This window comes from Kordiimonas lipolytica (genome assembly GCF_001550065.1).
Map to the genome: position 1 here is coordinate 1 of NZ_LRUB01000017.1, position 57,060 is coordinate 57,060.

A 57,060-nucleotide genomic window follows, 5' to 3' on the forward strand; every position below is an offset into this window, starting at 1 on the left:
CCGCCGTCATCATTGGCACCGCCGTCATCATTGGCACCGCCGTCATCATTGGCGCCACCGTCATCATTGGAGCCGCCGTCATCATTGGCACCACCGTCGTCATTGGCACCACCGTCGTGGTTGGCACCGCCGTCATCATTGGCACCACCGTCGTCGTTGGCACCGCCGTCGTCATTGGCGCCTGGGCCGCTGTCATCAGGCAGGAAGTCATCTATATCGACGATGCCGTTCTGGTTCAGGTCAACCCATGAACCGCCGACGATTGTGTCGTCTCCGGCACCGCCAAAGAGGGTGTCGTCGCCTTCCACGTCATCGGCGCCGTCGCCATCACCGATCAGAAAATCATGGCCGCCGCCACCACCGATAATGTCGTCACCCTGGCCACCATAGGCCTTGTCATTACCGTTGGCGTCAGACCCGGCCCAGATGAAGTCGTCGCCGTCGCCACCATCAATGGTGTCGTTGCCGTTGAAGCCGGACAGCGTATCGTCGCCACTGCCGCCAGCCATGGTGTCGTCATCCTGGCTGCCCTTGACGCGGTCGTCACCCCCGTCATCCCCGTCGTCTCCATCGCCCACGACTTCTTCCCATTCTGCGTCCTGCGCAGCTTCAAGGGCGTCGCGTTCGGCTTCGTGGGCTTCCTCCAGCGCCTGATAGTCCGCCTCCTTGGCTTCTTCCAGCGCTTCCCATTCTGCATTCTGTTCTTCGTCTAGGGCATCAATCCGGCCATGTAGGTCACCTTCAAGGGCATCCCATTCGGCTTCATGCGCCTCTTCAAGGGCATTCCATTCCTCTTCCTGAGCTGCGGCAAGATCAGCGATAGTCGCCTCATAGTCTGCCTCGAACTCAGCCAGTTGGGCTGCATGGTCTTCTTCCTGAGCGGCCCTCAGGGCGTTCTGTTCTTCTTCGAGGGCATCATCGGCGGTGCCTGCCGCCTCGGCTGCGGCCCATTCGTCAGCCAGTTGTGCCTCAAGGGCTTCCCATTCTGCGAACAGGGCAGCATCAAGCGCGTCATAGGCTGCGTCCAGCTGCTCCTTGAGGGTAAGCATTGCTGCCTCATGCTCTTCTGCAAGCGCCGTGGTTTCCGTTTCCTGTTCGGCGGCTAGTGCCTCGAGCGCGGCGTGCTTTTCTTCGTACAGGGCGTCCCACTCGGCCGCATGTTCGGCCTCAAGGGCATTGATGGCCTCATTCCATTGGGCGTCGAGGTCAGCATGTTCCTGTTCCTGCCGGGCCTCTAGTTCTTCCCACTGGGCTTCATGTTCGGCCTTAAGGGCTTCGATTGTCTCATCACTGACATCATTTTCGTCGTCATGTGCTTTTGGGGAAATGCCAGCAGTGCTGGCCGCCAACGGTGACGTTGGGGTAATAGATGTGATCACGTGTGCCTCCTACTATGTGCCTGTTTAGGCGGCTATGTTTTTGCCTGAAGGCACATCTTGTAGGTGGGCAATTAAGAAAACGTCAAATATTACAAACACTTAATTTATAAGTGTTGTAAAATTTATGTAGAATTTTCAGGGATCGGAGGCCCTAGGGTCAATCAATGATTTCGCGCTCGTAAACGCCCCAAAGGTACCGCCGTTCGATCCAGCCTTCCGTGCCATCTATTTCCAGCCGGCACCAGATTCCGTCACAGGCCTGCACTTCTCCGATCACGCCTGCGTCGGCGATCAGGCGCGCGGGGGACGCGGGGCTCGGGTCTTCATAGAGTTTGCGGGTGGTGCCGATGATCATGGCTGTCCGGCGGGACGACAGAAGCGACACATGCATCCATCCGGTCGTGCCCTCATGGTCGCGTACCTTGCGCCAGGCGCGGTGCTCGTCGATCACCTCCAGCGGCAACCGGGTGCGCTCATAGACCCACAGGATCGGGTACTGGCGACCGGGGCCGGTGCGCATGAAAGCCTTGCTGGCGGCGAGCGAGATCAGCCGCGGCAAGGGCTGACCGCTTTCACCGACGCGTGGCGTTTCACTTGCCGTTTGGGCGTGTGTAGGCAGGGATTGCGACAGAATCCCGCTGAAAAGTATCAAAATCGACAAAAAGCGCAGCATTACACCCCTTTCCCCGTCGCTTGGCGTTTGAACTGGCCTCCACCTTCTGGTACTAGATGCGCATGGTCTGAGGCAAGCTCTCTGTCTCGTGGTTCTGAAAAAGGTAATGAAGGCCCATGGCTCAAAAAGGAAACCGGCAGCGTACCAAGGTTGTCGTCACGCGCAAGTTGCCGGACAATATCGAAACCCGCATGGCGGAGCTTTTTGATGTGCAGCTCAATCTCGCGGACAAGCCGCTTGGCAAGGAAGGCCTCATGAAGGCTGTGCAGACGGCGGACGTTCTGGTGCCGACGGTGACCGACAATGTAGATGCGGAAGTCATTGCGGCGGCAGGCAAGAACCTGAAGATGATCGCCAACTTCGGTGCCGGTGTGAACCATATTGACACCAAGGCAGCGCATGAAAAAGGCATTGTGGTAACCAACACGCCGGGCGTGCTGACGGAAGACACGGCAGACCTTGCCATGGCGCTGCTTTTGTCCGTGCCACGCCGCCTTTTCGAAGGCGAAAAAATCCTGCGTGCAGGTGAATGGACCGGCTGGACGCCCACCTTCCTGATGGGGCACCGCATACAGGGCAAACGTCTTGGCATTATCGGCATGGGCCGAATCGGCTCTGCGATTGCCCGTCGTGCCAAGGCCTTCAACATGGCTGTGCACTATCATAAGCGCACGCGCCTGCCGGAAGACGTGGAAGCGGAACTTGAAGCGACATATTGGGATGATCTGGATGAGATGCTCAGCCGGATGGATTTCGTGTCTGTCAACTGTCCGCTGACAGATAAAACCCACCACCTTCTGGACCGCACACGCATGAAAAAGCTGCAGCCGCACGCCGTGATCATCAACACCGCCCGCGGTGAGATCATTGACGAGGAAGCTTTGGCGGACCTGATTGAGGTGGGACGTATTGCAGGCGCTGGCCTTGACGTGTTCGAACAGGAACCCGAGATCAACCCGAAGCTGCTGGAGCTCGACAATGTTGTGCTCTTGCCGCACATGGGCTCAGCAACCGTTGAGGCCCGCATGGCCATGGGCGAGAAGGTGCTGATCAATATCCGCGCCTACGCAGACGGCCACCGGCCGCCAGATCGGGTAATCCCGAGCTAAAATAGAAACAATGTCGACCGCACCTGATGTGCGGTCGTTGCCCATCGGGGCCAACAACAGTCACAGTATGAGTTAGAAACGGTTATGACCGACCAGAAGAATATCCGCAATTTTTCGATCATTGCGCACATTGACCACGGCAAGTCCACGCTTGCTGACCGCCTGATACAGAATACCGGCGCGCTGACCGACCGGGAAATGAAGTCGCAGATTCTCGATTCGATGGATATCGAGCGCGAGCGCGGCATCACCATCAAGGCGCAGACCGTGCGGCTGGAATATAAGGCCAAGGACGGCCAGAATTATACCCTGAACCTGATGGATACACCCGGCCACGTTGACTTTGCCTATGAAGTCAGCCGCTGCCTGGCCGCGTGCGAGGGCTCTATCCTGGTGGTGGACGCCAGTCAGGGCGTTGAAGCCCAGACGCTGGCGAATGTTTATCAGGCCATCGAGAATGATCACGAGATCGTGCCGGTCCTGAACAAGATTGACCTGCCTGCCGCGGAACCTGACCGCGTGCGCCAGCAGATCGAGGACGTGATCGGCATTGATGCCACGGAGGCCGTTGAATGTTCCGCCAAATCCGGCATCGGTATCGACGATGTGCTTGAAGCTATTGTAACAAAGCTGCCAGCCCCAGAAGGTGACCCAAACGCGCCGCTGAAGGCCATGCTGGTGGACAGCTGGTACGACGCCTATCTGGGTGTGATGGTGCTGGTGCGTGTGATCGACGGCAAGATCAAGAAGGGCCAGACCATCAAGATGATGGCGGCAGATGCCGAACACAAGATCGAGCGTGTTGGTGTGTTTACGCCCAAGGGCGTAATCGTGCCGGAGCTCGGCCCCGGCGAAGTGGGCTTTATCACAGCGTCGATCAAGGAAGTGGCCGACACCCATGTGGGTGATACCATCACCGATGTCGCCAGGCCGTGCACTGAAGCCCTGCCGGGCTTCCAGCCCAGCCGGTCGGTCGTATTCTGTGGCCTGTTCCCGGCTGATACAAGTGAGTTCGAACGCCTGCGCGACGCCCTGCAGAAACTCAGGCTCAACGACGCCAGCTTTGAGTTCGAGATGGAATCGTCCGCGGCGCTCGGTTTCGGGTTCCGCTGTGGCTTCCTTGGCATGCTGCATCTGGAGATCATTCAGGAACGCCTGCTCAGGGAATTCGACCTTGAGCTGATCACCACCAGCCCGAGCGTGATTTACAAGATCCATAAGACCGACGGCACAATGGTAGAGCTGCACAACCCGGCCGACATGCCGGATGTGGTGCGCATCGACCATATCGAAGAGCCCTGGATCAACGCCACCATTCTGGTGCCGGATGAGCACTTGGGTGCTGTGCTGAAGCTCTGTGAAGACAAGCGCGGCATCCAGGAAGACCTGACATACGCCGGCACACGCGCGATGCTGAAATACCGCCTGCCGCTTAACGAAGTGGTCTATGATTTCTATGATCGGCTGAAGTCCGTCAGTCGCGGCTACGCGAGCTTTGACTATGACCTATACGGCTATGAGCAATCCGACCTGGTGAAAATGTCGATCCTGGTGAACGGCGAGCCAGTGGACGCGCTTTCGATGCTGGTTCACCGCAGCCAGGCTGAAGGTCGGGGCCGGGCGCTTTGTGAGCGCCTGAAGGACCTGATCCCGCGCCAGCTCTTTAAAATTCCGATCCAGGCGGCTATTGGCGGCAAGGTGATTGCCCGCGAGACCATCTCTGCCATGCGTAAGGACGTGACGGCCAAATGTTACGGCGGTGACGTTACCCGTAAGAAAAAGCTTCTGGAAAAGCAGAAGAAGGGTAAGGCGAAGATGCGCATGTACGGGAAAGTGGAAATCCCGCACAACGCCTTTATCGCTGCGCTCAAGATGCGGGAAAACTAGGTGGTTGAAGGCATCGATATCCAGAAGCTCGCGGCTCAAGCAAAGGCGGGTGACGCTGACGCCCAATATAAGATGGCAGCCTACCTGTCTGGCGAAGGCCAGAAAGACGCCGCGATCAAAATGCTGCGCCAGGCCGCGACCGCTGGTCACCTTGATGCCCGGTTCACGCTTTCGAACTTCATGCTCTCGGGCCATATGGTTGACCGCGATGTCAGCCACGCCGTTCAGGTTCTAGCCCAGGCTGCGGCCAAGGATCACGAAGCGTCCATGCGGCTGCTGTCTGTGTTGAAGGCCATGGGCCATGGCTGTGATGCGGATTGGCCGGCGGCTGTGGCGCTTCTGGTTACCGGTGCACGCAAGGGCCATATGCTCGCATTGGCGGAGCTGGCGCTGTTGCGCGAGCTATATGGATTTGAAGATGACCTCAATACAGCGCTTCTTTTGGCGGCTGCAACCCGCGGTAATATTATCGCAGCCATGCAGCTTGTCAGCCGTCACCTGAAGGGGGACGGCACCATTGAAGCCGGGCTTGCCAAACAGTGGACAATGCAAGGGCGCCAGCTTGGCCACCCGCTTGCCGGCAACCTTCTGGTGCGCTTTGAAGGCGCCACTGCCGCGGCGCTGCCTGAGCCAACGGAGCTGCCGAAAATTCCGGAAGATATCCTGTCTGACCTCGCGACTGCGCCAGAAGCGCTTGCGCGCCCGCAGGCAAAAGTGGAACTGGATCGCCCGCATGTGGAAACGGTACCCGGCCTTATCGGGCCGAGCCTGTGCGAGCATATCATCGCCTCGTCCGCGCCAAGCCTTGCGCCCGCGCGGGTGGTGGACCCGAACTCGGGCGAGCTGCGCGCCGATCCATACCGCCATTCCTACAATATGACCTTCTGGCCCGCAGACCTGGACCTTGTTCTGCATGCCATCGGGGCGCGCATGTGCGCCGCCGCAGGTGTTGCGCCTGACCATGGTGAGATGCTGAGCGTGCTTTACTATCAACCCGGCATGTACTACGGCCCGCACTATGACTGCCTGGTCCCGGGTGCTGACGGCCAGAATGCGGAACTTGAGCGCAGCGGCCAGCGGCCAAAGACGGTACTGATTTACCTGAATGACGGTTATGAGGGTGGCAGCACAAGTTTTGTCCGCGCCGGATTCGCTCACAAAGGCGGCGTTGGTGACGCAATTGTGTTCCAGAATGTACTCGCAGACGGTGAAATTGACGAACAATCGCTGCATGAAAGCACGCCTGTGACGGCTGGGGTGAAGTGGATCGCTTCCAAATGGATCAGGGAAAAAAGCTATCAATTTTAAGGACTTTTGCTCTTTTCTTGATAGGCCTGATATGGGACAAACGAAAAATTTTTTCGCCAGATTCCAACTTTTTGATTTTTCGAGACTCTGTTTACCGGTTGTTAACAGGCTTCATTCTATAAAGAGGGTGCTGATACAGCCTAATAGCTCCCTTGATCTGACTGTGTCGCGCGGAACCGCATGTCCTCCCCCGATTGCGGTTCCGCTTTTTTATGCACGCAGCTTTTTTCCGATTGATGCGCCTTCCTCTTGCATGTAGCCCGAAGATGACTTTGAATAAGCCCTGATAACAACGGCAGGTCTGGTATGCGTTTGATTCAGTTGATCATTTTGACAATGTCTTTGGTGGGCACGCTTGTGCTGGCTCCGCATGCCGTCGCGCAGATACAAGGCGATGGGGCCGATCCGCGTCAGCTCGCACATGACATTTATGTGGGTGTCAACCGGGGCTCGCCCCCGGCGGCCGTGGCGCTCAAGCTTGCCGAAGTGATTCAGGTGTACCGATTCCGCTGTACCCGGGTGACTGACTATCAGGTTTTTGTTTCGCGCCCGAATCTCTTGGATATCAAGGCAAAATGCAGTGGGGACCCGCTTTACGGGGTGACCGTGGCGTCGAACGGTTATGTGGCAGTTTATGGCGGTAACGGCATTCTTGGGGCGCTCGACCGGCGCGACGGGTTGATCTACAGCTTTTCGGCCTCGGGTGAGATGGAATCCGATTCGCGCCTGACGGCAGATCAGGCGATCGACGAAACCGTTGAGCGCCTGCAACTGGGGGACGGCTTGAACCTTTGGTATATTCTGGCGATGTTCGCGGTTCTGCTGGCCATCTTCATATTGATTGCAGGGGTGTGGCTCAAGATGTGGCGCCGCCGCACCACCAAGGAGCGGCAGCGGCGCAAGGTCAAGCCCATGGCACGGCACACGATTCAGGCCACAAGCGATATCAAGGATATGCTGCTGAAGGAAAGCACGCGCGTTGCGGCCAATATCTACAAGCACCCGTCAGGTATTTTCATTGCCCGTGGCAAGCGCGGTAAACGTCGGTTCTACAGGTCACGTTTCTGGGCGGCAATGTATCGGTCTCTTGGTCTCAGGATGTTTGAGACCAGCGCCCCGCAACTGATGAATGTCGAGATTCTGGGGGCAGATGCACAACCAGAAGACGGACGTCGGGAAGACTAGCGCCGGAAAGGCGGGGTCCAGTCCAGCCCTGTGGTGATGGCGATCAGGTGGGCGGCAAAGACAAAGAACCCTACAATCCCAAGGAACTGGATATAGAAAGGCGGCACCAGGGAGACCGTGCCCAGCTCGTGTTTCTTTTCGCGCCAAAAGCCGAAGGCCCAAACCAGTACGCAGGCTGCAAGGCCGATAATCGTTTCTTTAACTGACATAATGCTAGTCTGTCTGCGGTGAGAAATCGGGCTTGCCGAAATGGAAGCCTTGGGCGAAATCTACTCCCAGCGAACGCAGGAAGTCTGCCTGGAAGCGGTTTTCCACGTGTTCGCCGATGGTCTTGACACCAAGGTCATTGCACAGGCGCACGATCGACAGAAGGAAAGTTGGCCGGTAACCCGGTGTGTTCATGTCTTCCACATAGGAACCGTCAATCTTCACATAGTCCACATTGAAGGCTCGCAGATACTGGTAGCCCGCCGCCCCTGCGCCGAAATCGTCCAGGCAGATGCGGTAGTCCATGGCCTTCAGGTCATTGAGGATGGCTTCAACCTTCTCAAGATTCTCAATGGCGGCTGTTTCGGTCAGCTCCACCAGGATATTGCGGGAGGCATCCTTGCCGGCGGTAAATTCTTTCATCAGCTGGTCAGTATAGCGGCTGTTGTCCAGCGTCCGCCCTGAGATGTTGACCGCAAGCGTCAGCGGGTTCCCCAGCTTCTTCATCTTCTTCACATAGTCGATCGCCTTGTGGCACAGGGCGATGTCAAACTCTTCGATGATACCCACTTCTTCGGCGAAGCGGATGATATCCAGCGTGCTCTGGTCGCCCATGCGGTCGTCGAACCGGCTCAGCACTTCATTGTGATGCACTTCGTTCGTCGACAGCGAATAGACCGGCTGGAATGCCATCTTGAAAGTCCCTGTCTCGATCATATGGCGCATGCCAACCACGCGGCGCTGGGCTTCGGACGCCATATCTTCATAGGCCGTGGATAGCGATTCGAAATCCACTGCTCCCGGGTCTTTTACAAACTGGTTCAGCACGTAAGTGAGGGTCCTCAATACCTGGTCCTCGGTGCCTTCTTTCGGGATGTCGGAGGCCACCGTTGAATAGGCGGTCTTCAGCGTGACGTTTTCATCAACATGCTCAAGGGTGCTGCCCAGGTGCGATCCGTCCGATTTGGTGCGGTGCAGGAAAGCAAAATGCTTGTCGCCGATCTGCCCGGCAATCTCGCCGTCCACCGAAAGTGTCTTGAGGTGCGCGGCCACCTGCTTGAGCAGCGTCCGCATATATTTGGGGCCGAACTTCTTCTTGGCATCCTCGATGCCTTCCACTTCGACAGCTGTCATATAAAGATTGCTGCCGACCGGGTTGTCTTTCATGGTGCGCGCCGCCAGTTCCATGAAGCTGTCGCGCTGCAAGAGGCCGGTTTCCGGATCGGTCATATTGTCCGTACCGCCGCCGCCCAGGGGCGCGGCCCGAAGCGCCAGGAAAGTGTGGCTGTCATCGCCGGGCATCTTCAGCGCAAACAGCCGAAGCGCCAGGCTGCGGCCACCATGCGAGATGAAACGTAGCGGAATTGGACCGATTCTACCCTTGTGGTTCAGATGTTGTTGAAGCGCCGCATAGACATCGCGGTCGTCTTCATCGATCTGGTTGATGATCGGTTCACCAATCAGGCTGCCTGCGTCTGTGCCCACGCGCTCTGTGGCGCCACCCTCGAAAACGATCTTGCCTTTGTCGTTGACCTCGAAAAAGATCTCGGCAGCGGCAAAAGCAAAGGCGACGAAGCGTTCACGTTCTTTTTTGATTTCTTCAATAGGGCCGGACATAGCGTTCCTGTTTGGCGTCGCAGCTTGTGCTGCGAAAAATTCCTACCCCCTTCCTTCTATTGCTATTCGGGAAAGGTAAAGGATTTATCATGAAACCACTAAAAACTTATCGCGCTTGTGATGCAAGGACAAGCTCTGCTAGGTTTTCGGACAACGAATTTACCTGACTGACAAGGGGATATAAGAAATGCGTATCACGGGGACACTCACGGCGGGCTTTCTGTGCGCTGCGGTCATGGCACCGATATCTGCGGCAGCCGATGAAGACGCCAGAAAATTTGAACTTTCAGACATTTTCAATCTGGAATATGCCACCGGCCCACGGCTGACGCCGGACGGTGAGGCTGTTGTGTATGAGCGCCGGTCGCTCGATATCATGACAGACAGCACCCGGTCCAATATTTGGCGTGTAAACCTGGATGGCAGCGGTCACCGCCCAGTGCTGTCGGGCAAGGCCAGCTACCGCATGCCGCGTTTCTCATCAGACGGCAGCCGCATGGCTTATGTGTCGTCCGTAGAAGGCAAGAACCAGATTTACGTGCGCTGGCTGGATACCGGGGAGACCGCCCGTGTGACCGACCTGCAGTATGGCCCCGGGTCGCTTTCCTGGTCGCCCGACGGCAGCATGATCGCTTTCACCATGTTTGTGCCGACAGACGCCAAACCGCTCTATAGCCTGCCACCCGCCCCGAAGGGGGCAACTTGGGCTGGGCCGGCCAAGGTGGTTGACCGGGTGACCTACCGGGCGGACGGCGCAGGCTATTTGCCGCGCGGCTTTACCCATGTGTTTGTGGTGCCGGCTGACGGCGGCACCCCGCGTCAGGTAACAAGCGGTGACTATAACCACGGCGGCGCGCTGGCCTGGACCGCTGATTCGCAGAATATCATCTTTTCCGCCAACCGCGTGGAAGGGTGGGAGCTCAACGGCCGTGAATCCGAAATCCACAGCGTGAACGTCGCTTCGGGTGACATCACGACCCTGACGAACCGCAAAGGTCCGGACGTTGCGCCCCAGATTTCGCCGGACGGCAAGCTGGTCGCCTACCTGGGCTTCGACGATGATGGCCTCTCCAGCAAGAATGCCCAGCTTTATGTCATGAATACAGACGGCAGCGGCAGCCGCGCCCTGTTGCCGACGCTTGATCGCGGTATCGGTGAAATCCAATGGGCGCCCGATGGCCGCGGCATCTTCTACAGCTATGACAATAACGGCAAGAGGCTGGTGGCTTATGTAAACCTGGTGGGCGGTGGCCGCGTGATGACCGATGCGGTTGGCGGCACCACGCTGGGTCGCCCCTACACCAGCGGCACGTTCCGGGCCACGGCTGATGGCCGCGTGGTCTTTACCCAGTCGCGCACCGATCGCCCGGCTGACCTGGCGGTGGTGGACCGGATATCGAATGTCACCACGCTGACAGACCTGAACGGCGACGTGCTAGGCCACCGCGCGATGGCGAGCGTGGAGGAGATTTCCTTCCCAGCCAGCGTTGGCGGACACCAGATACACGCGTGGGTCGCCAAGCCCGCTGACTTCGACCCGTCGAAGAAATACCCGCTGCTTCTGGAAATCCACGGTGGCCCGCACACGGCCTATGGCCCGCAGTTCTCCGCCGAAATTCAGGGGTATGCCGCTGCCGGCTATGTTGTGGTCTACGGCAACCCGCGGGGCAGTACTTCTTATGGCGAATCTTTCGCCAATGAGATTCACCAGAACTATCCGTCGAACGACTATGACGATCTGATGGATTCGGTGAACCAGGTCATCGCCCAAGGTTATATCGATGAAGACCGGATGTATGTCACGGGTGGTTCCGGCGGCGGCGTGCTGACGGCCTGGATTGTCGGCAAGACAGATCGCTTCCGCGCAGCCGTGGTGGCCAAGCCGGTGATCAACTGGACCAGCTTCGTGCTGACCGCCGATTTCAGCCCCTTCTTCACCAAATATTGGTTCGACGGCTTCCCATGGGAAAACCAGGAAAACTACTGGAAACGGTCACCGCTCAGCCTTGTCGGCAATGTGAAGACACCAACCATGCTGTTGACCGGCGAAGAGGATTACCGCACGCCCATGTCGGAAACTGAGCAATATTACCAGGCGCTGAAGCTTCAGAAAGTCGATAGCGTGATGGTACGCATCCCGGGCGCTGGGCACGGTATCGCTGCCAAGCCGTCTAACCTGGTGCAGAAGATCGGTAACATTCTGGCCTGGTTTGACAAATACAAACCGGAAGCCGAAGCCGACTAGCGGCTGAGGCATAAGGAATAGGAAAGGGCGTCATTCGGCGCCCTTTTTATATGTTGAATGCGGCCGATGGTCCCAGCCGGTTGACATAAAAGCCCTGCCAATCAAGGATTGGTCGAACGCACCAGCCGATACCGGGGGAGAACCGATGGCAGGAGAGCAACAGGCGCACCAGCCGGTGGAGATGCTACACCCGCGGTCGCTGAAATATCTGAGCCGCTATCTGCGCATCTTGGTGCGGGGTCGGCTGTGGTTGCAGGTGGTGATCGGCATGATCGCGGGGCTTGTGCTGGGCTATGGCCTCGGGCCGACAGCCGGTCTGGTGCCAGCCGACATTTCCGCCACCATTGTCAGCTGGGTGGCGCTGCCGGGGCATCTGTTCCTGGCGCTTATTCAGATGATCGTGATTCCGCTGATTTTCGCTTCCGTCATCCGCGGGCTGGCAGCCAGCGAAAATATGGAACAGCTCAGAAGCCTTGGCATGCGCATCGTGCCCTATTTTATCTGCACCACGGCGATCGCCATCACCATCGGGCTGGTGGCTGCGATGGTCATCCAGCCCGGCCATTATGTAGACGCTGAAACCGTGCGCGCCACGCTTGGTGGCCTGCCGCAGGTCTCTGCGCCCGTATCGGCTGAGATCATCGGTATCGGCGACATACCTGAGAAGATACTGGGTATCCTGCCCACCAACCCGCTTGTCGCCATGACGGACATGGACATGCTGAAGGTGGTGTTGTTTGCCGTGATTGTGGGCGTGGCACTGGTGCTGATGGAACCCGTGCAGGCCAAGCCGCTTCTTGACCTTCTTGGGTCGTTGCAGGCGGTGTGCATGACCGTTGTGCGCTGGGCGATGCTTTTGGCGCCATTCGCAGTTTTTGGCCTGATGACACAGCTGACCTCCAAGATTGGGTTTGATGCCCTTTTCGGCATGGCCGTTTATGTGCTGACGGTTTTGGCGGGGCTTGGCGTGCTGTTTCTTTTCTATATGACGGTTGTCACGCTTGTGGCGCGCCGGAACCCGATTGAGTTTGTGGGCCAGATCAGGGAGCTGCTGCTGCTGGCTTTTTCCACCTCAAGCTCGGCTGCCGTGATGCCGCTGTCGATCCGCACGGCGGAAGACAAGCTGGATGTCCGGCCCTCCATCAGCCAGTTTATCGTGCCCATCGGGGCCACCATCAACATGGACGGCACAGCACTTTACCAGGGCGTGGCTGCCGTATTTTTGGCGCAAGTGTTCGGTGTCGATATCGGCCTTTCTGGCTATCTGCTTATTGTCCTAACGTCTGTTGGGGCCTCCATCGGCACACCCGCCACGCCGGGGGTGGGGATTGTGATCCTCTCGATGGTGGTTACATCTGTTGGAATTCCGGTTGAGGGCATTGTGCTGATCATGGGGGTGGACCGGATTTTGGACATGTGCCGCACCATGCTGAATGTCACCGGCGATATGGTGGCCTCCACCGTGATGGACCGCTGGGTGGGCGGTGCGCGGCCGCTGCAGATGGAACTGGCAGCCGAAGCCCGGCGCGAAAGTATCCGCCGCGAAACCGGCGAAGACATCATCATCACCAAGCATTAAAAAAGGCGCCCTGCGGCGCCTTTTTCTCGTCTTTCGATAGGTCTTTATTCCGCCATATAGGCGACGTCGCCCTTCACCACAGTCAGGATGGCCTTGGTTTTCGGGATATCCGCCGGGGTTGCCGTCATGATATCGCGGTCGAAGGCCGTAAGGTCCGCATCCTTGCCCACGGTGATGCTGCCGAGCCGGTCTTCAGCAAAAGCGGCATAGGCAGGCCACAGGGTAAACATCTTCAGCGCTTCAGTGCGGGTGACCGCTTCTTCCGCGTGCCAGTTTTCACCCTGGAAACCCTTCAGGTCATGGCGGTGAACAGCAGCGTAAAATTCAATCATCGGATCGCCGCGTTCAACAGGCGCGTCTGACCCGCCGGCAACCACGGCGCCGCTTGCAATGAGGCTTGACCAGGCATATGCGCCCACGAGCCGGTCGTCACCCAACCGGTCCGGTGCGAAATGCAGGTCGCCGATCGCATGGCTTGGCTGCATGGACGCAATCACGCCAAGTTCAGCATAGCGCGGCAGGTCCTCCGGGGTCACGATCTGGGTATGCTCGTCGCGCCAGCGCGGGTCTGCAATGGCGCGCTCTGGCACAGCCACATCCTCAAAGGCTTCTTCAAACCAATTGAGCACCAGGCGATTGCCGCGGTCCCCGATGGCATGCATGGCGATCTGGATACCAGAGCCGAGCGCTTGGCGCAGAAGCGGCATGGTTTCGTCCTTGGTAGTCAAGAGAAGGCCGGAAGACGCGGCGTCGCTGTATGGCTCGAGGAGCGCCGCCCCGCGGGAGCCAAGCGCCCCGTCCATGTAAAGCTTGATGGTGCGGGTGACGATGCGGCCGTCCGCATTCTGGCGCATGCCGGAGGCGAACAGGCTTGGGGCATCCTCTGGCTCAATGGCGTTATAAACACGGATTTTCACATCGCCAGCGTCCGCGAGGCGCTCAAGTGCTTCCACTCGTGTCATGGGCACGGACATATTGTGAAGCCCGGTCCAGCCATACTGGGCATAGACGTTCGCACCGGTCACCAGCGCACGGTCAACGTCTGCTTGGGTGGGGGCGGGAACAAGGCCGTAAACCAGCGGCATGGCAGCATCGACCAGCATGCCTGTGGGTTCCCCAAGAGCGTTTTTGATGATCTCGCCGCCATAAGGGGCTTCGGTCTCACCTGTAACACCCGCCATCTCAAGCGCTTTCGAGTTGGCAACAACGGCATGGCCGTCAGCCCGGGTCAGGATCACCGGAATGTCGCCGACCACTTCGTCGATGTCCCAGCGTGTTGGGAAGCGTTTTTCCGGCCAGTGGGTTTCAATCCAGCCGCGTCCCACGAGCACGCTTGGTTGTTCTTTCGCCCGCCAGTCGGCAACCGTCTTTTTCACGGCTTCGAGAGAATCAATACCTTCCAGGTTCAGCGTCAGTTCGCGTTCGCCGATGCCGTGCAGGTGTGCGTGGGCATCCACGAAGCCCGGATAAAGGGCTGCGCCGTCGAGCGACAGCACAGTGGTAGTGTCCCCCACAAGGGCCTCCGCTTCAAGCCGGGTGCCGACATGGATGAAGACACCGCCCTTGATGGCAACGGCTTCAGCCGTGGGGTTGGCGTCATCTGCGGTGTAGATGGGGCCGCCCCAGATGACCATGTCGGCGACAGGCGTGGCGGCGGGTGCATTTGTTGTATCCTGCGCGAACACACCTGCTGCGGCAGTGCCAACAAGGGCAAAAAGGGTGGCAAATAGTCTGATGGGGCGCATGGTGCATCTCCTGATCTGAGACCATCATGCTATGGCTGCAAAAAGGAGTGTCAAGAGAAAGGGTTAGTCCACCCTTGCGCCCGGCATGCTGACAGGCCACAATGCAGGGCAATCCCACCCGGGAAGGCGGGGGGCTGTGGAAGGTTCGGGCTGTGCGTGACGCGATTGTTGCATTGATTGTTCTAGGCTGGTTGCCTTTCGCCTTTTTTCGTCCTGTTGTTGGTGTTTTGCTGTGGTTTTGGCTGTCGCACATGAACCCCCACGCCTATACCTATGGCTTTGCCGCGAGTTTCGGTTTTCTGGATTACGTCGCGCTGGTGACCCTGGCGGGCCTGGTGATGGACGGCACCAGAAAAAAGATTCCCGGGCATCCCATTGTCGTCATCCTAATGACCTATCTGGTCTGGATCATCCTGACCACCATCATGGCGTTCGACCCGGGCAATGCGATGGAGAAATTCGTCCATTTGTTCAAGGTGCTCTTGTTCACGTTCGTGGCCATAATAACCATGCAGACGCCCAATCGGCTCAAAGGCATTCTATTTGTTCTGATGATGTCGATGGCCTACATTGGTGTGAAGGGTGGTCTCTATACCATTGCAACAGGCGGCGGCGGTCGGGTGCAGGGTGCCGGCGGCATGATGGGGGACAACAACCAGCTTGCGGTTGCCATGGCCATGTCCCTGCCGCTGGCGATCTATTTCTTCCAGCACCCGCCAAAACCCTACCTTAAATGGCCGGCGCTTGGACTGGCGCTGTGTTTCGCCATATCGGTGGTGGGGACACAGTCCCGCGGGGGCTTTGCCGCCTTGGCGGCTGTATCCTTCATGATGCTGATGAAAACCCGGCGGAAATTTACCGCGCTATTCGTCATGGCCGCATTGGCGGTGGGGGGCTATTACTTTGCCCCGGACAGTTGGAAAAACCGTATCGAGAGTAGTGAAAAAACCACGGAAGACGACAGTTTCCGCGGGCGTGTGGTGATGTGGAAATTCTCCTCTAACCTGGCGGATGACAACCCGATCGAAGGTGGTGGATTTGATGTCTTCTATGTGCCGCGTGCGCGGGAACTGTATATGTCGCCTGGCGAGAAGGCCAGGGCGCCGCACTCCATTTATTTCGAAGTGCTGGCAGAGCATGGCTACACAGGGCTTGTGCTATGGCTGACAATATTGTTCACCGGGTGGTATGCGGGCGGCACGGCGGCGAAGCGTTACAGAGCGCATGAGGAGACTCGGTGGCTGGGGGACCTGTGCGCCGCGTGCCAGTTGTCGATGGTGGGCTACGCCGCCGGTGGCCTGACGGTGAATATCGCCACCTTTGACTATTTCCATGACCTGCTGGCCTTCATTGTGCTCAGTTCTGTAATTGGCGAAAAGCTGCTTGCCCGCGCCGAGAGAAGGGGGGCCGACATTGGTGGCGGCTCAGATGCCGAGGCGGTACCTGTCAAATCGAAGAAATGGTCACCTTACCAGAATAGGGATGGGCAGGCGGTAAGGGCGCTGTCGCGAGAGAGCGGACATAGAGCTTAGCCTTGTTCTTTCGTCTCGTCTTCTTTCAGAGGCTGGCTGGCGCTGGCATCAAATTTGGATGCAAAATCCATGGAGCTGGCGCCAGAGCGCCTGCGCACCAGAGCGACCACCACCCCAATGACCGCACCCGCCAGAATGACTGTGCCAAGCATGATGGCGAACCCGAGAATCCACCCCACTAGGCTGTACATGCTTTCACAGTCGTCGCCGCACAGGCTTTCCATGGGATTGCCAACCCAAAAACGGAAAGCGCCATAAGCCACGAGGCTCAAAAGGATAAGCCCGAACAGATGTTTGAGGCGTAGGTCCAGTGCTCCGGCCCTGCGCCGTTTCTGGCGTTTTTTGATCATGAGATGCTCTGACATGGGCGGCACTATGGGCGCGGGGCAATTCATGGTCAAGATGTGATCGCAGGGATCACGGTAAATTCACAGCTCTCTCAAAGCAGGTCGTGCTTCTTCAGGCCGTGGCGGAACTGGTCATAGGTCAGCCCAACATGCTTGGCCGCCGCGCGTTGATTGAAGCGGCTTTCTTCAAGCGCATGCCTGTATAGTTTTCGTTCGAACGATGCAGCTTCTTCCTTGAGATCAAACGGGCCGTCCGGCAGGGCAGAGCCTGCGGGTGTTGCTTGGGGCATGGGCGTAGCGGGGGCGGCAGGCTGTTTGCGGTTGGTCTTAGCAGGCGGACGGAAAGGGCTTTCGAACGGATCGAAGACAATATCGCATACCGGCTGTTCGCCGTCCCACGCGCGGTAGATAGCGCGCTCCACCACATTCTTGAGTTCCCGGATGTTGCCCGGCCAGTGATAGTCCATCATCTGGGCCGTGGCCTTCTTTGAAAAGCCGGGGAACACCAACCATTCAAGTTCACGCGCCATGGCCATGCCGAAATGTTCGGCCAGCAGCATGATGTCTTCCTTGCGTTCCCGAAGTGGTGGCACGGTAATAACGTCAAACGCCAGCCGGTCCAGAAGGTCATGGCGAAATTCACCGGCATCCGCGGCCGCTGGCAGATCGATGTTTGTGGCGCCAATCACGCGCACGTCCACATTGATGGTGTCGGTGCCGCCGACGCGCTCGAACTCGCCATATTCAATGACGCGCAGGAGCTTTTCCTGCGCCGCCATGCTCATGGTGCCGATCTCATCAAGGAACAGGCTGCCTTCGTCTGCCGCTTCAAACCGCCCCGCGCGGCGGTTCCTGGCACCTGTGAAGGCGCCGGGCTCGTACCCGAACAGCTCGCTTTCCAGAAGTGTTTCGGCCAAAGCCGCGCAGTTCATCTTCTGGAAGACCCTGTTCCAGCGGTTCGACAAATAGTGCAGACGCCAGGCGATCAGTTCCTTGCCCGTGCCGCGTTCGCCGATCACCAGCATCGGCCGGTCAAGGGGGGCTGCCCTGCTGATTTGGTCCATCATGTCCAGGAAAGCCGGGCTGTCGCCGATGATTTGTTCTTGTTTTTTAACCATGTGCTAATAATAGGTGAAAAATACTAAATATTGGTAATTATTTTTATCATGAATATCAGTTATTCAAGAGGTTAAATTTTTTATCCATTTAAAACAATGGGTTAAGAAATTTTCAAAAACTGGCACACCCCCTGCAAACAAGGGAAATGTCAGCGACAAAAAAGACTGACACGAAAAAACAAACACAAGACAGCGAACAAGAACTAGAGGACGACGAAGATGACCAAGATGCTCCACATGATGCCGGTAACGCCCGGGACACGACGCGAGGGGATGGATGCTGTTGGGGTAATTGCAGGGGTTGAGCTCGCGCGCCACACAGATGGCCGCCTGCCAGAAATAAGCCGCCGCATGCGCCGCATGGAACGTCAACGTCGTCTCAACTAGTTCATCCTGGCCCCGGCTTAACCCCGAGAAGAGGGATGCCGGGGCCGCGACTAACACCGCCCCCGAGAATAATAAAAAGCGAGGATCGGGGGCATGTCCCAAAAAATGGCAAAAGCCCGGGACACGTAGCGAGGACATACGAAAGGAAGTACAAAATGGGTATCTTTTCACGCCTGACTGACATCATTAACTCCAATATCAATGCCATTCTGGACAAAGCGGAAGATCCTGAAAAAATCATCCGTATGGTGATCCAGGAAATGGAAGACACGCTTGTTGAAGTGCGCTCTTCCGCTGCCAAGACAATCGCCGACCAGAAAGACCTGGAGCGCCGCATCAAGAAGGTGAAGCAGGCGCAGGGCGACTGGGAGAAGAAAGCCGAGCTGGCCATCTCCAAAGGCCGTGACGACCTGGCGAAAGGCGCGCTGATTGAAAAATCCAAGGTTGCCGAAATGCTGGCCCATCTTGAAGAAGAGATGAAGCATCTCTCTGAAGCGCTTGGCCGCAACGAGGAAGATGTTATCAAGCTGGAAGCCAAGCTTCGCGAGGCCCGCGCCAAGAAGGCAAGCATGCAGGCCCGCCACAAGTCAGCGTCGAACCAGGTGCGTGTCCGCAAGAATCTGTATGACAACCGCATCCAGGATGCATTCGACCGGTTTGACAAAGTCGACGCCCGCCTTGACCGCCTTGAAGGTGAAGCCGAAGCAATGGCCATTGGTCGCGGCGAAAACCTTGAGGACGCCTTCAAGGAGCTTGAGAGCAACGATGAGATCGAACAAGAGCTGGCAGCTCTGAAGGCAAAAGCTTCGGGTGAAACGAAGAAAGCTCCTGCAAAAAAATCGGCGTCGAAATAATCGGCGCCCAACAACAATAAAGACATAGGGGAACTAAAATGGACGAAGCCATACCAATCCTGCTCGTAGTCGTCGTGATCCCGCTCTGGATCATCTTCCACTACATCACCAAATGGAAGCAGATGAATGGCATCACCGCCGAAGATGAAGCATCGCTGGGCGACCTGCGCACCGCCGCCGACCGCCTGGAAGACCGCCTTCGCACCATGGAACGCATCATGGATGACGAAGTGCCAGACTGGAGGAGCCGTCACCATGACAAATTTTAACAACCGCCCGACCAAACTTTACAAAGACCCAGTCCATGGTCGTGTTATGGGTGTGTGTGCCGGCATCGCAGATTACTTCGACATCAAAGTTGGCGTGGTGCGTTTTCTGGCTTTCTTCGGCATCCTCTTTACGTTCCCGTGGCTTCTGATCGGCTATTTCATCCTGGGGATGGCGCTGGACCCAAAGCCCGAAGGCCTTTATGAGGACGAAAAGGAAGAAGAATTCTGGAAGCAGACGCGCAAGAGCCCGGACTATACGGCCGCTGAGCTGCGCCGCCGGTTCCGGGACATCGAACGCCGCACGTCCGAGATGGAGGCCTATATGACCAGCAAACGCTTCCGACTGGAGCGGGAACTGAAGGCTCTCGAAGACTAGACTTTCAAGGGACTATATGTCGGAGCCTTCCCTTCCTGGAGAGCTTTCCCTTTCTCCCGAGAGAAGTGTTGCGACAACGGGCAGGTGCTGATCGGACCTGCCCCTTTTTTCATAAGCCGGATGGTTTAACCTGATGGTAACAAAGAGCGCCTAAAAGGCGCCGACGACAGCCGAAGAGCTCGCTCATAAGAGCCGCGGCAGACAGCAAGGATAGTGAGTGACATGAGTGTAGCCGTTATTGGTTTGGCCCTTGGGCTGAACGCCACATCACCTGCGATCACGAGTGAGATGAACCCCCACATGCTGGCGGCAGACCGCCACTATCAGGAACTGGTGTACCAACACAAACCTGTTTTCCGTGTTGCCCCGACAGAGGCCAGCCGGCTGGTTCTCAGGCAAAGGACGCGGCCCGAAAGGCGCGCCGAGGGCGACGCGCAGACCGAGGTCCGCTAACAGAAGTGCAGCATCCTAAGAGTGCTGGGCGTTAAGGCGGGCTTCTTCTTCCTCAAGCGCCTTCGCGTAGGCCTTGCGACCCCAGAGCAAAAGGGCAATGCAGGCTGGCGTCGTAATCGCGGCCACTGTCGCCAGCGAATAGTTCAGCATCATTTCATCACCAAATAGATGGTCGGTGAAGGCGCCTATCAGCAAGGGGCCGGCACCATAGCCGATGATGCTGGTACACAGCACATACATCGCGATTATCTGACCACGCATCTGATTTGGCGTGATGATCTGCAGCGAGGCGAAGGCGATGCCTGACGGCAGATTGATAAACAGGTTTGAAATGCCGAGAACCCACCATGCCGTTGTGGTGTCTGCGATAAAGGGTAGTATCAGGCTGGGCACCAAGTAGCCAATGGGGGCAACCAGAAGCGCCCGGATGTGGGCATCTTTCTTGCCTTGGCCCAGCCAATAGTCCGCAAGAAAGCCGCCGAGCAAAAGACCAGCCGGCCCTGTGAGCAGCGAAATTGTACCAAAAATTTTGCCCACTTCACCGGGTGCCAGGCCGTGGTAGCGGTGAAAGAAAAAGGCCAGGAAACTGAGTGTGCCGAAACCAAGCGCCGCCACACAGGAAACACCGAGGCAGATGCCGGCATAGGCTCTGAAACGGTCTTTCACATGCTTCACGACCTCTTTTACCGGTATACTGGCCCCACTTTGAGACACACCTTTTCTACTGGGTTCCTTGACCGTCAGCATAAGAAACGTCAACAGGATGCCGGGCAGCCCAACCATGAGGAAGGCTTTTTGCCAGCTGCCCATCAGGCCAACGCCGGGGATTTCCACATCCGGCAGGCGTTCTGCCAGGTCTATCGCCGCTCCCCCCACAATGAAGGCCAGAGCTGAGCCTACCGGAATGCCCATGGAATAGACGCTGAGTGCGGTGGCCAGGCGTTTTTTGGGAAAGCTGTCTGCAAGAATGGAATTGGCGGCTGGGGCCAGCGTTGCCTCGCCAATCCCCACACCCATACGCAGCAGGAACAGCGAAATGAAATTGCTGGCCAGCGACGATGCCGCTGTCATCAGGCTCCAGAGAAACAGGCCGACGGCTATCAAGCCGCGCCGGCTTTTGCTGTCGGCAATACGGGCGCAAAAGAGGCCGAAGACGGTGTAGAAAACCGCGAAGGCAAAGCCTGTCAGGAGGCCAAACTGGGTATCCGAGATGCCAAAATCCGCCTTGATGGCTGGGCCCAAAAGCCCGAGAATCTGGCGGTCGATGAAGGAAAAGGTATAGATAACCAGCAGCAGCGCTACCATGTACCAGGCATAGGCCGGGCGTGGATAGCCGTCTTGGTTTGGTGACATGTGCGCTTCCCCTCGCTTGTGTCGCATGCCCTTTTTCAGCTTTAGGCCTTTAACTTGAGGGGCCAATCCGATAGACACACTGTCGTTAGGTAAGCATTAAGTCGGGCGTTTGGCCCGACTGTCAAGGCGCTGGTGTTTGGATAAAGATGATGTCTCTTGAAAATACGACGATCGCTGAAATTTTGGACACATTCGAGTTTCTCGATGATTGGGAAGACCGCTACCGCTATGTGATCGACCTGGGGCGCAAGTTACCGCCGCTCGACGAGAGCGAGATGACGGATGACTATAAAGTGCGCGGTTGTCAGAGCCAGGTGTGGCTGGTGCCTGAGGTGGACGCGGAAGGCCGTATCCATCTGCGCGGTGACAGCGACGCCCATATCGTCAAGGGCTTGGTGGCTTTGATGCTGCTGATCTATTCCGGCAAGACGGCTGAGGAGATTTTGGCCACAGACGCCAAGGGCATCCTGGACCAGCTTGGCCTTGCGGCGCACCTGTCGCCCATGCGGGCCAACGGCCTGTTTTCCATGGTCGAACGGATAAGGGCCATCGCCGAAGCGGCCTAAGTTTAGCCCATCAAATTGCAATGTTATGTTCAATGGATGCTGAACTTGTTTCAGGGTCTATGTCAGGTGGTAATGGCGCCAGCTTACCCTGCAAAAGAAAAGGCCCCGGATTTTCCGGGGCCTTCTTTGTGTCTGCTGGTATCTGTCTTAGGCGATGAAGTTGTCAAAGATAATCTTGCCGAAGATGATACCGATGGCCGTTGGGCTCACGAACCGCACCAGGAAGTACCAGATGCGGAAGGTCTTATCGCTGAGCGCCAGCTCATCCATCATGTTCTTGCGTGTCACGAACCAACCCACGAACAGCGCCGTGAACATGCCGCCAAGTGGCATCATGATGTTGTTGGTCAGGAAGTCTTTCACGCCCATGATGTCCAGCTCAAGCCCAAGCATGTTGATCTTGATGTCCGACAGCAGGTTTGTGCCCTGGCTGTAGGCTGACAGAACGCCAAGAAGCCCTGCGGCCACGCCCATGGTGACGGCAACCTTACGGCGGTTCCAGCCGGTTTTCTCCTCGACATAGGATACAGGTGGCTCCAGAAGCGAGATGGAGCTTGTAACTGCCGCCACAGCCAACAGGCCGAAGAACAGTGTGCCGAATACGATCCCGAAAGGCATCTGGCCGAAGGCGATTGGCAGGCTCATGAACACCAGGCCGCCGCCACCGGCAACATCAAGGCCATATGCGAATACGATTGGGAAAATCGCGAGACCAGCCATCAGTGCAACGGCACTGTCTGCTGCCGCAATGGTCACGGCGGACTTGCCGATCTTCACGTCTTTCGTCAGGTACGAACCATAGGTCATGATGGAACCAAGCGCGAGCGAGAGCGAGAAGAACGACTGGCCCAGCGCCTGCAGGACCGTGTCCAGGCTGAAGCGTGTTGCCGGTTCGCCGGCTGCGATGGCTTCAGCGGTGTTCGGCTTGAACAACAGTTTGTCGAAATCCGGGTTGAACAGGAAGTCGATGGTCTTGGCGAAGTCGCCCGTGAAGCCGGAATAGATCACCAGAATGATCAGGATGGCGAACAGCGCCGGCATCAGCACGGTTACGGCTTTTTCGAGGCCGCCCTGAACGCCTTTCGCCACGATGAAGATGGTAATGGCCATGAAGGCAAAGTGGGACACCAGCGTTTTCACCGGGTCAGAGATATAACCAACGAAGGTGTTTTGCGCCGTTTCCGCGTCAATGCCGCTGAAGGTGCCCATGGCCGCTTTGGCCATATAGGCCAGTGTCCAGCCGCCCACGACCGAATAAAAGCTGATCACGATGAAGGCGCCAACCACGCCAGACCAGCCGATCAGGCTCCACCAATGACTTTTCTTTTCGTCTTGTGCGATCTTTTTCATCGACCCGATTGGTGACAATTGCCCGCGCCGCCCAAGCGAAAGCTCTGCCACCAGCATGGGTGTGCCGATGAAGAATACAAACAGCAGGTAAACCATGACGAAGGCACCGCCGCCGCCTTCACCTGCTTCATATGGAAATTTCCAAATATTGCCCAATCCGACGGCGCTACCGACGGCGGCCATGATAAAGGCCCAGCGCGATGACCAATGAGCGTGTTGTGCTGCTCCAGCCATAAATCCCTCTCCCCGAGTTACTATATTTTTTGCGCAGTATGACAGCCCATGCGCAATTTGGGCGCCATCATAGAAAGAAGGCGCCCCAGTGGCTAGCGGAATCTTTGGTGGCGAAACAAGGCCTTAAACCAAGGCTTACGGCGACGTGTCGAGCACTGCGCAATAGTCGCCGTTGCTTTTGACCTGTTGGCAAAGGCGGCGGGCGTCATCCCGATTGTCCAGCCGCACGCCCAGGCGCACAACGCCGCCCGAAACATTGACCTCCCACTGGTCGATATAGCCCTTAAGGGATGGGAACTTGGCCTCAAGCGTCGGCTTGTTGCCCTGGGCGGACTGGTATGTCTTGTAGCTTTCCAGGTGCGCGAACCAGCGCCCAAGTGGCGAGGTGGACTGAGGCCTGTAAACGGTCATCGGCGAGCTGCTGAATCCGCTTGAAGGACGGACGGAACTGATCGCGCTGCCGCCGTCCAGGGTCGGCAGGCCTTCATGCAGTTGTTGCGGGCGCGCGGAGGCGACATCCAGCGACCGCAGGTTCTGTGCGATCAGGGCCAGGCGGCGGGCCGCTTCGCTTGAGACGGTGCCATTCGCAAGAAGTTCGGTGCCGCAGTGCAGATACACAGGGTCTGTGGACCCTGCTGCCATCAGCCCAGCATAGAGTTTGCGGGCGGATACAGGGTGCCCGCTTTTCTCCATCGCGAGCGCTGTGAAGAACTGGTCAACAGGGCTGGCGAGCGGCTCGGCGCTCAGGATTTCGACAGCGTCGGCTGCACGTCCTTCACACAGGGCATTGGCCACCGGTTTTGGTGCGCGCTTGGCGCCTGCTGTAGGCTTGGTGCCCACAGGCGCGCTTGAGCATGCCGCGACAAGCAGAAGGGACAGCGCGAAGCCTGCGCCTTTTGCGATAGCACTGATGCCGGAATTATTGAGACTGCGCATCGAGGATAATCCGGTTGTCGCGAGGTTGCACAGGGCGGTTGTTGGTGCCGACAATGCCCTGAACCAGTTTGATCTGGTCCGCGGAGAATTCGATCGGTGTCTTTAGCACATACCAGTTTACGCCCGGTGTGCATGGCGGATGGCTCAGGGACCCCATATAGCGGAAATAGTCTTTTTCCTGCGGCATGAAGTCCCGCGCATTGATTTTCACATTCGGCAGGTTCACGCCCTGGCCTGTTTCAATCGGCAGGTGCGGCAGCAGTTCTTCCGCCGCTTCGTTTGTTCCGCCTTCCTTCACCAGAACCGACACGATGGCCATTTCACCGCTCAGCGCCTGATGGGTGAACTGAATTTCAAGGGGGAAGGTGCGGTCCAGAACCTGGTGTTCTGCCGGTGTATGGAAATGGAATTCCTTCAGGACGAAAACCTTGGCCCCCACCCGCAGGATGCTGCCGGGCGCATAATTCTGGCGCACGGTGCTGCCGTCATTATGGGTGGCGACTGAGGTGACATTGTAAAGAGGCTCCAGCCGGTACATCACGGCGGGTTCGGTGCCGGAGATCACGATCGGGGACTGCATGCCCGCACCGCATGCCGGTGCAATGGATGACCATGCATCCGGGCCGGTACTGCCGCTGTAGCTCCACTCCTGTCCAAAGCTCCAACTGTCCTGAAACGCGGACGCTGCCGTCGCCGTGCCGATGATGGCGGCAAAAGCAGCCAAGGCATGTTTTCGGATCATAATCCCCTCCTGATACGGCGCCGGGCGGCTGAAAATTACAGCTGGCCGCCTTCGTCACTCAATCTGGCCTCAACCGATCTTGGCCCTAAGCTACTATGCTGGGCGCGCTATTAAAAGCCTGTAATTTCATCTAGTTCCCGGGCAAACTGTGCCAACCTTGCGGGCATATCGGCCTCTGCCATGTTGGCGAACCCAAACAACAGCCCTTTTTGTGGCTTGGCATGGCTGTAGCTGGCCGAAAGCGGCACGGCGCCAAGGCCAGCGCGGTGGGCGGCGGCCGCCAGCTTCCGGTCGTCCATATGGGCAAGGGAGGGGGCGGCAAGTCCGACAACATGCAGTCCTGCATCTGTCGGCAATAGCGTGAAATAGGGCGCGAGGCATTCGCTCGCCGTGTCGAAGAAGCACTGCAGCCGTTCCTTGTGGATCGACCGAAGCCGCCTCAGGTGGCGGGCGAAGTGACCGTCGGCGATGAAACGCTCCAGGATCATCTGGTCTGAGAGCGGTGGGAAGCTCTCTGTCTGTTCCCTGTGCCGGATCACGCGTGAAGCCATGCTGGGTGGCAGCACCAAATATCCGATCCTGAGAGACAGAAACAGCGACTTGGAAAAGCTGCCGCCATAAATCACATGTCTGCCGCCATCCAGCCCCTGAAGCGATTGCACGGGGCGCCCGCCATAGCGGAACTCGCTGTCATAGTCGTCCTCAAGGATATAGGCGCCTGTCTCTCTGGCCCATTCCAGAAGCTCAAGGCGGCGGCTGACCGGCATGGTGGAGCCCAGCGGATAGTGCCTGCTGGGCGTCACCAAAAGCATGCCCGGTGCCTCACGGGACCGGGCGGGCACCACGGCGCCGCTATTGTCGACTTGGGTAAAAGCAACCTTGTGCGGCAGGGATTCGGCTGTCCGCAGGATACCGGGATAGCCCGGATCTTCCAGGATAAGCGTCCGGTCATGTGGGATGATGCTTTCGGCCACGAACTTCAGGCCCTGCTGCAGCCCAGTGGTGATCATGATCTGGTCTGCATCCGCTAGCACGCCGCGCGCTGTTTGCAGGTAACTTGCGATGGCTTCCCTCAGCGGTCGGTACCCTGCCGGGTCATTGTGCTCCAATTCACTTGTGCCGGCATGCCGCCACACGCGTCCGGCAATTCGCGCCCAAAGGGCGAAGGGGAACTGGTCCAGCGCCGGCATGCCCGAAAGCGGCCTCTTTGCGCGGCCTGATGGCCTGTCTGTCTGCGCCTTTGGGCTGTCGCCAACCGTCAGATAGTGGTCTGGAAGGTCACTGCTGACAAACGTGCCCGCGCCAACCCGGCTTTCAAGATAGCCTTCGGCCATCAGCTGGTCATAGGCGGCAAGAACCGTATTGCGGGAAAGCGAAAGGCGTGTGGCCATGGCGCGGCTGGCGGGCAGGCGGTCCCCGGCATGCAGGTGGCCTTTCAAGATGGCGTCCTGCAGCAGAAGCATCAGCTGTTCATTCAGCGGTGTGTCGCTTTCCGGGTTCAGGCCGGGTGTCAGAAGGGTTTCCACCATCCGATCTGTGCGGCGGCGGGCGTTTGCGCCAGCGTTGATTTGACCGGACATAATTGGACCCTTGAAAAATTATAAATTGGACCTTCTTGTGGGATCAATATTATCCCAAGCTGCGGCCATGTCCAGTCCTGAAGAGAGAAGAGCGAAAGATCAGAAATGGCCGAGTTCACGATAAACGAGCGAAACAGGGTAAAGCGCGGTCACAAGCGCGCCCGGTATGATGAAGAAACCATATATGGCATCCTCGACAGTCACTTTCTTTGCCATGTGGCCTATGAGGTCGGTGGCCAGCCGCAGATCATTCCCACCAGCTACTGGCGGGAAGGCAACCGGCTTTATTGGCATGGGGCATCTAAAAGCCGGATGATCGTTGAGGTCACAAGCGGCAAAGATGTGTGTGTGAGCGTCACCCATCTGGATGGGCTTGTGCTGGCGCGCTCGGCCTTCAATACCAGCGCCAATTACCGCTCGGTGGTCTGCTATGGCCGTCCCGAACTGGTGACGGACACGGCAGAGTTCGACCGCCAGATGGAGCTGTTTTTCGAACAGCTTGCACCGGGCCGCTGGCCGCAGCTTCGACCGGTCACGGATCAGGAGCGCAAGGCCACGGGCCTTGTGGTGATGGAAATAGAGGACGCAGCGGCAAAGGTGCGCGATGGCGGCCCCGGTGACGGTGACACGGAAGATGTCGACTGGCCGGTTTGGGCCGGGCATATTCCGCTCACGACCCAGCAGCGTGGCCCAGTGGGCGTGCATGAGGGCGTGCGGGCAGCGCTTAATCACCCCTTGATGCCGGGGTACGACTGGAACAACAGGTAGGTGCGCCATGCTGGATATCAGACCCAACTGCGAGCATTGCGACAAGCATCTGGCGCCAGATGCGACTGACGCCATGATCTGCTCGTATGAATGCACCTTCTGCGCTGACTGCGTGGAAAGCGTGCTTGAAAATGTGTGTCCCAATTGTGGCGGCGGCTTTGTGTCGCGCCCTGTTCGCCCAGCCACAGAATGGCGAACAGGTGTGTCGTGCGCGCATCAGAAGCCGAGCGAGAAAAGGGTTTTAAAGCCGGTGGACAAGCATGCCCACAAGGCTTTTGCGCAAACGATCAAAACAATCCCACCCCAAAAGAGGTAGCGCCATGGACGGCATGACAAAAGCAAGCCTGAAGAATTGGGGCGGATGTAAAACACCGGGCGGTGCGGTTCTCAAGGGCCGGTATGCCGTGCTTGAGCCCCTTGACTGGGACCAGCACAGAGACGGCCTTTACGGGGCTATCGCTGGTGAGGAGAACCGGTCGATATGGGACTATATGCCCGTTGGCCCGTTCGAGGACGGCGCTTCAGCCTTTCAGGAAACATTTGAAGCCATCCGCCAGCAGGGTGGTTGGCGCACCATGGTGATCCGCGACGCACAGTGTGGCGACGTGTTGGGCATGGCCAGCTATATGCGTCTCCGCGAGGCCTTCGGCAGTTGCGAGGTAGGCTGCGTGGCCTTTGGCGAGCGCCTCAAACGCACGCGCGTCGCCACCGAAGCCATTTTCCTGATGGCCGCCCATGTGTTCGACGACCTGGCCTATCGCCGGTTCGAATGGAAATGCGATGACGGCAACGCCGCCAGCATGCGCGCGGCCGTGCGCTTCGGCTTCACTTGTGAAGGCACCTTCCGGCAGGACATGGTGGTCAAGGGCCGTAACCGCGACAGTGCCTGGTATTCCATGCTGGACAGTGAATGGCCTGCCCTGAGGGCAGCCTTCCGGACCTGGCTTGCGCCGGAAAATTTCGGTTCTGACGGCGTTCAGAAAGCTTCACTTGAAAGCTACCGCGCAGCGCTCTGAAAAAAAGAAACCCGAGCAGGGCAGGTGCCACGCTCGGGAATGAGGGCCTGAGGCAAGCCTGAATGGGAGGTTCAGCTTTCTCAGGAGGGGTTCTGTTATTTTTGTTGTTCGAGTGTCCAGTCGGTTGCGCTATTGGGTGCGGTCGGGAACGAGTTTACTCTTTGACAAAAGCGCGCCCACGGTGGCTCATCAAATTTTTCCTTTGCGAAGGCGCACCCCCATGGCGATGCCGATGCCGCCGATGATGGCCACAAGCCCCAGAAGTTCGACCAGCGTTGGTTCTTCGCCGAGCACAAGGAACGACAGGATCACCGCCACCACAGGGATCAGGGCATTCAGGGTTGCGGCCCGGCTGGTCCCCAGATAACCAACGGCCTTGTTGAACAGCACCAGCGCCAGAATGGCGGAGACAACTCCCTGCCAGAGGCCTTGGGTAAGAAGCGTTGCAGGCGAGACGCTGGTGATGCCTTCGGCAAAGCCGAACACGCAGCCGATCGCCACCAGGAGGAGTGACAGAAAGGACACGCGTGCCGCAATGACAAGGCCGTCCGTTGGCCACTGGCGCACGAAGAAAGTATAGCCTGCCCACAAAAGGCCGCCTGCCATGAACAACAGATCACCCTTCAGCGACGGCGTCATGCCGCCAGATGCAAGGCAGATCAGGCCGATAAGAATGGCCCCAGCGCCCAGTGCCCGCGTGCGGGTGATTTTCTCCCCAAACCAGATGTGCGCCAGTATAAGGCTTGTTACCAGCATGGTGCCGGGAATGATCACGCCGCCATGGCCAGCGGGTGCATGCTCAAAAGCGCTTGAAACCACCAGGCTATAGGTGAAGCCCGCCCCCAGCATCATCACGAAGGCCTGCCCCCATTCCTTGAGGCCGGGCCTGCCGCGGAAGGCAAAGGGCAAAAGCAAAGGCCCCGCCACAGCAAAGCGCAAAAGCACAATCTGGAAAGGCGTGAGGGCATCGGCATTGACCCCGATGGAGGTCACGACCGGCCATGTGCCCCAGATGAAGGCTGCTGACAGGCCACATACAAGGCCGACGACGGGAACCGCCGGCACCGGCATGGCGCCAAGCGCGGGTGTGGGCTGAACATTGTCGGTCATATTTCTATCCTGCTGTCCATCTTGCTGTGGTTTTCTTATTTTGAATAATATGGCGTGAGCGGCGCGTTTAATCTTCGCAAAATTCGCATTTTGATGATAAAGTTCATCATAATTTTACTTAAGGGCGCGGAAAAAATACGCATATGTCTGATTTAGATGGTTTTGACGTCAAGATACTCAATGAACTTCAGGACAACAGCCGGCAGACATCCGAAGTGATCGCCGACAAGGTCGGCCTGTCGCCTGCTGCCACGCAGCGCCGCATCAAGAAGCTGCGCGAGGACGGTACGATCAAAAAGGAAGTCGCCATCCTGTGCCCTAAATCACTCGGGGGGCGAACAACGCTGATTGTGCAGGTGGCCTTTTCCTGTGGCGGGGAGGCGACGATCGAGACGTTCAAGCAGCAGATGCTTCAGGTGCCTGAAGTGCAGCAGTGCTATTATGTCACCGGGCAGACCGATTTCATCCTGATCATGACGGTGAAGGATATGAAGGATTTCGACCGCATCACCCGCGAGTATCTGTTCACCAACCCGTCTATCGGAAGGTTTGAAACCATCGTCGCCATCGATACCTTCAAGGAAGGCTTCAAGATTCCACTTGATGGTGTATAAATGTGCCAGCGACAATAATTATTGGGGGCAAACGTGTCGGGTGGATTTCTATGTCAAAATATGGAGTGCAGGGCTTTTGTAAAGCCTGGGTATGACTTCAAATCAAACAAATTTATGGCCGTTTCCTGCTCGTCGTGCGGGCGGGAATATGGTTCGGAAGAAGCAGCATCCGAGGTTGAAAAAACAATTAGTGGAAGGGCTGCAAGAACGGGTGATGAATTCAAAGTCAAAGCCGGTGGCCAGTTTGGCTATGCGGTAGTCTGGGTCTGGGGGGCGTATATTCTGGGGGCTGTTCTAGTCTACCTAGTACTTTCCACCATCTACTGAATCAGGCGCTCTTGTCGCGCAGCAGGTCGTAGGCGCTCTGGATCTGGTGGAAGCGTTCCGCCGCTGCGGGGTCGCCCGGGTTGGCGTCGGGGTGATAGATTTTTGCCAGCTTGCGATACTGCTTCTTCAGTTCATCCTGGCCCGCACCCGGGTCCAGCTCCAGCGCGTCATAGGCGGCGTTTTCCGTCGACGTAAAGCCGTCATCATCCATCGCGCCACCCCATTCGAAGGTGCGGGCGCTGGCGAAGGCGTCAGACGTTTCGCTGCCATCGTTCATATGGCGCTGCGCTTCTTCGTCGCTCATGCCCTGGAAGAAATCCCAGTTGCGGTTATATTCGGCGGCGTGCGGGCGGCAGAAATACCAGCGCTCAGACGAACCCGGTGATTTGGGTGCCGGATGTGCGCCTTTTTCGCTGCAGCCGGAATAATCGCACATGCGAACGGGCTCCGCGTCCTTGTCGCGGCCGTACTCACCCCAGCGGGGGAACCCAAAGCTTTTTATATAGTCGTTCGCCATCAGATTATTTTAGGCCAGATTGGCCGCTTTGTCTTGTCCCAGTCACATTTTTACGGTGCCGCACTTTATATAAGCAGCCCATCAATGCAAACCTTTCTTGCGGGGTAGGCCGCTATTTGCATTATGGTGCATAAGGTTGACCTGAAGGGATACATATGACGCAACTGGCCCGTCGGTTCTGGCTTTTTCATTTGGGGTTCTGGGCTCTGGCAGGGGTGCTGCTGTTCCTATCCGGGTGGACACAGGGCGGTGCCTATGTGTCCATGGTGCGCAACCTGTATCTGACTGCCGTCGGGCTTTTGCTGGCCTGGCCGTTGATGCTGCTGTTGGCGCACACCCGCAGGTGGGAAGTGGCAAAGCGTGTTTTTGTTGTTGGCGCGGCCTGCTATGGCGCCAGCCTTGCGACGGTGCTGGTGATCAACCCAGTAACCTTTCTGCAGCTTGACGGCGTTTTTGCGGAAATGGATTTCCGCATTCTGACCGCCGGGTCGCTTAATTATGCCATGGTGCTTGCGCTCTGGTGCTTCTTTCACGAAACCCTTGAGAAGCAATCATCTGGCCAGCCCACGCATACGGAAGCCCCCCAAACCATTATGGTTCAGAAGGGCACGACCGCCCGGACACTGGATGTTGCGGAGATCGACTGGGTGGAGGCCGCGGGCGACTATGCCGAAATTCACGCGGCGGGGGAGAGCTATCTCAAGCGTACGACCATGACGGCAATGGAAAAGGCCTTGCCGATGGACCAGTTCCTGCGGGTGCACCGCTCCTATATTGTGGCAAAGGCTGCTGTCGCGACCGTGGAGGGCAAAAGCAAGGGCGCTTACCTGCTGCAGCTGCGTGACGGAGCCCGCATAGACACGGGACGCAGTTATTCAGAAAAGGTGAAAGAAGCCTTCCTCGGAGCTTAATGTCCCGTTCGTCTCCTGTTCGTCTCAAAATCGGGCTGTTTATCGCTCCAATGGTTCGTCCGTCGCAGTTTGCTTGTCTGGGGGGCGCACGCCCGGCACCGTCAGGCAAGGTCCGGCGCGCCTGTAGAGCTTTGCGGGCTACGACAGCAGGAGATTAGACATGAAATTAAAGTTATTTGCGGTGGCTTTTGCCGCTCTTATGCCCTTGGCCGCGCAGGCTGCGGACGATACGCTGGAGGCATCAATCGATGCATTGGCGGCCCGAACCATGGCTGAAAAACATATCCCGGGCCTCGCAATCCGCGTTGTGCACGATGGTAAGCTGCTTTTCGACAAGGGTTTTGGGGTGGAAAGCGTGGAGCGGCAGGTGCCAATGACCACCGACAGCGTGCTGCCCATCGCGTCTGTTTCCAAGATATTTGCGGGTACTACGGCAATGCTTCTGGTTCAGGATGGCAAGCTTGACCTGGACGCGCGGATCAGTGGCTGGTTCCCGGATGTGCCGGCAGACAAGGCAGCCATCACGCCCAGACATCTTCTAAGCCACAGTCACGGGATGGAAGACTATTATCATAGCGAACGCTTCAAGGCCCTGCCGGAAGAGGAGCGCGCGGCCATGACGACCGACGACCGCATTCGCTGGTCGCTCAATCAGCCCCTGAACACGAGCCCCGGCGAGACCTTTTCGTACAGCCTTGTCGGCTATGTAATGCTGCAGCAGATCATCGAGCAAATCGAAGGAAAGCCCTACCAGCAAGTAGTGCGCGAGCGCATCTTCGTCCCGGTCGGCATGGCAAGTGCAGCCTATGGCGGTAGTGATGTGATCGTCCCCGGTCGCTTCCCGCTGATATATGTCTGGAAGGACGGCGCTCTTGCGTATCATCATAGCGATTTTGCTGGGGATGATTTTACGGCAGCTGGCGCGAATGTCTCTGTGGCGGATTCGGTCAAGTTCCTGACGGCCCTCGCGGACGGCAGTCTGCTGAGCCCGAACCTTCGCGATGAGATGTGGCGAGCCTATGACTTCGAAAGCGTTGGTAGCAGGTTCTACGGCCTTGGCTGGTTCAGCTACAAGCGCCGCAAAGACGGGCGCTTTGTTGTCGGGCATGAAGGCGGGGGCTCAAGCTGGCTTCTTTATCTGCCTGAGGAAAAATTGGCCGTGGTGGCGCTTTCGAATATGAGTGGGGCGCGCGCTGATACGCTACCGCATGAGATCAGTTATCTGGTGCTTGACTATTTGGCTCAGACACACGCCAAGGCGGGTAGCGGCGGTTGACACCGGCGTGATAAAGGCATAGCCGGTTGCCCGAAGGGTCCGAAAGATAGGCTTCACGCCACAGCCAGCGCTGGTCCACCGGTTGGGCGTCAAAGGCAATGCCAGCTGTCTCAAGGCGCGTTACCTCGGCGTCCACATCTGGAACTTCGAAATAGATCAGGCCTGACCCCGTGTTGGTGGAGGGGCCTTCTACCTTGTGCAGGGATAAGGTGGCGTTTCCAGACGGCAGCTCAAACCGGGCATAGTGATTTTCGCTGAACACGATCAGGCGCAGGCCCAGCGTTTTATAAAAGGAGATGCTTGCATCGAGATCTATCGCGCCCAGGGTGACTTGGTTGAGGTCCATATCGCTGCCCTTTTCTAAAGTATATCTTTTATAAAATGGGAAATGCTTTTGCTGATTCAAGAGCGCGGATAGCGAAATTTTGAACAGCAGGGCGCTGGACGCAATGATGGTGGGTCTATACCTTCTAGGCAAACTGATCACGGGGGTTATCCATGCGTACTTTCGCAGAAATATTCGAGATGGCGGCTGAAAGAAAAGGCGGCGCTGAAGTGGTGGAAGGCATGCTGCCCGACATCAAGACCGCTGCGGAAATCAGCGCCATCCCCAGCGACCGTATTCTGGCGGGCATGACAAGGTCTGTGTTCCAGGCCGGGTTCAGTTGGAAAGTGATTGAAAAGAAATGGCCGGGGTTCGAAGAAGCCTTCGAAGGCTTTGTACCGGTGCGCTGGAAATTCATGTCCGATGACGATCTGGATAGCCTGTTGAAAGATACAAGGATCGTGCGGAACGGGCCGAAGATTCTGGCGGTGCGAGACAATGCCATTCTGGTGTGTGACCTTGAGGACGAATATGGCTCCGCCGCCAAATGCATCGCCGATTGGCCGGCGGAGGATTTTGTCGGCCTGCTGGATATGCTCAAGGCACGCGGTGGTCGTTTGGGCGGTATGACTGGCCAGATATTCCTGCGCTTTTTGGGGCGTGACGGCTGGGCGTTATCTAAAGACGTGGTGGCGGCACTGATTCGGGAAGGTGTGGTCGATAAGGCCCCGACCGGCAAGGGCGCCATGCGGGCCGTGCAGGCGGCCTTTAACGCCTGGGCGGAGGAGAGCGGTCGCCCGTTCGCGCATATTTCCCGCACGCTTTCCTACACGGTCGGCTAAGGCACGGACTCAACTTCTTGCTTCCGGGCGCCTTGCTGTTGCAGACTGATGCGGTTGGGGGCCAGTTGACCCGGGCGTGACGGGACAGCCACCGTCTGGTTTGGTGGCCACCCTGGCGTGCCGAAAGGTGTGTGGATGCATTCTGGCAAACCTGAAATAGGTACGGCAGCCTTGCGTGTTTGGCTGGGAGCGCTTTTTGCGCTCCTGCTTATCGCGCCGGTGAGCTATGTGGCCGCTTCGCCAGCCACGTCTTTTGAAAATAACGAACCAATGCAGCTGAAAGACGGCTGGTTTGTCTATCGCGATCAAATCGTTGATCCGACAAGCCTTGCCGCTACCGCGTGCGGTCAGGAAGGGGGCGAGGCGGTCAGCGCGCCTGATGTCTGGGGGCCGGCTTTCACAACCAGTCTTTCCACAGGGCACGGCAAAGCCACCTATTGCCGGGAAATCACACTGCCCCAGGATGACAATGCATATGCTTTCTGGATGGGGACGCTGAGGTCTGTTTCCCATATTTACGCAGTGGGGCAGAATGCGGACGGCTCACCCCAGACATGGCTTCTGTTCAAGAACGGCGAGCTGGAACCAGAGGGCGACCAGGTGGTGGCGAACCCGGCCACGCCCATGATCGCTCTGCCGTACGACACCGATAAATTCACGCTCGTGATCCAGCTTTCAAACTATATCCACAAGCAGGGCGGCATGATTGAGGTGCCGCTTCTGGACCTCAGGTGGCGCATGGCGGCGATGGAAAATCGCGCCACGGGCCTGCCAAGCGCTCTTGTGATTGTTCTTCTGTTCGTTGGTATTGCGGCGATTGTCATGGGGTACCGTCGTCGTACCGCGCGCTCGCATAATTTTTTCGCTCTGCTGGCCATTGCGGCTGCCGTTCGGGCGGCGTTCGTCAGCGACCTGATATGGGATTATCTCCCTTCCTTCAGCCTCGCCCGGAAATATGACCTTGAGTATCTGTCGCTCTATTTCATTGCGTTTGCCTACTATCTTTTCGTCACAGACCTCCTGCGGCAGGGCAGGCGGCTTCTGGTTGACAAGGTGATCATCGCCATTTCCTGCGCCATGATGGCCTTCGCCTTGTTGGTGACACCCTTCATGGCGCCAGGCACCATCACGCTAACACGCGAACCTGTTCAGATACTGTGGATGACCATCATCTGCATGGTGATCTATTCGGTGTTTCACGCCAGCATCAAGACCCCGGAAGTGCGCCGGGAAGCGATCTCGGTCAGCCTTGGTGGCTTGATCTACGGCGGCTATGAAATCCTGTCCGTGACCGGGGTTGTGGCCTCGTCTCTTGAATGGTCGCAGTTCATCATCTTCGCCGTGATCATGATGCACGCCCATGCGTTTGTCATTCAGGCCCGGCGGGTGGAGCAGGAACGCGACATCCTGATGGCCAGCCTTGAAGACACCAACCGCGACCTTCAGAACAGGGCGCTCGCGCTTGATGTGGCGCTGAAGGACGCGGAGCAGGCCTCAAACGCTAAAAGCCATTTCCTTGCCACCTTCAGCCATGAACTTCGCACGCCCCTGAATGCCATCATCGGCTTTTCGGAACTGATGTCGCGTGAGCTCCTGGGCAAGCTGGGGAACACGCTTTATAAGGACTATGCCCGCGATATTCACGCCTCTGGCACGCACCTTCTGGAACTGGTTGATGACCTGCTTGATCTGGCGCGCATCGAAGCCGGCGTGGACGAGGTGAAGTCGGAGCCCATGGATGTTGCAGCCCTGGCGGTCGAGGTGCTGAATATCCTCAGCCTGCTTGCTGAACAGCATGATGTGACCATGAAGCTGGATTGCAAGCAGAAGCTTCCGCTTCTTTTGGGCGACGAGCGCAAGATCAGGCAGGTGCTGATCAACCTCATCAACAACGCCATCAAGTTCAATGTGGAAAAGGGCAAGATCGATGTCAGGCTGTGGGCCGACGAAGCAGGCCTTAATATTGAAGTGGCAGACACGGGCATCGGTATTGCCGAAGCCGACCTGCCGCTTGTGCTGTCGCGCTTTGGTCAGGTGGACAGCGAACGCCGCCGCCGGAATGCCGGTGTGGGCATCGGCCTGCCGCTCAGCGGCCTTCTGGTACGCCAGCATGGCGGCAAATTTGATATCGCCAGCAAGCTTGGTGAAGGCACGCGCATCACCATCTGTTTCCCGCCCGATCGGCTCGCTGAAAACCCTCAGTTGGCGACGGCTGGCTAACAGCCGATATAAGGGAGGTTGCGTTTGTTCTCGCGGGCCCTAATCTTTATCGCGAATTCATTTCAAGGGGGGATTATGATCAAAACAGTTTTGCTTGCCGCGACCGTTGCCGGTGGTGCGCTGGCCGATGACGCGGCGCCACTTTTCAGTGACCACGCGGCCTATCCCATCAATGATGAAACGCTGCTGACAGCCGGCCTCGCCGCAGGTGATCTGGACGGCGACGGCGATATGGACATTGTCGAAGCCAATGGCCGCCACTGGGCCCAGCCAAGCTATGTTTACTATAACAGCGGGCGGCACTTTACCGCGCGGCGTATGCTTGGGGATATGGATACCACCAGCTATAGCGTGCGGCTTGCGGATATGGACGGCGATGGTGACCTGGATATTGTGGCGTCATCCGACCTGTTGGAGAACCAGATTTACTGGAATGACGGCAAAGGACAATTTGGTGCGCCCTCGTGGTTTGGCAGTGCGGCCTCATACACCCGCAGCATCACAATCGCAGACCTGAATGGCGACGGTCTTCTGGACATTCTGGAAATATGCCGGGGGACCACCAACCTGATCTATGTGAATCAGGGGGGTGGCGCCTTCGCGGCTCCTGCGCCTTTTGGCCAGGCGGATGACAGGACCCTGGATGTAGCCGTGGCGGACATGAACGGCGACGGCCACCCTGATCTGGTACTCGCCAACCGTGACGGGCAGCAAAATCAGATTCTGCTGGGGGACAGCACGCTTGCCTTTACGACCAGCATCCCGTTTGGGCTGGGCAATGATGACACGCGCGGCGTGGCCGTGGCGGATATGAACGGTGACGGCAGGCCCGATATTGTAACTGCAAATATTGCTGACCAGAACCAGCTGATCCTGAACCGCGGGAATGGCGACTTTGAGGTTGCCCAATCCTTCAGCGGAAATTCGTCCAGAAGCTATTCTCTGGCGCTGGTTGATCTGAACGGCGATGGCCATATGGATGTCGTCGTGGGGAATGACCGCAGCCCCACGGAGGTCTATCTGGGCGACGGCGCAGGTGGCCTTGTGCTGAATGCCGAGATTGAAGCCCATGGTCCACGCACCTATGTTGTTGCCGTGGCCGACATAAATGGTGATGGCAGGCCTGATATCATTGTTGGCAATTCAGGCGACAAAACCGTGGTGCATTACCAGCACGGAAATTGACGCAGCCGGTCGCGCAGAGAGGGCGACCTGTCGCAGGCGCCGTTGGCAGATTGGGGCAGCGTGCCTAGGTTCAGAGTGAAGGAGTAGCCATGTTCGAGAAGGTCAGCAAAATTCTGGGATTGAAGGGCGAGAATGAGGTCGGGGCTTCCGGCCTTGAACTTGCTACAGCAGCGCTTCTGGTGCAGGTCTCGAAAGCAGACGGCGAATTCACAAGCGACGAACGCGACCAGTTGGAAGCCTGCGTGAAAGAGCATTTCGACCTGACAAATCTTGAAGCTGCGGAGCTTCTGGCGCGCGCAGAGCGTGACCAGTCGGACGCCACCTGCCTTTATGCCTTCACCCGTACGATTGCGAAGGAACTGGATAACGAAGAGCGGCAGGAGATTGTACGCCTTTTGTGGCGCGTGGCTTTCGCCGACCGGCATATCGATAATTTCGAAGAGAATGTGCTGGCGAAAGTCTCCGGCCTTCTGGGCGTTTCCCCCCACGACCGCATCCGCATCAAGCAGGAAGTGCAATCAGCACAATAAAAAAGCGCGGGGCCGGAGCTCCGCGCTTCTTCATTTCGGTTTCGAAACTTCTTTTACTCAGCGGCTTTTGCCGTCTGGCGTGGGCTTGCGGCCAGCACGCTGTCGTCCACATGATCCGCGAACGTCTCGAAGTTCTTGATAAAGAGGCTTACCAGATGCTCAGCCTTGGCGTCATAGGCCTCTTTGTCTTCCCACGTGTCGCGCGGGTTCAGGATTTTGGCGTCAACGCCCGGCACTTCAACAGGAACTTCGAAGCCGAAGTTCTCGTCAATGCGCATCGGGGCATTGTTGAGGCTGCCGTCAAGCGCTGCGTGCAGGAGGGCACGGGTGGCCTTGATTGGCATACGGTTGCCGACGCCGTAAACACCGCCGGTCCAGCCTGTGTTCACCAGCCAGCAGTTCACGCTGCCTTCAGCGATTTTCTTACGGAGAAGATCGCCATACACGCTTGGGTGACGCGGCATGAAAGGCGCGCCGAAGCAGGTTGAGAAAGTCGCCTGTGGCTCTTTCACACCGATTTCGGTGCCAGCAACCTTCGCGGTGTAACCGCTTAGGAAGTGGTACATGGCCTGCTCTGGCGTCAGGCGCGCGATCGGAGGCAGAACGCCGAACGCATCAGCCGTCAGCATGATGATGTTCTTTGGCTTGCCGCCGCGGTTTTCTTCGCTGGTGTTCGGGATGAAATCGATCGGGTACGCGCCGCGGGTGTTCTCCGCCAGCGTGTTATCGTCCAGGTCCAGCTCACGAGTGTGCTCGCACATCACCACGTTTTCCAGGATGGTGCCGAACCGCTTCGTTGTCGCATGAATTTCAGGCTCAGCTTCTTCGGACAGGCGGATCATCTTGGCGTAACAGCCGCCTTCGAAGTTGAAGACGCTGTCGTCGGACCAGCCATGCTCGTCATCACCGATGAGGGTGCGGCTGCTGTCGGCAGACAGGGTCGTCTTGCCGGTGCCGGAAAGGCCGAAGAAGATCGCCACGTCGCCCTCTGGGCCGATGTTGGCGGAGCAGTGCATCGGCATGATGCCCTTCTCAGGCAGCAGGTAGTTGAGGATGGAGAAGACAGACTTCTTGTTCTCACCCGCATATTCGGTGCCGCCGATCAGCACGATGCCTTTCGAGAAGTTCACCGCGATAACGGTTTCGCTGTTGCAGCCCATGGTGGCCGGATCAGCCTTGAAGCTTGGCAGGTTGATCACGGTGAACTGTGGCGCCATGCCTTTGAGTTCGTCTTCGCTTGGGCGCACAAGCATGGTGCGGCAGAAAAGGCTGTGCCAGGCATATTCGCCGATGGTGCGAACAGCAACACGGTGCTCAGGGTCAGAGCCGCCCCACAGGTCCTGAACGAAAAGATCCTTGCCTTTCATGTGGGCAAGGAACGCATCATGCAGGGTGTCGAACTGTTCCGGGGTCATCGGGCGGTTGGTTTTACCCCACCAGATGGTCTCTTCGGTCATCTCGTCGCGAACGGTGAATTTGTCATTCGCGGAACGACCGGTGTGTTTCCCGGTTTTCACCACAAGCGGGCCATCTTTTGCAATCTGGCCTTCGCCGCGGCGAATCGATTCTTCATACAGGGCTGAAGTGCCCAGGTTCCAATATTGGTTTCCGGTTTCAAGGATGCCGTGTGCATCCAGACCGACGGTGCTTAGACAGGCGCCAAAGACTTGCAACGTCTTGTCCTCCAAGTGATTATTGGGGCACTCCGGGAATATGCTCACCGAAGCAATTTATGCCGGGCTCTTTATAATATCCACGCGCGCGTGCGGGCCCTGGTCAGTTCTTGTCCCGACCCATCTCGGGAAGGCCGATAAACTTGCGGATATGCCCCCTAAAATCAACCTGATTCTGAATGAAATCAAAATGATAGCGCTGTCAAAATGCTAAGTGCCGAAAAGAACTTGGACTCTTCGGTCGGGATATTTTCTTGTGTGTCGGATAAATTGCCACGGCGGTGTCCATTCTGCGCCTTTTTTTGGACTTAAAGTCGGCCTAACGCTTAACCTTGACAGGGATTTGTATCGGGGACCAAACTCCCCCATATAAGCCAGAATGAAAAAAGCGGTCGCAGGGCTTCAGGCTCGGCGAATTTGAGGGGACACTATGACAGCACAAATCGCACTGGTTGATGACGACCGGAACATCCTGACATCTGTGACAATCGCGCTGGAGGCCGAAGGCTTCCGCGTGCGCACCTACCCTGACGGCCAGAAAGCGTGGGAAGCTTTGTCCAAGAATCCTGCCGACTTGGCAGTGCTTGATATCAAGATGCCGCGGATGGACGGGATGGAGCTTCTGCGGAAGCTTCGCGAAGTGACAGACATGCCTGTGATTTTCCTCACCTCCAAGGATGAAGAGATCGACCAACTTCTGGGCCTCAGGATGGGCGCGGACGACTATATCGGCAAGCCTTTCTCCCAGCGTTTGCTGATCGAACGCATCCGGGCGCTGCTCAGGCGCATGGAAATGAACAAGCGCGAGCCTGAAGAAGTTGAAGCCGAACCCGGCGAAGAAGTGATGGAGCGCGGTCGCCTTGTGCTTGACCCCATGCGTCACCGCGTCACCTGGGCCGGCAAGGATGTGACGCTCACGGTTACGGAATTCCTGATCCTCAAGACACTGGCGCAGCACCCAGGGCATGTGAAAAGCCGCGACCAGCTGATGGACGCCGCCTATTCGGATGATGTCTATGTGGATGACCGTACAATCGACAGCCACATCAAACGCCTGCGCAAGAAATTCCGTGCCGTGGCGGATGATTTTGATGCGATCGAAACGCTTTATGGTGTTGGCTACCGCTACAGTGACGACTAAGCTTTGTGCATGACATGATCAGCACAAGTTTATGACCGACACCGAGCAGAAAAGAAAATCCGCCTCAAGCCGCCGTGACCGCGCGAAGCAATCCGCCCGGCCGCGCCACTATTCGCGCGGGCTTTCGCCCCTGATGGTGCGGATCATGGTGGTCAACGCTATTGCGTTGATCATTCTTGTGGGTGGCGTGCTCTACCTCAACCAGTTTCGCGACAATCTGATTGCCGAACGCGTCAATACACTCACGGTGCAGGCGCGCATCATTGCCGGTGCGCTGGGTGAATCGGCCGCCGGTGGCCCGGAAGCCGTTGATATTGATCTTGCGCCAGCGCGGCAAATCCTGACCCGGCTCGTGGGGCCAACGGATAACCGCGCGCGGCTTTTCGCCACCGACGGCCGCATGATCGCGGACAGCCGGTTCCTCGCGGGCGATAAGCGCCTGATTGAAGAGGAGCTGCCAGCGCTGGACGCACAGGTCAGCCTTCTGGATCAGATGGAAGACGCGGTTCACCGCCTGCTGGATAGCATCACCGAAGATATTGAGGCGCCGCCAAGCGTGGACCGGCCGGGCATGCGCGGGGAAGATTTCATTGAGGTGATGGCCGCGCTTGAGGGCGAGACCATGACCCAGATAAGGGTGCGTGAAGACGGCCGTTATATCGTCAATATCGCTGTGCCGGTACAGCGTTTCCGCCGTATCCTTGGTGTGATGCTCCTGACATCCCAGACCGACGATATCGATGCCATCGTGCGGCAGGAGCAGATGCTGACGGTGCGTGTTTTCCTGGGCGCGCTGGTGCTCACGATGCTGCTGAGCTTTTTCCTGGGGCGCACGCTGGTACGGCCCATCCGGGTGCTGGCGCGGTCCGCCGAGCGGGTGCGCCAGGCCATCGGACGCGAGGAAAATATCCCTGAATTCGCCGAGCGGATGGATGAGATCGGCGATCTTTCAAGGTCGCTTTCCGATATGACGCAGGCGCTTTATAACCAGATTGACCGGGTTGAACAGTTCGCCGCCGATGTGGCACATGAGATCAAAAACCCGCTCTCAAGCATGCGAAGTGCGCTTGAAACCCTGTCGATGACGGACAAGCCGGATGTGCAGGCCAAGCTGTTTGCCATTCTGCGCGATGACGTGAAGCGCATAGACCGGTTAATCACTGACATCTCGAACGCCTCAAGGCTTGAGGCGGAGCTGACCCGTGCCCAGACCGAACCTGTCGACCTGGCTGTGATGTTGGGCGTGCTTGTGGAATCCTACAAGACCGCGCACACGAACGGCGAGGTAGAGGTGGTGTATGACGACTATGAGTCAAATGTTTTCATGGTTGCCGGTGTTGAAGCGCGCCTGGGGCAGGTGTGGCGCAACCTGATCGATAATGCCATCAGCTTTAGCCCGGAGGGCGCCAAGGTGAAGGTGACGCTTGAGCGTCAGGACCGCTGGGTGATCGTGATGATCGAGGACGAAGGCCCGGGCCTGCCTGAGGGTGCGGAAGAAAAAATCTTCAGCCGCTTTTATTCAGAACGCCCGGACAAAGAGGACTTCGGCAAACACTCAGGCCTTGGACTTGCTATTTCCCGGCAGGTGGTGGAGGCCCACTCGGGTGTGATCCGCGCTGAAAACCGCACCGAAAATCATACTGGCGAGAATGCCACTATATTGGGTGCCCGCTTTATCGTAGAGTTGCCCATGTCCGCCTGATCGGCGGACGCTTTGATGCACTGAACACAGGGCTTGAGACGGGTGAACAACTATCACGGAACATTGGTGGATCTGGCGGGCGTTGGTGTGCTGTTGCGCGGTCCTTCCGGCTCAGGCAAGTCTGATCTGGCGCTCAGGTTGATGGACCGGGGGGCGGTTCTGGTGGCCGACGACCAGGTGGTTCTTGAGAAACGCTCCCGCGGCCTGATGGGATACGCCCCGGACAGGATTTACGGGCTTATCGAGGTGCGCGGCATCGGTGTTATGTCCCTGCCGGCGATCAAGACAGCGCTTGTGAAACTGGTGGTCGATTTGGTGGATGCTGATGCCGTAGATCGCCTGCCCGACCCCGCCAGCATCACCATAGAAGGCTTGGAATTGCCGCTTGTGAGACTGCATGCCTTTGACCTTAGCGCGCCGCAGAAAATTGAACTCGCCATCCATTATCCCGATCAGCTAGGGTTGGGTGTCGAGGACTATAAAAAGGGATAGCAGTATGGCCGAGGCCACGGCAGATAAAAGACAGCTTGTGATCGTTACGGGGCTTTCCGGCGCCGGGAAATCATCGGCCCTGCATTCCTTCGAAGATATCGGCTATCAGGCGATCGACAACCTGCCGCTGACCATGCTGGGCCGCCTGGTGGACGAAGCCCGCAGCGCGGGGGATATGACGCCGCTTGCCGTGGGGATTGATAGCCGGACACTGCATTTTTCGCCCGAACAGTTTGCCCAAACCATCACGGACTTGCGCGACATCGCAGATGTGTCGCTGCATGTGCTCTTTATGGATGCGTCCGACGATGAACTGATGAAACGCTTTTCCGAAACGCGGCGGCTGCACCCGCTTGGAAAGGGGCTTGTCCTGAGGGAAGCCATCCTGCGTGAACGCGAAATGATGGCACATATCAGGCCCCATGTGGACGGCTTGATTGATACAACGGGGCGAACAGGGGCCGAAACCCGCCGAACGGTGCTGAGCCGGTTCGCAGCCGAAGCGCTGCCCAAACTGATTGTTACCTTCATGTCCTTTGGGTTCGCCCACGGCGTGCCGCGGGACGCTGACATGGTGCTGGACGTTCGCTTTCTGAGGAACCCGCATTATGTGCCGGAGCTCAAGCCCCGAACCGGGCGCGAAGAGGATGTCGCCAATTTCGTCAAGGCGGACGAAGGCTTTGAACCCTTCGTTGAGAAGGTGGAAGACCTGCTGGAATTCCTGCTGCCGCGCTATGCACAGGAAGGAAAATCCTATCTCACGCTTGCATTTGGCTGTACAGGTGGCAAACATCGTTCTGTAGCAGTGGCGGAAACCATCGCGGCACGGGTGAAGCTGGACGGCATGGCCGTCAATCTTTGCCATAGGGAAATTGCCGGAGAAGAAGTTTAATCGGCAGATGCGGGCTACAGAGCCAGGATTAGAGAAGAGGGTGTGTGAATGATTGGCATGGTGTTGGTGACCCACGGACGGTTGGCGGACGAATTTGTTGCCGCGACAGAGCATGTGGTAGGCGCCCAGGAGCAGATTCGTGCCATTTGCATCGGGCCGGACGACGATATGGAACTCCGTCGTCAGCAGATCATGGATGCGGTCAAGGAAGTGGATAGCGGCAGCGGCGTTGTGCTGCTGACGGACATGTTCGGTGGTACGCCATCGAATCTGGCGATCTCGCTTCTTGAAAAAGGCAAGACCGAAGTGATTGCCGGTATTAATTTGCCAATGCTGATCAAGCTGGCAAGCGTACGGCATGGCTCAACGCTTGAAGAATCAGTCGAAGCCGCCAAAGAAGCGGGTGTTAAATATATCAATGTGGCCAGTCAGGTCCTTGGGGGCTGATAAAGCCGATAAATTGGCTGGATAGGAAAATAAAGCGGCGTTGCGCGGGGGCGCATCACGCTGGTGTTGGGGAGTGAAACAAAAGTGAGTATGGCAGTAGCTGGTGAAAAAAAGCGCGTGGACATCGTGAATGCGCGCGGGCTTCATGCAAGAGCATCAGCCCGGTTTGCAACGGAAGCTGGGCGCTATAACGCTATCGTTTCCGTATCCAAAGACGGCGTCAGCGTGGTTGGTACGTCCATCATGGGACTGATGATGCTAGGGGCGGCCAAGGGCGATTCCATTGAAATTTCCGCCGAAGGGGATGACGCTTTCGCAGCTGTGGAAGCCCTTTCCGCCATGGTTTCCAACCGCTTTGGCGAAGACGAATAAGTATCCAATCTTCGTTATATAAAGAAATCTTTATCTTTTTGATCCTACCTGCTATAAGCAGGCCAAATTAAGTTTGGCCTTGGTGCAAGTGCGCGGGCCCTAGAGTTAAGCAGGATCAAATTCATGACCGACTATAAAGTTGCCGATATTTCGCTCGCCGACTGGGGGCGCAAAGAAATCAAAATCGCAGAAACCGAGATGCCAGGCCTGATGGCGCTTAGGGAAGAGTTCGGTGCAAGCCAGCCCCTCAAGGGTGCGCGCATTGCCGGCTGTTTGCATATGACCATCCAGACTGCGGTTCTCATTGAAACACTGACGGCGCTTGGCGCTGAAGTGCGTTGGTCCAGCTGCAACATCTTCTCGACACAGGATCACGCGGCGGCGGCGATGGCAGCTTCCGGTATTCCTGTCTTCGCCTGGAAAGGTGAAACCGAGGAAGAAGCCGTTTGGTGTATCCACCAAACCATCAAAGGCCCTGACGGCTGGGTGCCGAACATGATTCTGGACGATGGCGGCGACCTGACTGTCATCATGCACGAAGACTATCCAGAGCTGATGGATGGTGTGAAGGGCATTTCCGAGGAAACAACAACCGGCGTGATGCGTTTGTATGAAATGGCGAAGGCCGGCACGCTCGCAGTTCCTGCAATCAACGTCAACGACAGCGTGACCAAGTCCAAGTTCGACAACCTCTATGGGTGTCGCGAAAGCCTGGTCGACGGCGTGAAACGCGCCACCGACGTAATGATCGCAGGCAAGGTTGCTGTTGTGTGCGGTTACGGCGACGTGGGCAAGGGCTCAGCCGAATCGCTCCGTAGTCAGGGTGCGCGCGTGATGGTAACGGAAATCGATCCGATCTGTGCGCTGCAGGCTGCTATGGAAGGCTATGAGGTCGTGACAATGGATGATGCCGCGAAGGTTGGCGATATCTTTGTCACCGCCACAGGCAACAAGGACGTGATCACGCTTGACCACATGCGCGATATGAAAGACCGCGCGATTGTGTGCAACATCGGCCACTTCGACAGCGAGATCCAGATCGCAGCGCTTTCCAACATGAAATGGGAAGAAGTGAAGCCGCAGGTGGACGAAGTTGTGTTCCCGGACGGCAAGCGCCTGATCGTGCTCGCTAAAGGTCGTCTCGTGAATCTCGGCTGTGCCACCGGCCACCCAAGCTTCGTGATGTCTGCCTCCTTCACCAACCAGGTGCTGGCGCAGATTGAGCTTTGGGAAAACCATACCAAGTACGACCGCAATGTTTATGTGCTGCCAAAGCACCTGGACGAGAAAGTGGCCGCGCTGCACCTTGGCAAGCTGGGCGCCAAGCTCACGCAGCTCAGTGAAGACCAGGCCAAATACCTGGGCATTCAGGTTGCAGGCCCGTTCAAGCCGGAACATTACCGTTACTAGGGGCGATTGGGGGCGGTAGCCCCCTGTCTCGAGGAGAGAAGAATGAGCGAATATGTTTTCACCAGTGAATCCGTCTCAGAAGGCCACCCGGACAAGGTAGCCGACCGGATTTCCGATAGCGTTGTGGACCTCTATCTGGGTGCAGACCCAGAAGCCCGCGTTGCGTGCGAAACCATGGTTACGACCAACCGGATCATCCTGGCGGGTGAGGTACGCGGCCCTGAAAGCGTTCAGGCGCATATCGAGGAAGTTGCCAGGAACGCTGTGCGTGAAATCGGGTACGAGCAGGAAGGCTTCCACTGGAAGAATGCCGTTTTTGAGAACCACCTGCACGAACAGTCAGCAGATATCGCCATGGGCGTTGACGCCGCTGGCAACAAGGACGAAGGCGCGGGCGACCAGGGCATCATGTTCGGCTATGCCTGCGACGAAACCGAAAGCCTGATGCCGGCACCGATCGATTTCTCGCACCGCATCCTGAAGTCCCTTGCTGCTGCGCGTCATTCCGGTGAGGCGCCAGAATTGGAGCCAGACAGCAAAAGCCAGGTGACGCTTCGCTATGTGGACGGCAGGCCTGTTGGTGCCACATCTGTTGTGGTTTCCACTCAGCATAAGGAAGGCGTCACGCAGGAAGTTCTGCGCGCCCTGGTGCGCAAGCACGTGGAAGCGGTGCTGCCGGAAGGCTGGATGTGCCCTGAAGGTGAGTTTTATGTGAACCCGACCGGCAAGTTCGTGATCGGCGGGCCAGATGGTGACGCTGGCCTCACGGGCCGCAAGATCATCGTGGACACCTATGGCGGCGCAGCCCCACATGGTGGCGGTGCCTTCTCGGGTAAGGACCCAACCAAGGTGGACCGCTCAGCCGCTTATGCTGCCCGCTATCTGGCGAAAAACGTGGTGGCTGCGGGCTTGGCCAACAACTGTACGATCCAGTTGGCTTATGCCATCGGCGTATCCAAGCCGCTCGCGGTGTATGTGGACCTCTGGGGCGATCAGCCGCGGGTGGACCCGCAGCATCTGTCAAACGTGCTGCAGCAGATGGTGAACCTGAGCCCCCGCGGCATTCGCGAGCATTTGGGCCTCAACAAGCCGATCTATACCCGCACGTCGTCCTACGGTCACTTTGGCCGCAAGCCGGCGGAAGACGGTGGCTTCTCCTGGGAGAAGACCGATCTCGTGGACGCGCTGAAAAGCGAATTCGGCGTTTAATCAAATTGGGCCGGTTCGCCGGCCCAATCTCGTCTTGTGCCACCTCGGGCAAAGAGGCTACTCTCTCCTAGTTCAAGATGATTTTCTGTCTTGGTCCAAGGGGAGATTTTGGCTGTGCCGTTTGGTGACCTGCCATCATATGTAATCTGGATCGTCATTGGTGTTGCTGCAGCCGCGTGGGTTGGTCTGGCGCTATATGCCTTGTGGCGCACCGGGCGGGCGACAGACAGGGCGCGGTCGCTGCAGGACCTTGCCAACTTCCTTGATAGCATGATCCAGACAGACCGCCGTCACCCCATCTGGCTGTGGGCGGATGGGCGCATGCAGGCTGATGCCGATACGCTGGATCTTGTGGGCCTGGACGACAGCGCGCGTACCCTTGATGAGCTTGTCACAGCAGAAAACGGCATTCCGGACCGCACAGTCGCGGATATCAAGCGCAGCCTCTCTTCCGGTGGGGATATTTCCACACCGCTGATCATTGATCGCGGCAAGAACCAGCCGCGCCTGATCCTTGATTTTCAGTGGCTGCCTGCCCGCGATGACCGCTGGCCCGCGAGCATCCTGTGGATCGAAGAAAGCATGGACCGCGCAACGCGGACCAACCGCCAGGGCGTGCGGGCGCTTGAATTGAAGCTCAAGGACCTCACGCGGGTTTTCAACAACCTGCCGTTCCCGGTGTGGGTGCGGGGGCCGGACTATGGCATCGTGGATGTCAATGAAGCCTATGTGAAAGCCGTGGACGGCAACAGCGTCTATGATGTGACCGAACGCAACCTGGAGCTCTTTGACCGTGGCAGCCTGGCTGCTGCCCGCAAGGCGCGTGACAAAGGCGAGCGGGTGCGCGAACGCCGCTTCGGTGTCACGGACGGCCAGCGCCGGGCCTTTGCCGTTACCAATATTCCGCTTGATGATGAAGGCCATGTCATGGGCATCGCTGTGGATGTCACAGGTGAAGAGGAAGCCCTCTCGGAGCTCGCGCGTGTGCTGGAGGCTCAAAACGAAACGCTCAACCGGCTTCGAAGCCCGGTAGCGATTTTCGGACCGGCGCAGACGCTGAGGTTCTACAACAGTGCGTTTGCCCGGCTGTCGCATCTGTCCGAAGACGTGCTCTCAAGCGAGCTTCGCCACAGCGAAATCCTGGATGCCATGCGTGAAAAACGCCGCCTGCCAGAGCAGGCTGATTTCCAGCAGTGGAAGAAGAATATCCTCAAGCATTACACCACGCTTCTGGAGCCGTTCGAGGAAATGTGGCACTTGCCTGACGGCACGGCCCACCGGGTGGTGACCCAGCCGCACCCGTTCGGCGGGCTCCTGATCCTTTTTGAGGATGTTACCGACCGGCTGGCGCTTGAGCGGTCCTACAACACGCTGATGGCGGTGCAGCAGGAAACGCTGGATAATATGGTTGAAGCGATCGCCGTGTTCGGCACGGACGGGTTGTTGCAGCTTTCGAACCCGGCGTTTCGGTCTTTGTGGAACCTGACGGCAGACGATATTGACGGCAACCCGCACCTGACCGAACTGACTGCCAAGGTGCCTGCGATTGCGGACGAAAAAGACCCACGCTACAGCGATTTCAAGGATCGTCTGGTCAGCTGGATCAGCGAACATAAGCACCGGAGCGGCCGTTGGTACCGCACCGATGATGCGGTGATCGACTTTGCCATCGTGCCGCTGCCGGACGGCGGCGTGATGCTGACGCAGTCGGATGTGACCGACAGCTTCAAGGTGGAGCAGGCGCTGAGGGAACGGTCCTCGGCCCTTGAGGCAGCCGATCGGCTCAAGAGCGAATTTATCACCAACATGTCCTATGAGCTCAGGACGCCACTCAACAGCATCATCGGCTTCGCTGAAATGCTGGACCAGAAGATGTTCGGTGAACTCAATGACCATCAGGCGGACTATGTCAAAAATATCCTGACAGCGTCGGGCGAGCTCAAGGACCTTATCGCAGACGTGCTTGACCTGGCGGTGCTGGATGCGGGCGAGGCACACCTGACGCTCAAGCCCATGAATGTGACTGAGGCAATCAACGACACAGGCCATCTGGTGGTTGAACTGGCGCGCAAGTCGGAAATCCAGATCAAGCTGGACAAACTGCAGGATGTCGGTGTGATTGAAGCCGACGAGCGCCGCATTCGGCAGGCATTTTACAATATGGTTTCCTCCATGCTCAACTTTGCCCGCCATGGCGGCAAACTGTCGATTGAGCTTTCAGGGAGTGATGATCTGGTCACCATCAATATCAGCAACCCGGATTCCGGGCTGACCGAGCGGGAACGCGACCGGCTGGTGACCACCGTGCGCATGGGCGCTTCCCCGGGCGGCAAGCTTGCGACAGGCCTTGACCTGGCGCTGGTGCGTTCCATCGTCAATCTGCATCATGGCAGCATTCGGCTTGACCCGCTTGGCGAGGAAGGGCTATCGCTGAGCTGTGATCTGCCGCGTACCCAACCGGCTGACGCCGAACCCGCCAAATAGACTTTATGACCATGAGCGACACAGTTTCCCGGACCATAAAATGCCGAACCGAAGCAGACACACTGAAGCTGGCCGAGGCCCTGGCGGACCGCGTTCCCGCGGGGCGTCTCATCGCGCTTGAGGGCGACTTGGGGGCGGGCAAAAGCACGCTCGCCCGCGCCTTCATCCGCGCGCGCCTGCATGACCCGGAAGCCGAAGTACCAAGCCCCACCTTCACGCTGGTGCAAACCTATGGCTGCGATGATGGTGTTGAGGTCTGGCACGCTGATCTCTACCGCCTCACGGACCCCGAAGAAGCCTTCGAGCTTGGGCTGGACGAAGCGCGGGATGAGGCCATCTGCCTGATCGAATGGCCGGACCGCATGCCACAAGACTGGTGGGTTGGTGCGCTTACGGTGCGGCTGACGATTGGTGAGCGCGGCGAACGCACAGTCGTTCTGTCGGGCGATGCTCGCTGGCAGCCGCTCGTGGAAGGGCTTGAGGCATGAGCGCACCCCAAAACGCCATAAAGAATGCCATGGTGCTGGCGGCGGGCAAGGGCACACGCATGGGTGCGATCTCTGACACCACGCCGAAACCGCTTGTGCGCGTCGCTGGCGTGCCGCTGCTGGACCGCATTCTGGCGCACCTCTGGAAGGTGGGCTGTGAAAAAATCGTGGTCAATGTGCATCATCTGGCTGACCAGATCGAAAGCCACCTTGCCCCGCTTGTGGCAGAGGGGCATGTGGCTATATCTGACGAACGCGACGCGCTTCTTGAAACCGGCGGCGGCGTGAAAAAAGCGCTGCCGATGCTCGGGCGCGACCCGATCTATGTGATCAACAGCGACGCCCTTTGGGTCGATGGGACGGGCGGCACACTCACCCGGCTTGCGCAGGTGTTTGACCCCAAGCGCATGGATGTGCTGCTGTTGCTGGTGCCCACAGCGGAGGCGCTTGGTTATCATGGTGCAGGAGACTTTATTCCGGACGGTGATCCGTCTGGTCCAACACCTATTCGTTTCCGCGGCTCCGCTGCGTCTGCGCCTGTTATGTTCGGCGGCATTCAACTGGTGAACCCCGCGCTTTATGATGATATGCCGGAAGGCAGGTGGTCAAATGTGGAGATTTTCCGCAAGGCTGAAAAGGCTGGCCGGCTGTTCGGACTTTTGCACACCGGGCACTGGATGCATGTGGGCACGCCCGAAGCCATCAAGGCGGCGGAGGACAAGCTGGCCTCCCTGCGACTGGGCTAGGCCATGGCTGATCGCGACCCCACTATTTTCACGGTTGATCCCGCCTATCCCTTCGTGGATGCGCTCGCAGCGGGCCTGATCAGCCGCGCAGGCGGGGACCCTACAGCGCTCGCGGACATGACAGTGTTGGTGCCTAACCGGCGGGCCGGGCGGTCGCTCCGCGAAGCCTTCCTGCGCCAGCTTGGTCAGAAGCCCACGCTCCTCCCCGCCATGCGCCCGATCGGCGATGTGGACGAAGACGAAATCACTTTCCTTGGGGCTGGCTTGGGCCTCGACCCATCTGACCTTAAGCCCGCCATTGGTGGCACGCGGCGACAGGTTCTCTTGATGCAGCAGGTGATGCGCTGGATTGCGCTCAAAGGCGAGCGGCTCGCTCCCGCACAAGGCTGGCGTCTGGCCGGCGAGCTTGCCAAGCTGATGGACAGTATCGACACGGAAGGCCTGTCGTTTGACGGCCTCAAGGACCTGGTGCCCGAAAATCTGGCGCACCACTGGGAAGATACGCTCGCCTTCCTCAAGATTGTGTCAGAGCACTGGCCTGCGATCCTCGAGGCAGAGGGTGCGATGAACCCGGCGGCCCGGCGCGATGCCATGCTGGATATTGTCGCTGAAGCCTGGGCCCAGCGCCCGCCTGTTGGGCAAGTGTTTGCGGCCGGTTCCACGGGCTCGATTCCGGCAACAGCGAAGCTTCTCTCAGTTGTCGCGCGGATGCCGAACGGGGCGGTGATCTTGCCGGGGCTGGACCGCGACATGCCCGACCGCGCCTGGGACGCCATCGATGCCACGCACCCGCAAGGCGTGCTGAAAAGCCTGCTTCTTACCATGGGCGCAAATCGGCACGAGGTAGCCCACTGGCCTGTGCCCAGTCTGCCTGTCGGGCCGAACCGGGGGCTCCTTCTCAGGCACGCGTTGCTGCCTGCCAAGGAAACCGATGGCTGGCGGGGTCTTGGCCTCGCGGATGCTGATGACCCCTTCGCGGGCCTGAAGAAACTGGTGGCGCCCACGCGCCGCGAGGAAGCCGACGCCATTGCGGTGATGATGCGTGAGGTTCTTGAAGAGCCATCAAAGACCGCGGCGCTTGTGACGCCTGACCGGGCGCTTGCCCGCATGGTGCGCGCCAGCCTGTCGCGCTGGGGCATTGAGGTGGACGATTCCGGTGGTGACCGGGTGCTGAACACACTGCCCGGTCGTTTTATGGGGCTTTTGGCATCTGCCGCATCTGAACAGTTTTCGCCTGTTGCGCTGCTCTCGCTCCTGCAGCATCCGTTTGTCGCTGTGGGGCTGGATCGCCCGGCGTTCCTTGCGAGCCTCCGGCGGCTGGATACCTTTGTTCTGCGCGGCGTGCGGCCGGCGGGTGGCCTCCATGGCCTGATGGCCCGTGCCCGCGTTGTGGCCCAGGACACTAAGGCTGGCTTCAACGACGATGACATTGCGGTGCTTGAGTGCGTGATCAAGGCGCTTGCGCCGCTTGAACAGGGCCTCGCGGAAGAATTGCCGCTCGATGCGCTGCTGCGCCGCCATGTGGGTGTGGCCGAAGCGCTTGCCTCGACCGAGGCTGAAGCTGGCGAAGCCATCCTGTGGAAGGGCGAGGAAGGCCAGGCGCTGGCGGATGCGCTGGCGGACCTGATTCAGGAAACAACGCCAGTGACCGGTGTGATGGCAGACGGCTATGCCGCCCTGTTCGATGAACTGCTGGCTGGCGTCAGCGTGCGGCCCGTGTGGCGCCAGCACCCGCGCCTGTCCATTTGGGGGACGCTGGAGGCCCGTCTGCAGCGGGCTGACCTGATGATCCTTGGCGGTCTCAATGAAGGCACCTGGCCGGGCGAGGTGAAGCCCGAGCCCTGGATGAACCGCCCGATGCGGGCAGAGTTCGGCTTGCCGCCGCTTGAACGCCGGATTGGGCAGTCTGCCCACGATTTCGTGCAGGCGGCTTCAGGCGGTGATGTGGTGCTGACGCGCGCGGAAAAAGTGGGCGGCGCGCCAACGGTGCCAAGCCGCTGGCTGTTCCGTATTGAAGCCCTCGCAGGCCGCGAGGTCCCAAGTGCAGGGCCTTATCTTGATTGGGCGGCAGCGCTTGACCGCAGCGCGGTGGTGACACCCTGCCTGCCGCCGCGGCCTACGCCGCCACTGGATGCGCGCCCCTCCAAGCTTTCGGTTACACAAGTGGAAACCTGGATGCGTGACCCATATGGCCTTTATGCGCAGAAGGTGCTGGGCTTCCGCCCGCTTGACCCGGTGGACGACCGACCGAATGCAGCCACCAAAGGCACGCTGCTTCATGAGGCGCTTGAACGCTTCCTTCTTGAAGACGGCCCCACGCGCGGTGATGCGGGGCTCAAGCGCCTGATGGAAGTAGGCCGTAAGGTGTTCGAAGACGTCCTGACCATGCCCACGGTTTATGCTTTTTGGTGGCCGCGGTTCGAGCGTATTGCCGACTGGTTCGTGAAAAATGAGGCCGAGCGCGCGGAGCTTTATGACGTGGCAGCGGTGGAAAGCTGGGCAGAGGCGAAGCTGCCGGGCGCCGATTTCACGCTGATCGCCAAGGCAGACCGGATCGACCGCCGGCGGGAAGGCGGCGCGCTGACCATCATAGACTATAAAACCGGCAACATTCCCACCAAACGCCGCATGGAAGCGGGCTTCGCGCCCCAGCTGCCGCTTGAGGGCTGGCTAGCTGAGCGCGGCGCGTTCGAGGGCGTGGACGGGACAGAGGTTGAAGACCTTGTGTTCTGGGAACTGAAGGGCGGGGAGCCGGTGCAGAAACAGCACCGCCCCATCAAAGACGTGCCGGATATTATTTCGGACGCGGAACAAGGCTTAACCGGCCTGGTGAAAGAGTTCTCGAAGCCCACGACACCATATCTTTCCAACCCGCGGCCCAAGGAAGCCGGTTATGGCGACTATGACCATCTTGCGCGGGTGAAAGAATGGCGTAACGCCGATGATCCGTTCGGGGGAGGCAAAGATGGCTAAACCCCGCATGACGTTTGAACAGGCGCGTGCCACGCACCCGGAACTGACAGCCTGGGTGGGCGCATCTGCCGGAACGGGCAAGACCCACGTTCTGACCGCCCGCGTGCTTCGGCTGATGCTGACGGGTACAGACCCTGAAAACATCGTCTGCCTGACCTTCACCAAGGCTGCGGCAGCGGAGATGAAAAACCGTATCTTCGAGGAACTCGGGCGCTGGACCCTGATGGCCGATGACGTGCTGGCCGCAGAGATCAATCGCCGTACCGAAGAATACCCGGACGCTGACATGCTGACCCGCGCGCGTCAGCTGTTCGCAAAGGTGCTTGATCTGTCTGGTGGACTGCAGATCCAGACGTTCCACAGCTTCTGTCAGGCGCTTCTGGGCCGTTTCCCGCTGGAGGCTGGGATGGCACCGGGGTTCGAGGGCATGGACGAAGCGGACGCCGCAGAGACCATGGCGTCGGCCAAGGACCAGATGCTGGCTTACACCCAGACGCCAGCTGGCGCGGCGGTCAAGAAGGCGCTCGACAAGGTCGCGGGGCTGGTAACGGAAAACACCTTCGATGAGGTGATCGAGCGGCTGTCGTTCGAAGCCTCCACCCTCCGCCGTGCGGAGCAGGCATACGGCAGCATGGGGCTGGTGCCCGCCCTATACCGCGCGCTTGACCTGACGCCGGGAGAAACAAAAGCCGCAGTGCTTGAGGCGGCGATAGCGGACGACGCGTTCGACCTTGGGGGCATGCGCACTATCGGGCCGGTTCTGCTTGCAGGCAGCAAGACGGAAGCGAAAGCAGGGGAAGCGATCACCGCATTCACGGCAGCGGAAGGGGACGCGCGCAAAGCATTGTTTGATGACTATGCGCTGGCCTTTCTGACTGCCACCGGTACGCCCCGCGCCCGGATCGCGGTCAAGAAAACGCTAACAGACCATCCCGAGTTTGAAGCGATCATTGAGAAAGAACAGACGCGCCTCATGCGCGTGACGGACCGTATGGCACGGATCGAGGCGGCAGAGGCCACAACGGCGCTGTTGCAGCTTGGGCTCGCGCAGCTTGGGCGCTATCACGATATCAAGTCTGAGCGCGGGCTTGTGGATTTCGACGACATGATCGACCGCACGGTGGGTCTTCTGAGCCGCGGGGACGTGGCGCCGTGGGTGCTCTTCAAGCTGGACGCGCAGGTGGACCATATATTGGTTGATGAAGCGCAGGATACCAACCGCGACCAGTGGCGGGTGGTGGAGGCGCTGGCGGCTGAGTTTTTCTCAGGCGAGGGCGCGCGTGACCGGGATGTGGTGCGCACCATCTTTGCCGTGGGGGACGCCAAGCAATCGATCTTTTCTTTCCAGCGCGCCGACCCGCGCGAGTTCGTTGCTGCGCGCGACCGGGTGTTCCACCGTGCCTGGCAGGCGGAATGCGAGGCCGAACCTGTACCGCTTAATCTGTCGTTCCGCTCGGGTGGTGCTGTACTGTCGCTTGTGGATGCTGTGTTCCACCGGGAAGCAGACGCGTGGCACGGACTTTCCGCGGACCTTGAGCATGTGGAACACCAGTTTATCCGTTCTGGCCATGGCGGCCTTGTGGAGCTGTGGCCGCTCGAGGCACCAGCCGCGGATAATGAGGGCGACGAGGAAGCCACATGGGTGCCGCCTACCGTTCAGGAACAGGCAGATGACGCGGAAGGCCGCACGGCCTGGCGCATCGCCCGACGTATCAATGACATGATCCGCAACCGTGAGATTCTGGAAGCGCAGGGCCGCCCCATTGAGGCAGGCGACGTGCTGGTGCTGGTGCGCCGCCGGACGGCGTTTGTCGACCATCTGGTGCGCGCGCTCAAGTATCTGGGCGTGCCGGTGGCGGGCCGCGACCGGATGGTGCTGACGGACGAGCTGCCGGTGATGGACTTGCTCGCGCTGGCGCACGCGGCGCTTCTGCCCACCGATGACCTGACGCTGGCGACCGTGCTCAAAAGCCCGTTCGTGGGCTTCGATGACGACTTGTTGTTTGATCTCGCTTACGGCCGTAAGGGTGCCTTGTGGCACGCGCTCCAGAAGAAAGCGGGGGAGAGGCCGGAGTTCGCCCGTGCACTGAAGTTCATGCAGGACGTGGTGAAGGGCGCGGATATCCTGACGCCGTTCGAGTTTTTCTCTCATGTGCTCACTGACCTGGGCGGTCGGAAAAAGCTGACATCCCGTCTCGGGGAAGAGGTGCATGACCCGATCGATGAACTTCTGGAGGAAGCGCTGCGGTTCGAACACACGCAGGCCGCCAGCCTGCAGGCCTTCATTCACCGGGTGGAGCATGGCGGCACCCAGATCAAGCGGGATATGGAAGCTGCGGGCGGTGCCGTGCGCATCATG

General features: G+C 58.3%; 52 protein-coding genes and 1 pseudogene (1 of these 53 only partly in view). 37 read left to right on the top strand and 16 right to left on the bottom strand.

The window, feature by feature from the left end; all coding sequences use genetic code 11:
* Together KORM41_RS08010 and KORM41_RS08015 are read right to left on the bottom strand one after the other, a co-directional pair.
* Positions 1–1,379, bottom strand: a pseudogene (locus KORM41_RS08010) (hypothetical protein); the annotation flags it as partial.
* 157 nt (positions 1,380–1,536) lie between these two features.
* Positions 1,537–2,052, bottom strand: coding sequence for an SH3 domain-containing protein (locus KORM41_RS08015; protein WP_068143235.1), 516 nt, complete (start codon positions 2,050–2,052; stop codon positions 1,537–1,539).
* Between the two features lie 116 nt (positions 2,053–2,168).
* On the opposite strand from KORM41_RS08015, the gene KORM41_RS08020 reads away from it, so the two are divergent.
* The 4 genes from KORM41_RS08020 (at position 2,169) to KORM41_RS08035 (ending at position 7,541) form a co-directional block, all read left to right on the top strand.
* A complete protein-coding gene (locus KORM41_RS08020) occupies positions 2,169–3,161 on the top strand; it encodes a 2-hydroxyacid dehydrogenase (RefSeq protein ID WP_068143237.1) in 993 nt (330 codons plus the stop codon).
* Positions 3,162–3,245: 84 nt separating this feature from the next.
* Entirely contained in the window at positions 3,246–5,048 is a 1,803-nt protein-coding gene (lepA, locus tag KORM41_RS08025) for a translation elongation factor 4 (protein WP_068143239.1), read from the top strand.
* Positions 5,049–6,356 carry a 2OG-Fe(II) oxygenase gene (locus tag KORM41_RS08030; RefSeq protein WP_068143241.1) on the top strand — a complete coding sequence of 436 codons (1,308 nt, stop codon included), beginning with the start codon at positions 5,049–5,051 and terminating at the stop codon, positions 6,354–6,356.
* A 336-nt stretch (positions 6,357–6,692) separates the two neighbouring features.
* Positions 6,693–7,541: a hypothetical protein gene (locus KORM41_RS08035; RefSeq protein WP_231727043.1), complete on the top strand. Its 849-nt coding sequence runs from the start codon at positions 6,693–6,695 to the stop codon at positions 7,539–7,541.
* Here KORM41_RS08035 and KORM41_RS08040 read toward each other — a convergent pair.
* Positions 7,538–7,750, bottom strand: coding sequence for a hypothetical protein (locus KORM41_RS08040; protein ID WP_068143245.1), 213 nt, complete (start codon positions 7,748–7,750; stop codon positions 7,538–7,540). The genes KORM41_RS08035 and KORM41_RS08040 overlap by 4 nt on opposite strands.
* A gap of 4 nt (positions 7,751–7,754) precedes the next feature.
* The gene (locus tag KORM41_RS08045) at positions 7,755–9,365 is read right to left on the bottom strand and encodes an EAL domain-containing protein (protein WP_068143247.1); all 1,611 of its coding nucleotides are present in this window, start codon (positions 9,363–9,365) and stop codon (positions 7,755–7,757) included.
* Between the two features lie 187 nt (positions 9,366–9,552).
* On the opposite strand from KORM41_RS08045, the gene KORM41_RS08050 reads away from it, so the two are divergent.
* Positions 9,553–11,610 (top strand): alpha/beta hydrolase family protein, encoded by a 2,058-nt coding sequence (locus KORM41_RS08050; RefSeq protein ID WP_068143249.1) that lies wholly within the window; start codon positions 9,553–9,555, stop codon positions 11,608–11,610.
* Between the two features lie 145 nt (positions 11,611–11,755).
* Positions 11,756–13,189: a dicarboxylate/amino acid:cation symporter gene (locus KORM41_RS08055; RefSeq protein WP_068143251.1), complete on the top strand. Its 1,434-nt coding sequence runs from the start codon at positions 11,756–11,758 to the stop codon at positions 13,187–13,189.
* Between the two features lie 44 nt (positions 13,190–13,233).
* Here the strand turns inward: KORM41_RS08055 and KORM41_RS08060 are convergent, their stop codons facing one another.
* Positions 13,234–14,934, bottom strand: coding sequence for an amidohydrolase (locus KORM41_RS08060; protein ID WP_068143252.1), 1,701 nt, complete (start codon positions 14,932–14,934; stop codon positions 13,234–13,236).
* Positions 14,935–15,035: 101 nt separating this feature from the next.
* Between KORM41_RS08060 and KORM41_RS08065 the strand changes: the two genes are divergently transcribed.
* Entirely contained in the window at positions 15,036–16,466 is a 1,431-nt protein-coding gene (locus KORM41_RS08065) for a putative O-glycosylation ligase, exosortase A system-associated (RefSeq protein WP_068143254.1), read from the top strand.
* Here the strand turns inward: KORM41_RS08065 and KORM41_RS08070 are convergent.
* Both KORM41_RS08070 and pspF read right to left on the bottom strand, forming a co-directional pair.
* Positions 16,463–16,816: a hypothetical protein gene (locus tag KORM41_RS08070; protein ID WP_068143256.1), complete on the bottom strand. Its 354-nt coding sequence runs from the start codon at positions 16,814–16,816 to the stop codon at positions 16,463–16,465. The two genes, KORM41_RS08065 and KORM41_RS08070, sit on opposite strands and share 4 nt — an antisense overlap.
* Positions 16,817–16,905: 89 nt before the next feature.
* Complete coding sequence (gene pspF, locus KORM41_RS08075) at positions 16,906–17,931, bottom strand: phage shock protein operon transcriptional activator (RefSeq protein ID WP_068143257.1); 1,026 nt, start codon at positions 17,929–17,931, stop codon at positions 16,906–16,908.
* Between the two features lie 219 nt (positions 17,932–18,150).
* Here pspF and KORM41_RS21780 point away from each other — a divergent pair, with 219 nt between their 5' ends.
* The 5 genes from KORM41_RS21780 (at position 18,151) to KORM41_RS08095 (ending at position 20,270) form a co-directional block, all read left to right on the top strand.
* Positions 18,151–18,318 (top strand): hypothetical protein, encoded by a 168-nt coding sequence (locus KORM41_RS21780; protein WP_156431836.1) that lies wholly within the window; start codon positions 18,151–18,153, stop codon positions 18,316–18,318.
* Positions 18,319–18,473: 155 nt separating this feature from the next.
* Positions 18,474–19,172, top strand: coding sequence for a phage shock protein PspA (gene pspA / locus KORM41_RS08080; RefSeq protein ID WP_068143259.1), 699 nt, complete (start codon positions 18,474–18,476; stop codon positions 19,170–19,172).
* A gap of 38 nt (positions 19,173–19,210) precedes the next feature.
* Positions 19,211–19,441, top strand: coding sequence for an envelope stress response membrane protein PspB (pspB, locus tag KORM41_RS08085; protein WP_068143261.1), 231 nt, complete (start codon positions 19,211–19,213; stop codon positions 19,439–19,441).
* Positions 19,428–19,817 carry an envelope stress response membrane protein PspC gene (gene pspC / locus KORM41_RS08090; RefSeq protein WP_068143263.1) on the top strand — a complete coding sequence of 130 codons (390 nt, stop codon included), beginning with the start codon at positions 19,428–19,430 and terminating at the stop codon, positions 19,815–19,817. The genes pspB and pspC overlap by 14 nt, the downstream gene beginning before the upstream one ends.
* A 222-nt stretch (positions 19,818–20,039) precedes the next feature.
* Complete coding sequence (locus tag KORM41_RS08095) at positions 20,040–20,270, top strand: hypothetical protein (protein ID WP_068143265.1); 231 nt, start codon at positions 20,040–20,042, stop codon at positions 20,268–20,270.
* A gap of 15 nt (positions 20,271–20,285) precedes the next feature.
* Here KORM41_RS08095 and KORM41_RS08100 read toward each other — a convergent pair whose 3' ends face one another.
* Positions 20,286–21,623, bottom strand: a complete 1,338-nt coding sequence (locus KORM41_RS08100) for a spinster family MFS transporter (protein ID WP_068143267.1) — start codon at positions 21,621–21,623, stop codon at positions 20,286–20,288.
* Between the two features lie 149 nt (positions 21,624–21,772).
* On the opposite strand from KORM41_RS08100, the gene KORM41_RS08105 reads away from it, so the two are divergent.
* Entirely contained in the window at positions 21,773–22,189 is a 417-nt protein-coding gene (locus tag KORM41_RS08105) for a SufE family protein (RefSeq protein ID WP_068144050.1), read from the top strand.
* 147 nt (positions 22,190–22,336) lie between these two features.
* Here the strand turns inward: KORM41_RS08105 and KORM41_RS08110 are convergent, their stop codons facing one another.
* From KORM41_RS08110 to pdxR, 4 genes are all read right to left on the bottom strand, one after another.
* The gene (locus KORM41_RS08110) at positions 22,337–23,773 is read right to left on the bottom strand and encodes a sodium-dependent transporter (protein WP_082719635.1); all 1,437 of its coding nucleotides are present in this window, start codon (positions 23,771–23,773) and stop codon (positions 22,337–22,339) included.
* Between the two features lie 135 nt (positions 23,774–23,908).
* On the bottom strand, positions 23,909–24,709 hold the full coding sequence (locus KORM41_RS08115) for a hypothetical protein (RefSeq protein ID WP_068143271.1): 801 nt from the start codon (positions 24,707–24,709) through the stop codon (positions 23,909–23,911).
* Positions 24,693–25,451 carry a carbonic anhydrase gene (locus KORM41_RS08120; protein ID WP_068143272.1) on the bottom strand — a complete coding sequence of 253 codons (759 nt, stop codon included), beginning with the start codon at positions 25,449–25,451 and terminating at the stop codon, positions 24,693–24,695. Before KORM41_RS08120 ends, KORM41_RS08115 begins: the two co-directional genes overlap by 17 nt.
* Before the next feature lie 110 nt (positions 25,452–25,561).
* A complete protein-coding gene (gene pdxR, locus KORM41_RS08125; protein WP_068143275.1) occupies positions 25,562–27,031 on the bottom strand; it encodes a MocR-like pyridoxine biosynthesis transcription factor PdxR in 1,470 nt (489 codons plus the stop codon).
* A 105-nt stretch (positions 27,032–27,136) separates the two neighbouring features.
* Between pdxR and KORM41_RS08130 the strand changes: the two genes are divergently transcribed.
* Genes KORM41_RS08130 through KORM41_RS08140 form a run of 3 tightly spaced genes read left to right on the top strand, consistent with a single transcriptional unit; the run spans position 27,137 to position 28,815 of the window.
* Positions 27,137–27,799, top strand: a complete 663-nt coding sequence (locus tag KORM41_RS08130) for a pyridoxamine 5'-phosphate oxidase family protein (RefSeq protein WP_068143277.1) — start codon at positions 27,137–27,139, stop codon at positions 27,797–27,799.
* A 7-nt stretch (positions 27,800–27,806) separates the two neighbouring features.
* On the top strand, positions 27,807–28,115 hold the full coding sequence (locus KORM41_RS08135; RefSeq protein WP_068143279.1) for a DUF1272 domain-containing protein: 309 nt from the start codon (positions 27,807–27,809) through the stop codon (positions 28,113–28,115).
* A gap of 4 nt (positions 28,116–28,119) precedes the next feature.
* Positions 28,120–28,815 carry a GNAT family N-acetyltransferase gene (locus KORM41_RS08140; protein ID WP_231727044.1) on the top strand — a complete coding sequence of 232 codons (696 nt, stop codon included), beginning with the start codon at positions 28,120–28,122 and terminating at the stop codon, positions 28,813–28,815.
* Between the two features lie 189 nt (positions 28,816–29,004).
* On the opposite strand, the gene KORM41_RS08145 is transcribed toward KORM41_RS08140, so the two are convergent.
* Positions 29,005–29,925, bottom strand: coding sequence for a DMT family transporter (locus KORM41_RS08145; protein ID WP_068143281.1), 921 nt, complete (start codon positions 29,923–29,925; stop codon positions 29,005–29,007).
* 143 nt (positions 29,926–30,068) lie between these two features.
* Here KORM41_RS08145 and KORM41_RS08150 point away from each other — a divergent pair, with 143 nt between their 5' ends.
* Positions 30,069–30,539, top strand: a complete 471-nt coding sequence (locus tag KORM41_RS08150) for an Lrp/AsnC family transcriptional regulator (protein ID WP_068143283.1) — start codon at positions 30,069–30,071, stop codon at positions 30,537–30,539.
* Between the two features lie 33 nt (positions 30,540–30,572).
* Positions 30,573–30,866: a hypothetical protein gene (locus KORM41_RS08155; RefSeq protein ID WP_156431837.1), complete on the top strand. Its 294-nt coding sequence runs from the start codon at positions 30,573–30,575 to the stop codon at positions 30,864–30,866.
* Between the two features lies 1 nt (position 30,867).
* On the opposite strand, the gene KORM41_RS22205 is transcribed toward KORM41_RS08155, so the two are convergent.
* Positions 30,868–31,383: a J domain-containing protein gene (locus KORM41_RS22205; protein ID WP_068143286.1), complete on the bottom strand. Its 516-nt coding sequence runs from the start codon at positions 31,381–31,383 to the stop codon at positions 30,868–30,870.
* 155 nt (positions 31,384–31,538) lie between these two features.
* On the opposite strand from KORM41_RS22205, the gene KORM41_RS08165 reads away from it, so the two are divergent.
* The gene (locus KORM41_RS08165) at positions 31,539–32,294 is read left to right on the top strand and encodes a LytR/AlgR family response regulator transcription factor (RefSeq protein ID WP_068143288.1); all 756 of its coding nucleotides are present in this window, start codon (positions 31,539–31,541) and stop codon (positions 32,292–32,294) included.
* Between the two features lie 160 nt (positions 32,295–32,454).
* Positions 32,455–33,570: a serine hydrolase domain-containing protein gene (locus KORM41_RS08170; RefSeq protein WP_068143290.1), complete on the top strand. Its 1,116-nt coding sequence runs from the start codon at positions 32,455–32,457 to the stop codon at positions 33,568–33,570.
* Here KORM41_RS08170 and KORM41_RS08175 read toward each other — a convergent pair.
* On the bottom strand, positions 33,509–33,916 hold the full coding sequence (locus KORM41_RS08175) for a VOC family protein (RefSeq protein WP_068143292.1): 408 nt from the start codon (positions 33,914–33,916) through the stop codon (positions 33,509–33,511). The genes KORM41_RS08170 and KORM41_RS08175 overlap by 62 nt on opposite strands.
* A 152-nt stretch (positions 33,917–34,068) precedes the next feature.
* Between KORM41_RS08175 and KORM41_RS08180 the strand changes: the two genes are divergently transcribed.
* The 4 genes from KORM41_RS08180 (at position 34,069) to KORM41_RS08195 (ending at position 38,672) form a co-directional block, all read left to right on the top strand.
* The gene (locus KORM41_RS08180; protein ID WP_068143294.1) at positions 34,069–34,737 is read left to right on the top strand and encodes a DNA-3-methyladenine glycosylase I; all 669 of its coding nucleotides are present in this window, start codon (positions 34,069–34,071) and stop codon (positions 34,735–34,737) included.
* A gap of 171 nt (positions 34,738–34,908) precedes the next feature.
* A complete protein-coding gene (locus tag KORM41_RS08185) occupies positions 34,909–36,957 on the top strand; it encodes a sensor histidine kinase (RefSeq protein WP_231727045.1) in 2,049 nt (682 codons plus the stop codon).
* A 75-nt stretch (positions 36,958–37,032) separates the two neighbouring features.
* Positions 37,033–38,142 carry an FG-GAP repeat domain-containing protein gene (locus KORM41_RS08190; RefSeq protein ID WP_068143298.1) on the top strand — a complete coding sequence of 370 codons (1,110 nt, stop codon included), beginning with the start codon at positions 37,033–37,035 and terminating at the stop codon, positions 38,140–38,142.
* Positions 38,143–38,231: 89 nt separating this feature from the next.
* Positions 38,232–38,672, top strand: coding sequence for a tellurite resistance TerB family protein (locus KORM41_RS08195; RefSeq protein ID WP_068143302.1), 441 nt, complete (start codon positions 38,232–38,234; stop codon positions 38,670–38,672).
* 53 nt (positions 38,673–38,725) lie between these two features.
* Here KORM41_RS08195 and KORM41_RS08200 read toward each other — a convergent pair whose 3' ends face one another.
* Complete coding sequence (locus KORM41_RS08200) at positions 38,726–40,345, bottom strand: phosphoenolpyruvate carboxykinase (RefSeq protein ID WP_082719636.1); 1,620 nt, start codon at positions 40,343–40,345, stop codon at positions 38,726–38,728.
* Positions 40,346–40,775: 430 nt separating this feature from the next.
* Between KORM41_RS08200 and KORM41_RS08205 the strand changes: the two genes are divergently transcribed.
* The 13 genes from KORM41_RS08205 to addA all read left to right on the top strand — a co-directional run.
* A complete protein-coding gene (locus KORM41_RS08205; RefSeq protein WP_068143305.1) occupies positions 40,776–41,486 on the top strand; it encodes a response regulator transcription factor in 711 nt (236 codons plus the stop codon).
* A gap of 31 nt (positions 41,487–41,517) precedes the next feature.
* Complete coding sequence (locus KORM41_RS08210; protein WP_068143307.1) at positions 41,518–43,188, top strand: sensor histidine kinase; 1,671 nt, start codon at positions 41,518–41,520, stop codon at positions 43,186–43,188.
* Positions 43,189–43,230: 42 nt separating this feature from the next.
* Complete coding sequence (locus KORM41_RS08215) at positions 43,231–43,680, top strand: HPr kinase/phosphorylase (protein WP_156431838.1); 450 nt, start codon at positions 43,231–43,233, stop codon at positions 43,678–43,680.
* 4 nt (positions 43,681–43,684) lie between these two features.
* Positions 43,685–44,572, top strand: a complete 888-nt coding sequence (gene rapZ / locus KORM41_RS08220) for an RNase adapter RapZ (RefSeq protein WP_068143311.1) — start codon at positions 43,685–43,687, stop codon at positions 44,570–44,572.
* Positions 44,573–44,620: 48 nt separating this feature from the next.
* Entirely contained in the window at positions 44,621–45,019 is a 399-nt protein-coding gene (locus KORM41_RS08225) for a PTS sugar transporter subunit IIA (protein ID WP_068143312.1), read from the top strand.
* 90 nt (positions 45,020–45,109) lie between these two features.
* Positions 45,110–45,391 (top strand): HPr family phosphocarrier protein, encoded by a 282-nt coding sequence (locus KORM41_RS08230; protein WP_068143314.1) that lies wholly within the window; start codon positions 45,110–45,112, stop codon positions 45,389–45,391.
* 123 nt (positions 45,392–45,514) lie between these two features.
* Positions 45,515–46,801: an adenosylhomocysteinase gene (ahcY, locus tag KORM41_RS08235; protein WP_068143315.1), complete on the top strand. Its 1,287-nt coding sequence runs from the start codon at positions 45,515–45,517 to the stop codon at positions 46,799–46,801.
* Positions 46,802–46,843: 42 nt separating this feature from the next.
* On the top strand, positions 46,844–48,010 hold the full coding sequence (metK, locus tag KORM41_RS08240; RefSeq protein ID WP_068143317.1) for a methionine adenosyltransferase: 1,167 nt from the start codon (positions 46,844–46,846) through the stop codon (positions 48,008–48,010).
* A 114-nt stretch (positions 48,011–48,124) separates the two neighbouring features.
* Positions 48,125–50,494, top strand: coding sequence for a PAS domain-containing sensor histidine kinase (locus tag KORM41_RS08245; RefSeq protein WP_231727095.1), 2,370 nt, complete (start codon positions 48,125–48,127; stop codon positions 50,492–50,494).
* 11 nt (positions 50,495–50,505) lie between these two features.
* Positions 50,506–50,982 carry a tRNA (adenosine(37)-N6)-threonylcarbamoyltransferase complex ATPase subunit type 1 TsaE gene (gene tsaE / locus KORM41_RS08250; RefSeq protein ID WP_068144056.1) on the top strand — a complete coding sequence of 159 codons (477 nt, stop codon included), beginning with the start codon at positions 50,506–50,508 and terminating at the stop codon, positions 50,980–50,982.
* Positions 50,979–51,728, top strand: coding sequence for a nucleotidyltransferase family protein (locus KORM41_RS08255; RefSeq protein ID WP_068143321.1), 750 nt, complete (start codon positions 50,979–50,981; stop codon positions 51,726–51,728). The genes tsaE and KORM41_RS08255 overlap by 4 nt, the downstream gene beginning before the upstream one ends.
* A 3-nt stretch (positions 51,729–51,731) precedes the next feature.
* Positions 51,732–54,701: a double-strand break repair protein AddB gene (gene addB / locus KORM41_RS08260; RefSeq protein ID WP_068143322.1), complete on the top strand. Its 2,970-nt coding sequence runs from the start codon at positions 51,732–51,734 to the stop codon at positions 54,699–54,701.
* Positions 54,694–57,060, top strand: the 5' portion of a protein-coding gene (gene addA, locus KORM41_RS08265; RefSeq protein ID WP_068143323.1) for a double-strand break repair helicase AddA. The gene runs 1,077 nt beyond the window's last position; 2,367 of the gene's 3,444 nt are visible here — the first part of the coding sequence; it begins with the start codon at positions 54,694–54,696; its stop codon lies beyond the right edge, outside the window. The genes addB and addA overlap by 8 nt, the downstream gene beginning before the upstream one ends.

Excerpts from the sequence above, each read along its gene's own strand:
- KORM41_RS08015 (WP_068143235.1), bottom strand. The coding sequence starts at position 2,052 with ATGCTGCGCTTTTTGTCGATTTTGATACTTTTCAGCGGGATTCTGTCG.
- KORM41_RS08020 (WP_068143237.1), top strand. The coding sequence starts at position 2,169 with ATGGCTCAAAAAGGAAACCGGCAGCGTACCAAGGTTGTCGTCACGCGC.
- lepA (WP_068143239.1), top strand. The coding sequence starts at position 3,246 with ATGACCGACCAGAAGAATATCCGCAATTTTTCGATCATTGCGCACATT.
- KORM41_RS08035 (WP_231727043.1), top strand. The coding sequence starts at position 6,693 with ATGTCTTTGGTGGGCACGCTTGTGCTGGCTCCGCATGCCGTCGCGCAG.
- KORM41_RS08040 (WP_068143245.1), bottom strand. The coding sequence starts at position 7,750 with ATGTCAGTTAAAGAAACGATTATCGGCCTTGCAGCCTGCGTACTGGTT.
- KORM41_RS08045 (WP_068143247.1), bottom strand. The coding sequence starts at position 9,365 with ATGTCCGGCCCTATTGAAGAAATCAAAAAAGAACGTGAACGCTTCGTC.
- KORM41_RS08050 (WP_068143249.1), top strand. The coding sequence starts at position 9,553 with ATGCGTATCACGGGGACACTCACGGCGGGCTTTCTGTGCGCTGCGGTC.
- KORM41_RS08055 (WP_068143251.1), top strand. The coding sequence starts at position 11,756 with ATGGCAGGAGAGCAACAGGCGCACCAGCCGGTGGAGATGCTACACCCG.
- KORM41_RS08060 (WP_068143252.1), bottom strand. The coding sequence starts at position 14,934 with ATGCGCCCCATCAGACTATTTGCCACCCTTTTTGCCCTTGTTGGCACT.
- KORM41_RS08065 (WP_068143254.1), top strand. The coding sequence starts at position 15,036 with ATGCAGGGCAATCCCACCCGGGAAGGCGGGGGGCTGTGGAAGGTTCGG.
- KORM41_RS08070 (WP_068143256.1), bottom strand. The coding sequence starts at position 16,816 with ATGATCAAAAAACGCCAGAAACGGCGCAGGGCCGGAGCACTGGACCTA.
- pspF (WP_068143257.1), bottom strand. The coding sequence starts at position 17,931 with ATGGTTAAAAAACAAGAACAAATCATCGGCGACAGCCCGGCTTTCCTG.
- KORM41_RS21780 (WP_156431836.1), top strand. The coding sequence starts at position 18,151 with ATGACCAAGATGCTCCACATGATGCCGGTAACGCCCGGGACACGACGC.
- pspA (WP_068143259.1), top strand. The coding sequence starts at position 18,474 with ATGGGTATCTTTTCACGCCTGACTGACATCATTAACTCCAATATCAAT.
- pspB (WP_068143261.1), top strand. The coding sequence starts at position 19,211 with ATGGACGAAGCCATACCAATCCTGCTCGTAGTCGTCGTGATCCCGCTC.
- pspC (WP_068143263.1), top strand. The coding sequence starts at position 19,428 with ATGACAAATTTTAACAACCGCCCGACCAAACTTTACAAAGACCCAGTC.
- KORM41_RS08095 (WP_068143265.1), top strand. The coding sequence starts at position 20,040 with ATGAGTGTAGCCGTTATTGGTTTGGCCCTTGGGCTGAACGCCACATCA.
- KORM41_RS08100 (WP_068143267.1), bottom strand. The coding sequence starts at position 21,623 with ATGTCACCAAACCAAGACGGCTATCCACGCCCGGCCTATGCCTGGTAC.
- KORM41_RS08105 (WP_068144050.1), top strand. The coding sequence starts at position 21,773 with ATGTCTCTTGAAAATACGACGATCGCTGAAATTTTGGACACATTCGAG.
- KORM41_RS08110 (WP_082719635.1), bottom strand. The coding sequence starts at position 23,773 with ATGGCTGGAGCAGCACAACACGCTCATTGGTCATCGCGCTGGGCCTTT.
- KORM41_RS08115 (WP_068143271.1), bottom strand. The coding sequence starts at position 24,709 with ATGCGCAGTCTCAATAATTCCGGCATCAGTGCTATCGCAAAAGGCGCA.
- KORM41_RS08120 (WP_068143272.1), bottom strand. The coding sequence starts at position 25,451 with ATGATCCGAAAACATGCCTTGGCTGCTTTTGCCGCCATCATCGGCACG.
- pdxR (WP_068143275.1), bottom strand. The coding sequence starts at position 27,031 with ATGTCCGGTCAAATCAACGCTGGCGCAAACGCCCGCCGCCGCACAGAT.
- KORM41_RS08130 (WP_068143277.1), top strand. The coding sequence starts at position 27,137 with ATGGCCGAGTTCACGATAAACGAGCGAAACAGGGTAAAGCGCGGTCAC.
- KORM41_RS08135 (WP_068143279.1), top strand. The coding sequence starts at position 27,807 with ATGCTGGATATCAGACCCAACTGCGAGCATTGCGACAAGCATCTGGCG.
- KORM41_RS08140 (WP_231727044.1), top strand. The coding sequence starts at position 28,120 with ATGGACGGCATGACAAAAGCAAGCCTGAAGAATTGGGGCGGATGTAAA.
- KORM41_RS08145 (WP_068143281.1), bottom strand. The coding sequence starts at position 29,925 with ATGACCGACAATGTTCAGCCCACACCCGCGCTTGGCGCCATGCCGGTG.
- KORM41_RS08150 (WP_068143283.1), top strand. The coding sequence starts at position 30,069 with ATGTCTGATTTAGATGGTTTTGACGTCAAGATACTCAATGAACTTCAG.
- KORM41_RS22205 (WP_068143286.1), bottom strand. The coding sequence starts at position 31,383 with ATGGCGAACGACTATATAAAAAGCTTTGGGTTCCCCCGCTGGGGTGAG.
- KORM41_RS08165 (WP_068143288.1), top strand. The coding sequence starts at position 31,539 with ATGACGCAACTGGCCCGTCGGTTCTGGCTTTTTCATTTGGGGTTCTGG.
- KORM41_RS08170 (WP_068143290.1), top strand. The coding sequence starts at position 32,455 with ATGAAATTAAAGTTATTTGCGGTGGCTTTTGCCGCTCTTATGCCCTTG.
- KORM41_RS08175 (WP_068143292.1), bottom strand. The coding sequence starts at position 33,916 with ATGGACCTCAACCAAGTCACCCTGGGCGCGATAGATCTCGATGCAAGC.
- KORM41_RS08180 (WP_068143294.1), top strand. The coding sequence starts at position 34,069 with ATGCGTACTTTCGCAGAAATATTCGAGATGGCGGCTGAAAGAAAAGGC.
- KORM41_RS08190 (WP_068143298.1), top strand. The coding sequence starts at position 37,033 with ATGATCAAAACAGTTTTGCTTGCCGCGACCGTTGCCGGTGGTGCGCTG.
- KORM41_RS08195 (WP_068143302.1), top strand. The coding sequence starts at position 38,232 with ATGTTCGAGAAGGTCAGCAAAATTCTGGGATTGAAGGGCGAGAATGAG.
- KORM41_RS08205 (WP_068143305.1), top strand. The coding sequence starts at position 40,776 with ATGACAGCACAAATCGCACTGGTTGATGACGACCGGAACATCCTGACA.
- KORM41_RS08210 (WP_068143307.1), top strand. The coding sequence starts at position 41,518 with ATGACCGACACCGAGCAGAAAAGAAAATCCGCCTCAAGCCGCCGTGAC.
- rapZ (WP_068143311.1), top strand. The coding sequence starts at position 43,685 with ATGGCCGAGGCCACGGCAGATAAAAGACAGCTTGTGATCGTTACGGGG.
- KORM41_RS08225 (WP_068143312.1), top strand. The coding sequence starts at position 44,621 with ATGATTGGCATGGTGTTGGTGACCCACGGACGGTTGGCGGACGAATTT.
- KORM41_RS08230 (WP_068143314.1), top strand. The coding sequence starts at position 45,110 with ATGGCAGTAGCTGGTGAAAAAAAGCGCGTGGACATCGTGAATGCGCGC.
- ahcY (WP_068143315.1), top strand. The coding sequence starts at position 45,515 with ATGACCGACTATAAAGTTGCCGATATTTCGCTCGCCGACTGGGGGCGC.
- metK (WP_068143317.1), top strand. The coding sequence starts at position 46,844 with ATGAGCGAATATGTTTTCACCAGTGAATCCGTCTCAGAAGGCCACCCG.
- tsaE (WP_068144056.1), top strand. The coding sequence starts at position 50,506 with ATGAGCGACACAGTTTCCCGGACCATAAAATGCCGAACCGAAGCAGAC.
- KORM41_RS08255 (WP_068143321.1), top strand. The coding sequence starts at position 50,979 with ATGAGCGCACCCCAAAACGCCATAAAGAATGCCATGGTGCTGGCGGCG.
- addB (WP_068143322.1), top strand. The coding sequence starts at position 51,732 with ATGGCTGATCGCGACCCCACTATTTTCACGGTTGATCCCGCCTATCCC.